Source organism: Coprococcus sp. AF16-22 (assembly GCF_003461545.1).
GTDB lineage: Bacteria > Bacillota > Clostridia > Lachnospirales > Lachnospiraceae > Coprococcus > Coprococcus aceti.
On record NZ_QTXH01000015.1, the window covers coordinates 1 to 48,343 of the forward strand.

40 protein-coding genes and 2 pseudogenes are annotated in these 48,343 nt (G+C 44.0%); 14 read left to right on the forward strand and 28 right to left on the reverse strand.

Going from position 1 to position 48,343, the window contains the following annotated elements; genetic code table 11:
• The 5 genes and pseudogenes from DWW60_RS12435 to DWW60_RS12455 form a co-directional block, all read left to right on the forward strand.
• Positions 1-437, forward strand: a pseudogene (locus DWW60_RS12435) (DUF6076 domain-containing protein); the annotation flags it as partial.
• 69 nt (positions 438-506) lie between these two features.
• The gene (locus tag DWW60_RS12440; protein ID WP_055223752.1) at positions 507-1,190 is read left to right on the forward strand and encodes a response regulator transcription factor; all 684 of its coding nucleotides are present in this window, start codon (positions 507-509) and stop codon (positions 1,188-1,190) included.
• A complete protein-coding gene (locus DWW60_RS12445; protein ID WP_055223750.1) occupies positions 1,187-2,218 on the forward strand; it encodes a sensor histidine kinase in 1,032 nt (343 codons plus the stop codon). Before DWW60_RS12440 ends, DWW60_RS12445 begins: the two co-directional genes overlap by 4 nt.
• A gap of 122 nt (positions 2,219-2,340) precedes the next feature.
• Positions 2,341-3,006, forward strand: coding sequence for an ABC transporter ATP-binding protein (locus tag DWW60_RS12450; protein WP_028088038.1), 666 nt, complete (start codon positions 2,341-2,343; stop codon positions 3,004-3,006).
• Positions 3,007-3,019: 13 nt separating this feature from the next.
• Positions 3,020-5,653: an ABC transporter permease gene (locus DWW60_RS12455; RefSeq protein ID WP_055223746.1), complete on the forward strand. Its 2,634-nt coding sequence runs from the start codon at positions 3,020-3,022 to the stop codon at positions 5,651-5,653.
• Between the two features lie 134 nt (positions 5,654-5,787).
• On the opposite strand, the gene DWW60_RS12460 is transcribed toward DWW60_RS12455, so the two are convergent.
• The 7 genes from DWW60_RS12460 to DWW60_RS12490 form a co-directional block, all read right to left on the reverse strand.
• Positions 5,788-5,916, reverse strand: coding sequence for a helix-turn-helix transcriptional regulator (locus tag DWW60_RS12460; protein WP_022058858.1), 129 nt, complete (start codon positions 5,914-5,916; stop codon positions 5,788-5,790).
• A 306-nt stretch (positions 5,917-6,222) separates the two neighbouring features.
• Positions 6,223-8,652, reverse strand: a complete 2,430-nt coding sequence (pheT, locus tag DWW60_RS12465) for a phenylalanine--tRNA ligase subunit beta (protein WP_022217145.1) — start codon at positions 8,650-8,652, stop codon at positions 6,223-6,225.
• 104 nt (positions 8,653-8,756) lie between these two features.
• Entirely contained in the window at positions 8,757-9,776 is a 1,020-nt protein-coding gene (gene pheS / locus DWW60_RS12470; RefSeq protein WP_117875495.1) for a phenylalanine--tRNA ligase subunit alpha, read from the reverse strand.
• Between the two features lie 754 nt (positions 9,777-10,530).
• The gene (locus DWW60_RS12475) at positions 10,531-10,710 is read right to left on the reverse strand and encodes a hypothetical protein (RefSeq protein WP_055279820.1); all 180 of its coding nucleotides are present in this window, start codon (positions 10,708-10,710) and stop codon (positions 10,531-10,533) included.
• A gap of 14 nt (positions 10,711-10,724) precedes the next feature.
• On the reverse strand, positions 10,725-10,997 hold the full coding sequence (locus DWW60_RS12480; RefSeq protein ID WP_117875496.1) for a hypothetical protein: 273 nt from the start codon (positions 10,995-10,997) through the stop codon (positions 10,725-10,727).
• A 25-nt stretch (positions 10,998-11,022) separates the two neighbouring features.
• Positions 11,023-12,015, reverse strand: coding sequence for a YihY/virulence factor BrkB family protein (locus tag DWW60_RS12485; protein WP_055143919.1), 993 nt, complete (start codon positions 12,013-12,015; stop codon positions 11,023-11,025).
• A gap of 18 nt (positions 12,016-12,033) precedes the next feature.
• Positions 12,034-13,647: a SpoIID/LytB domain-containing protein gene (locus DWW60_RS12490; RefSeq protein WP_199414463.1), complete on the reverse strand. Its 1,614-nt coding sequence runs from the start codon at positions 13,645-13,647 to the stop codon at positions 12,034-12,036.
• A gap of 434 nt (positions 13,648-14,081) precedes the next feature.
• Between DWW60_RS12490 and DWW60_RS12495 the strand changes: the two genes are divergently transcribed.
• Positions 14,082-14,681 carry a hypothetical protein gene (locus tag DWW60_RS12495; RefSeq protein ID WP_243002961.1) on the forward strand — a complete coding sequence of 200 codons (600 nt, stop codon included), beginning with the start codon at positions 14,082-14,084 and terminating at the stop codon, positions 14,679-14,681.
• A gap of 29 nt (positions 14,682-14,710) precedes the next feature.
• Positions 14,711-15,940 (forward strand): 6-phosphofructokinase, encoded by a 1,230-nt coding sequence (locus tag DWW60_RS12500; RefSeq protein WP_117875499.1) that lies wholly within the window; start codon positions 14,711-14,713, stop codon positions 15,938-15,940.
• Positions 15,941-16,006: 66 nt separating this feature from the next.
• On the opposite strand, the gene DWW60_RS12505 is transcribed toward DWW60_RS12500, so the two are convergent.
• From DWW60_RS12505 to DWW60_RS12515, 3 genes are all read right to left on the reverse strand, one after another.
• Complete coding sequence (locus tag DWW60_RS12505) at positions 16,007-17,572, reverse strand: glutamate synthase subunit beta (protein ID WP_117875500.1); 1,566 nt, start codon at positions 17,570-17,572, stop codon at positions 16,007-16,009.
• Positions 17,573-17,574: 2 nt separating this feature from the next.
• Positions 17,575-22,122: a glutamate synthase large subunit gene (gene gltB / locus DWW60_RS12510; protein WP_117875501.1), complete on the reverse strand. Its 4,548-nt coding sequence runs from the start codon at positions 22,120-22,122 to the stop codon at positions 17,575-17,577.
• 333 nt (positions 22,123-22,455) lie between these two features.
• Positions 22,456-24,786, reverse strand: a complete 2,331-nt coding sequence (locus DWW60_RS12515; protein ID WP_022217152.1) for an LCP family protein — start codon at positions 24,784-24,786, stop codon at positions 22,456-22,458.
• 204 nt (positions 24,787-24,990) lie between these two features.
• Here DWW60_RS12515 and DWW60_RS12520 point away from each other — a divergent pair, with 204 nt between their 5' ends.
• Both DWW60_RS12520 and DWW60_RS12525 read left to right on the forward strand, forming a co-directional pair.
• The gene (locus DWW60_RS12520) at positions 24,991-25,719 is read left to right on the forward strand and encodes a glycosyltransferase (RefSeq protein ID WP_022217153.1); all 729 of its coding nucleotides are present in this window, start codon (positions 24,991-24,993) and stop codon (positions 25,717-25,719) included.
• A 63-nt stretch (positions 25,720-25,782) separates the two neighbouring features.
• The gene (locus DWW60_RS12525; protein ID WP_022217154.1) at positions 25,783-27,006 is read left to right on the forward strand and encodes a UDPGP type 1 family protein; all 1,224 of its coding nucleotides are present in this window, start codon (positions 25,783-25,785) and stop codon (positions 27,004-27,006) included.
• Positions 27,007-27,063: 57 nt separating this feature from the next.
• On the opposite strand, the gene DWW60_RS12530 is transcribed toward DWW60_RS12525, so the two are convergent.
• The 14 genes from DWW60_RS12530 to DWW60_RS12595 form a co-directional block, all read right to left on the reverse strand.
• Positions 27,064-27,276 (reverse strand): toxin-antitoxin system HicB family antitoxin, encoded by a 213-nt coding sequence (locus tag DWW60_RS12530; protein ID WP_055273599.1) that lies wholly within the window; start codon positions 27,274-27,276, stop codon positions 27,064-27,066.
• A 30-nt stretch (positions 27,277-27,306) separates the two neighbouring features.
• Positions 27,307-28,053 carry a glycosyltransferase family 2 protein gene (locus DWW60_RS12535; RefSeq protein ID WP_022217156.1) on the reverse strand — a complete coding sequence of 249 codons (747 nt, stop codon included), beginning with the start codon at positions 28,051-28,053 and terminating at the stop codon, positions 27,307-27,309.
• Between the two features lie 31 nt (positions 28,054-28,084).
• A complete protein-coding gene (locus tag DWW60_RS12540) occupies positions 28,085-29,566 on the reverse strand; it encodes a sugar transferase (protein ID WP_055223734.1) in 1,482 nt (493 codons plus the stop codon).
• Between the two features lie 2 nt (positions 29,567-29,568).
• Positions 29,569-30,999, reverse strand: coding sequence for an Asp-tRNA(Asn)/Glu-tRNA(Gln) amidotransferase subunit GatB (gene gatB, locus DWW60_RS12545; protein ID WP_117875502.1), 1,431 nt, complete (start codon positions 30,997-30,999; stop codon positions 29,569-29,571).
• 3 nt (positions 31,000-31,002) lie between these two features.
• Positions 31,003-32,466 carry an Asp-tRNA(Asn)/Glu-tRNA(Gln) amidotransferase subunit GatA gene (gatA, locus tag DWW60_RS12550; protein WP_172678739.1) on the reverse strand — a complete coding sequence of 488 codons (1,464 nt, stop codon included), beginning with the start codon at positions 32,464-32,466 and terminating at the stop codon, positions 31,003-31,005.
• A gap of 22 nt (positions 32,467-32,488) precedes the next feature.
• On the reverse strand, positions 32,489-32,776 hold the full coding sequence (gatC, locus tag DWW60_RS12555; RefSeq protein WP_015533226.1) for an Asp-tRNA(Asn)/Glu-tRNA(Gln) amidotransferase subunit GatC: 288 nt from the start codon (positions 32,774-32,776) through the stop codon (positions 32,489-32,491).
• 254 nt (positions 32,777-33,030) lie between these two features.
• Entirely contained in the window at positions 33,031-34,560 is a 1,530-nt protein-coding gene (locus DWW60_RS12560) for a hypothetical protein (RefSeq protein WP_117875503.1), read from the reverse strand.
• 141 nt (positions 34,561-34,701) lie between these two features.
• The gene (locus tag DWW60_RS13945; protein WP_055273605.1) at positions 34,702-34,908 is read right to left on the reverse strand and encodes a GNAT family N-acetyltransferase; all 207 of its coding nucleotides are present in this window, start codon (positions 34,906-34,908) and stop codon (positions 34,702-34,704) included.
• 28 nt (positions 34,909-34,936) lie between these two features.
• On the reverse strand, positions 34,937-36,004 hold the full coding sequence (locus tag DWW60_RS12570; RefSeq protein WP_243002962.1) for a zinc finger Ran-binding domain-containing protein: 1,068 nt from the start codon (positions 36,002-36,004) through the stop codon (positions 34,937-34,939).
• A gap of 17 nt (positions 36,005-36,021) precedes the next feature.
• Positions 36,022-36,555, reverse strand: coding sequence for a nitroreductase family protein (locus DWW60_RS12575; protein ID WP_117875504.1), 534 nt, complete (start codon positions 36,553-36,555; stop codon positions 36,022-36,024).
• Positions 36,556-36,582: 27 nt separating this feature from the next.
• Complete coding sequence (locus DWW60_RS12580; RefSeq protein ID WP_117875505.1) at positions 36,583-36,966, reverse strand: VOC family protein; 384 nt, start codon at positions 36,964-36,966, stop codon at positions 36,583-36,585.
• A 209-nt stretch (positions 36,967-37,175) separates the two neighbouring features.
• Positions 37,176-38,384, reverse strand: coding sequence for an NADP-dependent isocitrate dehydrogenase (locus DWW60_RS12585; RefSeq protein ID WP_015533231.1), 1,209 nt, complete (start codon positions 38,382-38,384; stop codon positions 37,176-37,178).
• A 163-nt stretch (positions 38,385-38,547) separates the two neighbouring features.
• Positions 38,548-39,528 carry a biotin--[acetyl-CoA-carboxylase] ligase gene (locus DWW60_RS12590; RefSeq protein WP_022217163.1) on the reverse strand — a complete coding sequence of 327 codons (981 nt, stop codon included), beginning with the start codon at positions 39,526-39,528 and terminating at the stop codon, positions 38,548-38,550.
• On the reverse strand, positions 39,518-40,147 hold the full coding sequence (locus tag DWW60_RS12595; RefSeq protein ID WP_055143903.1) for a hypothetical protein: 630 nt from the start codon (positions 40,145-40,147) through the stop codon (positions 39,518-39,520). Before DWW60_RS12595 ends, DWW60_RS12590 begins: the two co-directional genes overlap by 11 nt.
• Before the next feature lie 293 nt (positions 40,148-40,440).
• On the opposite strand from DWW60_RS12595, the gene DWW60_RS12600 reads away from it, so the two are divergent.
• The gene (locus DWW60_RS12600) at positions 40,441-41,841 is read left to right on the forward strand and encodes an MATE family efflux transporter (RefSeq protein WP_055273615.1); all 1,401 of its coding nucleotides are present in this window, start codon (positions 40,441-40,443) and stop codon (positions 41,839-41,841) included.
• 71 nt (positions 41,842-41,912) lie between these two features.
• Here DWW60_RS12600 and DWW60_RS12605 read toward each other — a convergent pair whose 3' ends face one another.
• A complete protein-coding gene (locus DWW60_RS12605) occupies positions 41,913-42,764 on the reverse strand; it encodes an AraC family transcriptional regulator (protein ID WP_117875506.1) in 852 nt (283 codons plus the stop codon).
• A 138-nt stretch (positions 42,765-42,902) separates the two neighbouring features.
• Between DWW60_RS12605 and DWW60_RS12610 the strand changes: the two genes are divergently transcribed.
• Positions 42,903-43,844, forward strand: a complete 942-nt coding sequence (locus tag DWW60_RS12610; protein ID WP_117875507.1) for a glycosyl hydrolase — start codon at positions 42,903-42,905, stop codon at positions 43,842-43,844.
• A 40-nt stretch (positions 43,845-43,884) separates the two neighbouring features.
• Here DWW60_RS12610 and DWW60_RS12615 read toward each other — a convergent pair whose 3' ends face one another.
• On the reverse strand, positions 43,885-45,027 hold the full coding sequence (locus DWW60_RS12615; protein ID WP_015533238.1) for a HAMP domain-containing sensor histidine kinase: 1,143 nt from the start codon (positions 45,025-45,027) through the stop codon (positions 43,885-43,887).
• Entirely contained in the window at positions 45,024-45,662 is a 639-nt protein-coding gene (locus DWW60_RS12620) for a response regulator transcription factor (protein ID WP_238045940.1), read from the reverse strand. Before DWW60_RS12620 ends, DWW60_RS12615 begins: the two co-directional genes overlap by 4 nt.
• A 154-nt stretch (positions 45,663-45,816) precedes the next feature.
• On the opposite strand from DWW60_RS12620, the gene DWW60_RS12625 reads away from it, so the two are divergent.
• Genes DWW60_RS12625 through DWW60_RS12635 form a run of 3 tightly spaced genes read left to right on the forward strand, consistent with a single transcriptional unit; the run spans position 45,817 to position 47,807 of the window.
• Entirely contained in the window at positions 45,817-45,960 is a 144-nt protein-coding gene (locus tag DWW60_RS12625) for a CD1871A family CXXC motif-containing protein (protein ID WP_055223724.1), read from the forward strand.
• Entirely contained in the window at positions 45,953-46,858 is a 906-nt protein-coding gene (locus DWW60_RS12630) for a 4Fe-4S binding protein (RefSeq protein ID WP_055223722.1), read from the forward strand. The genes DWW60_RS12625 and DWW60_RS12630 overlap by 8 nt, the downstream gene beginning before the upstream one ends.
• Before the next feature lie 40 nt (positions 46,859-46,898).
• Positions 46,899-47,807, forward strand: a complete 909-nt coding sequence (locus DWW60_RS12635) for a TlpA disulfide reductase family protein (RefSeq protein WP_117875509.1) — start codon at positions 46,899-46,901, stop codon at positions 47,805-47,807.
• A gap of 152 nt (positions 47,808-47,959) precedes the next feature.
• Here the strand turns inward: DWW60_RS12635 and DWW60_RS13725 are convergent.
• Positions 47,960-48,343: pseudogene (locus DWW60_RS13725) on the reverse strand (hypothetical protein); the annotation flags it as partial.

The following is a 48,343-nucleotide window of genomic DNA, read 5'->3' on the forward strand; positions in this document are numbered from 1 at the left end:
CCTATGCGTCCCTCTACCCGTTGATTACCTATTATCTGAACAGGCTGAATGACTGGGGGCTTTGCTTCCGGCGGTGCAAGGTCTGTGGAAAATATTTTCTGGCAAAGAGCCAGCGGTATGAGCTGTGCAGCGACAAGTGCCGAAAAGCACAGGCGCTTCAAAACAAGCGGGAATTTGACGAAAGGGCAAGAGAAAATAACTATGACCTGCTTTATAAAAATGAATGCCAGAACTGGCGCAACAAAATAAACCGGGTAAAAAATACCGCAGGCTTTCCGGCTGACCGTCTGGAAAAAATACAGGCTGCCTTTTCCGACTTTAAGAAAGAAGCCTTGCAGAGAAAAAAGGCTGTAAAAACAGGAACAGCCAGCCCGAAAGAATTTACGGACTGGCTGTATCAGCAGAGTAATGTAATTGTGGAACTGACTGAATACTAAATTTTTTTCTCGTTGTTAGGTTTCTGTGACATTTTGCTGATACTATAAAAAGAAAAAGGATGTGATACTATGCGAATACTGGTTGTTGAAGATGACCAGCTTTTGAATAAGACATTAAGCTATAATCTGTCGGCTGTCGGATATTCCGTGGATGGGGCTATGTCAAAGGCTGTTGCCATAAGATTTCTTGAAAAACAGGATTATGATTTAATCGTTTTGGATGTCAATCTGCCAGATGGGAACGGGTTTGATATATGCCGTGAGGTAAAAGAACGCCGTCCTGATACCGTCGTGATTTTTCTAACCGCAAATGATATGGAAAGCGATATGCTGAAAGGATTTGAACTGGGCGCAGATGATTATGTAACAAAGCCCTTTCCTATCAGCGTGTTCCAAAAGAAAGTATCTGCTTTACTGAACCGCATTTCAGCACAATCCGGCGGCGATTTCTACGATGACGGGAATTTGTATATCAATTTTTCCGAATTGTCAGCGTGTCTCGCAGGACAGCCGATTACCCTTACGTCGTTGGAATATCGTTTATTAAAAGTGCTAACAAGAAACTCACAAACTGTCCTAACACGTCAGGTATTGCTTGAAAAGCTGTGGGATGCAGATGAAAATTATGTGGATGAACACGCACTTACCACAACGATCAGCCGCATCCGCAGTAAAATTGAAACGAACCGGCATTCCTACATCAAAACCGTTTATGGTATGGGCTATATGTGGATTGGAGGAGCGCAAAAATGATTTCAAAAAAACTCTCCTTAAATAAAGTCTGCATAATACTGGCAACTACCATTTTACTTTTATCCGTGGTCATGTTTTCAGTTCTATATATCCTGACAAAAGAAATGTCTGTGGTATTTTGTAGCATGGCGTTTTGTCTGCTTTTTCTACTTTGTGTTACTGCTTTTGTGATACTGATACGGCGAAAGCTGACTTTGTTTTCTGAAATGCTTTGCTGCACCTTAGACGAAATGATGAATGGAAAAATAGATATATCACAGGTTGCCGAAGAAGAAAACCTGTTTTATAAAATCAATCATCGGCTGGTGCGCCTTTATGAGGTTATGCAGGAAAGCAAAAACAGCGTTGCCAGTGAACGAGCTGACTTACAGGAATTGATTTCCGATATTTCTCATCAGGTAAAGACACCAATATCAAACTTAAAAATGATAAATGCCACCTTATTAGAACAAGAAGTGCCACAGGATAAACAGCGGGAATTTCTACTTGCCAGTGGCACACAGCTTGATAAACTGGATTTCTTAATGCAGGCTATGATAAAAACTTCCCGACTTGAAACTGGCGTTATCTCACTTGAAAAGAAACAGCAGCCCATCTATGATACTCTTGCTATGGCGCTGGGCAGTATTTTTATGAGCGCTGAAAGAAAGCACATACAAGTTGAAGTAAACTGCCCGGAAACATTGGTTGTTTCCCATGACCGCAAATGGACAGCAGAAGCCTTATTTAACATATTGGATAATGCAGTTAAGTACACGCCGGAGTACGGTTCTATCCGTGTTTGCGTTGAAAGCTGGGAAATGCACCTGAAAGTCAGCATTACCGATACCGGCAAAGGTATTCCCGAAAACCAGCAGGGAGCAATTTTTAGGCGCTTTTATCGGGAAGAAGATGTCCACGATATAGAGGGAATCGGCATTGGGCTGTATCTCGCAAGGGAAATTATTAGCTTGCAGAACGGTTATATACAAGTCACTTCCCAAGTAGGAACAGGCTCAACATTCTCCGTTTTTCTTCCACATGAATAACCTGTTTTTTGAAATATCACAGGATTGTGACATTTCAGGGCGATTTATTATGTCGGCTGTGACATTTCTGTGAGGTTTGGTCGTTATAATGGATTTATCAAAAAGAAAGGATGGTGTTCTTTATGAGCATTTTGCAAACGACTGAACTAAAAAAATATTATGGCGCAAAACCGAACATTACCAGAGCCTTGGATGGTGTGACCCTCTCCATTGAAAAGGGCGAATTTGTTGCCATCGTAGGAACCTCCGGCAGCGGTAAATCTACACTGCTGAATATGATTGGTGGATTGGATGTGCCGACCTCTGGCAAGGTTATTGTGGATGGACGTGAACTCTCAACATTGAAAGATGAGCAGCTTACCATCTTCCGTAGGAGAAAGATTGGCTTCATCTTCCAGAACTACAATCTGGTTCCGGTGCTGAATGTCTATGAAAATATCGTGCTGCCTGTGGAGCTGGACGGAAACAAGGTGGACAAGACGTTTATGAACGAAGTTGTTCAGATGCTGGGGCTGGAGGATAAGCTGAACAATATGCCCAATAACCTCTCCGGCGGTCAGCAGCAGCGCGTAGCCATTGCCCGCGCCTTGGTGTCAAAGCCCTCTATTGTTTTGGCTGATGAACCCACCGGCAACCTGGACAGCAAGACCAGCGCCGATGTGCTGGGGCTTTTGAAAACCACAAGTCAGAAATTCCACCAAACCATCGTGATGATTACTCATAATAATGAGATTGCCCAGCTTGCCGACCGTATCATTCGGATTGAGGATGGCAAGATCGTGCAGTAAAGGGGGCGGGACTATGAATGACATTCTATTTGGCAATAATAACACAAAAACCATCAAGCGGCTGTCTAAACAATATTTCAAAAAAAATAAGGTTCGTAATCTGGCGGCGATTCTTGCGATCGTTCTGACAGCATTTTTGTTTACATCCATCACTTCACTGGTATTTAACATGGTATCCTCCATGCAGCTCTCTATGCAGATGCAGAAAGGCAGTAAGGCAGATGGAACCTTTGGGTACATGACCGAGGAACAGTTTGAGCAACTGAAAAACAGTGATTTTGTGGAGCAGGCAGGTCATCGGCGGATGATTGGATATGCAAGCAATGCCCTGGGTCATTCTGTTGAATTAAACTATGCTGATAGCATACAGCAGGAACTTACATTCTGTGTGCCAACGCATGGTTCAGCACCGGAAAAGGCAAATGAAATTGCTACTACCGAACTGGCTTTGAAAGCCCTTGGTGTGGAACCGGAGATTGGAGCAGAAGTTCCTCTGGAATTTGAAATTCGTGGAAAAACCTACCATTATGATATGGTGCTTTCCGGTTGGTGGGAAGCAAGCAACGATATGGTCAGCGTGGCGGTTCTCTCAGAGCAGTTTGTAAAAGATAATCCAGATGTAGTGAAAAATACCCGCGCAGTGGATGGAGAAATCTCAGGGGTTACTTTTTCTGACGTTGTGCTGAAAGACAAGACGAACATTCAGGAGCAGATGGATAACTTTGTCTACTCTATTGGCGGCAATCCAAAGGATATGTCTGCTGATAACTTTATCCTCTCTGTTGAAAACCAGATGGGGAAAGCCATGATTTCTCCGGAGTCCATCTTATTTGCCGTAGTATTTGTGCTGATGTTTGTATTGTGCGGCTATTTGCTGATTTATAATATTTTTGATATTTCCGTTATGCAGGATGTTCGGCAATATGGCTTACTGCGGATGATTGGTGCTTCTACGCGGCAAATTAAAAACATCGTCAATCGGCAGGCGGTATGGCTGACCCTGATTGGGCTGCCTATTGGTTTAATTGCCGGGTTCTTTGCAGGCCGGGCGTTGCTTCCGGTAGTAATGGAACTTTTTAGCTATGAGTATTCTGCGACAAGTTTGCAGACATCGACCTCCCCCGTGTTATTTATTATAGCTGCCTTGTTTACGATTCTGACGGTATTTATCAGTACCCGCAAACCAGCCAAAAAGGCCGCAAAAGTATCTCCCATGGAGGCGATCCGCTATACGGAGCAGGATGATTATAAAAAGAAAACCGTTACACGAACCAGAGGTGCAAAACTCTCCCATATGGCATTTTCCAACTTGGGACGCAATAGACGCCGCTGTGTATTCATCGTTGTTTCTATGCTTTTGTGTATCGTTCTGTTCAACACTATGATTATTGTGACACAGAGCATTGATGAAGAAAAGTGGATTACCCGCACAACGAAAACAGATTTTACCGTCTATAATTCGATTGCAGCCAATGCTTTGGAAGGCTTTAGACATCACGAAGATGCACTTCCACAGCAAGTGGTAGATATGATCCGTGAGCAGGACGGTCTGGAAGAAGAACGGTATCTTTATCGCAATACCGCAGATGACAGTAACGTGCTGGTTGATTATGGTTTTGAGGGACTGGAGTGTACCTCAACCTATGAAGATCAGGACGGTAGCCTCCGCAAAGCCTTTGGAAATTATAATATGAAGACTGCCCCGGATGCAGAAAATCTTTTCTTTGGAAATGTTTTTGGCGCTTCCGAACATTTTTGGGCGGATATGATGATTTATGCTGGAGAAACAGATCCTAATGTACTGAAACCAAAAATGCTAACTGGAGAATATGTCATTATTGGAGAAGGGTTAGACCGACTGAGTGGTGGTCCGAAAAGTACGCCCCTAACAGAACAGTTACAGATTGGCGACAGTATTTCTTTTTACAGGGATGGCGAGTTAGTCAAAACCTGCAGAATTCTTGCAAAAGCCTGTACCGTTGGAACTGAGGACGAAACGCCGTCAACAACTACGGCTATGAGGAATATTGGTGGCGATGCGCCCTTTGTGTATTTGCCGGACACTCTGTTCAAACAGATTTACACGACTCCAACTCTGCTGAGTTATGGATTTAATATGGATGATTCCTTACAGCCGCAAATGGAGGAATTTTTGAGCAGTTATGTTGAAAAGAACCCCTCTGTTACCTATACCTCAACAAAATTACTGAAAGAACAATTAAATTCTGTTGCAAGTATGGTTCTGGTTGTAGGCAGTCTGATTGGCTGTATCATGGCTTTAGTAGGACTGATTAACTTTACAAATATGATTATCACCAATATTATCACCCGCCGCCATGAGTTTGCGACTATGCAGAGTATCGGTATGACAAATCGCCAGCTTCAAAGGCTGATGGTTTATGAAGGCGTCTACTATGCCGCTGGTGCAGACATCATTGGTGGAGTGGTTGCGCTGCTGCTTACTGTGACGGTGCTGGAAAATGTCTTGAACTCGCCATCTATGTGGTTCTTCACTATGAATATCACATTGGTTCCTGTTCTGGTCATTGGTGTGCTTTATCTGCTGCTGGCTGCGGTTATTCCGCTGATCGTTCTCCACTTCTTTAACAAGGGAACTGTGGTGGAACGATTGAGGACCTCGGAATAAGAGTAATTTTCTTAATAACCATGTAAAAAACAAATCAAAAAGGTACTTGATATTGCGCTTCATTGCTTTTATCAAGTACCTTTTTTCATGCAGTATCATATAAGCGTGGATTCGTTATCTTTGGTGTTGTATCTTTAACTATGGGAAACTCCATTTTCCCAGTTGGATATCGTCTGCCTCGAAACCATAATCTTCTCAGCAGCCTGATCCTGGGTTAACCCAGCTCCATTTCTCGCTTCCTTTATCTTATTTCCAATCTCCATGTTTTTTCCTCTTTTACCTCCTTTATCAATCACTCTGAGTTCTCTATCTGAGCAAATGCTAACACCCATATCACATATTTTCCATCAAAAGGCTTTGTCCTTGCCCCGGATACAGTGTAAAAATCCTTTTACATACCTTACCATCCCGCCTCTCAGCGTTCAACATAAAAATACCACCCGGTAACAGACCTTCTGGGGTACACCTCATTTACGATCTGTTACCAGGTGGTATTTAAAATATATAATATCGATCATGCTAAACCAGATCTACACCACATGCGGCTTCCCGGCAGTGGTTATCAACTATTACGCTCTGATCTCGATTCCGAGCTTGCCGAGCTCCTTGAGGATCTTGGCAATGATTCCATCGACCTCTGATGTCTCAAGTGTTCTATCCTTAGCACGGAATGTCATTGTGTAAGCCACTGACTTCTTGCCCTTTGCGATCTGCTCACCCTCGTATACATCGAAGAGCTTGTAGCTCTCAAGCAGCTTGCCGCCACATTTCTTTATGACTTCCTCTATCTGTCCGACAAATATTTCCTTGTCCACAACAAGACTCAGATCTCTTGTACTTCCAGGGAACTTTGCAATTCCTTCATACTTGATGTCGAAGCTTGACAGCATAACCAGTGTAGGCATATCTATAACTGCAACATATACCTCCCCCTTAAGGTTGTAGTTGTCACATACCTCAGGATGTACCTGTCCGATAAATCCAATTGTCAGGTTGCCCTTCTTGAGCTTTGCCTGACGGCCCGGATGAAGGAATGTGTACTCCGACTCAGGCTCGTATGTCACCTGACCCTTAAGTCCAACCTTGTCTGTAAGCTCCTCGAGAACTCCCTTGAGATCAAAGAAATCTCCCTGACCATACATACCGATAGTCAGCTTCATTCTCTCCTCTGGAAGCTCTGTGAGTGGAAGTGACTTTGGAAGGTATACATTTCCGAACTCATAAAGTCTTGCGATCTTGTTCTTTCTATTATAATTTGTTGCCAGTGATGTGAGAACACCGTTCAGTGATACTGTTCTCATGATACTGAAGTCCTCACCGAGAGGATTTGCTATTGTAACTGTCTTTCTGAACTCGCTGTCAGCAGGCAGGAGCAGCTTGTCAAATACCTTAGGGCTCTCGAATGAGTAGCACATACCGCCCGAGAAACCATTTGCCTCAAGGACATCCCTTGCGATGGCATTGATCATCTGGTCGTATGGGAGCTTACCAACTGTTGCCTCACCTCTTGGAAGTGATACAGGAATGTTGTCGTATCCGTAGAATCTTGCAACCTCCTCTGCCAGATCTGCCATGCAGTTCAGATCCTGTCTGAAGCTTGGCACATCCAGAGTGTTTGTCTCTGCATCGTATGTGAGACCAAGTCTGCCGAAGTAGTACAGCATCTTCTCAGGCTCAACCTCTGTTCCGAGAAGCGCATTCATCTTGTCAGGCTCAAATGGAAGCTTCTTGTCCTGTACAGGATTTGGATACACGTCAACAGCTCCGCCGACTACCTCACCTGCGCCCATCTCCTCGATGAGCTGACATGCCCTGTCTATTGCCTCCATTGCAAGATTTGGATCAAGTCCCTTTGTGAACTTGGCTGCCGCATCAGTTGCAAGTCCAATTCTTCTCGATGAAAGTCTGATATTTGTTCCATCGAAGCAAGCTGCCTCAAAGAGCAGTGTATCGATACTGTCTGTTACCATGGAATTCTCGCCGCCCATGATTCCGGCGATACCGATCTCCTTCTCACCGTCACAGATCATCAGAACGTCATGGTCGAGCTTTCTCTCCTGTCCATCAAGTGTTACAAATGTATCTCCGTCATTTGCACGGCGAACAACGATCTTGTTGCCGGCTATGGTGCTGAGATCATATGCGTGCATTGGCTGTCCGTACTCTTCCATAACGTAGTTTGTTATATCGACAAGGTTGTTGATCGAACGGATTCCCTGTGAAGCAAGTCTCTGCTGCATCCACTTTGGTGAAGGTCCGATCTTCAGGTTCTTGACAACCCTTGCTGTGTATCTAGGGCAGAGGTCAGGATCCTTTACCTCTACTGATATATAGTCATTGACGTCCTCGTCATTTCCTGTCTTTGTTACCACTGGTGGGTAAAATGACTTGTCAAATGTAGCTGCTGCCTCTCTTGCCATACCGATCATTGAGAAACAATCAACTCTGTTGGATGTGATCTCGTATTCGACAACAACATCGTCAAGTCCAAGTGCCTTCACAGCGTCATCGCCCGGCTTCACACCTGACTCCACCGGGAATACATACACGCCATCCTCCGGTGCTTCCGGATAGAAGTCTCTTGATGAACCAAGCTCCTCTATACCGCACATCATACCATTTGACTCAACGCCTCTGAGCTTGCCCTTCTTGATCTTGATTCCGTCAGGGTACTCATTGTTGTCGCCGTGTGCTGCCGCAACCTTACCACCGTCAAGTACAAGTGGGATGAGATCATTGACCTTTACATTCTTTGCTCCGGTCACGATCTGAAGAGGCTCCGCCTGTCCAACATCTACCTGACATACTACAAGCTTGTCCGCATCCGGATGCTTCTCCATAGTGAGAATCTTGCCGACAACAATCTTGTCAAGATTCTTATCCTTCTGTTCGTAACCCTCTACATGTGATCCTGAGAGAGTCATGGCGTCTACAAACTCCTGAGCTGTCACGTCCAGATCAGGAACATATGCCTTTATCCATGAAATTGGTGTATTCATCTATTTGTCCTCCTATTTATCATTGAACTCCAGCCATGCAAAATTTGCCTTCGGCAAATGGCTGGAGCTGCATGTCAAGTTTTCACAGAAAACTTGACACATACTTAAAACTGGTCTAAGAATCTCATGTCGTTCTCGTAGAGAAGTCTCATGTCATCTATCTCATACTTGAGAAGTGTTACTCTCTCAAGTCCGATTCCAAATGCAAATCCTGAATATACCTCAGGATCTATTCCACAGTCGCGGAGAACCTTTGGATGAACCATACCACAGCCAAGGATCTCTATCCAGCCACTGCCCTTACATACTCGGCATCCCTTGCCACCGCACTTGAAGCATGTGATATCACACTCTGCTGATGGCTCTGTGAATGGGAAGTGGTGAGGTCTAAACTTGACCTTTGTGTTCTCACCGAAGAACTCCTTTGCCCACTGCGCCAGTGTTCCCTTGAGGTCAGCCATGGTGATTCCCTTGTCTATCACAAGTCCCTCTACCTGATGGAACGATGGTGAATGTGTTGCATCTACCTCATCAGCTCTGAATACTCGTCCAGGTGAGAGGATTCTGATCGGAAGATTGCCCTTCTCCATGATTCTTGCCTGAACAGGTGATGTCTGTGTACGAAGGAGGATATCCTTTGTAACATAGAATGTATCCTGCTCATCCTTTGCAGGGTGATTTGCAGGGATGTTCAGCAGCTCGAAGTTGTACTTGTCGTACTCTACCTCTGGTCCCTCAACTATCTCGTAACCCATACCGATGAATACTCTCTCCAGATCTTCAAGTGCTATCTGGTTTGGATGTCTGTGTCCTGTAAGCTTCTTCACTCCTGGAAGAGTTACATCTATTGTCTCTCTCTTCATCTTCTCTGCACGGAGTGCTCTGTTGATGGCCTTTGTCTTCTCGTCAAGGGCTGTCTCGATGGCCTGACGTGCCTCATTTACCATCTGACCTACCTTTGGTCTGTCCTCCGGTGCTACATCCTTCATGCTTTTGAGAACCTGTGTGAGTTCTCCCCTCTTACCGAGTATCGCCACCTTCACATCGTTAAGTGTCGATACAACCTCTGCGCTCTCGATCTTGGCAAGAGCCTCTGCCTTGATGGCTTCCAACTTGTCTCTCATCGTGTTTCTCCTTTTTCTATTTATAGGGATTTCAATGTGGATCCTATATTAATTACTTCCATATATAAGTCACGGAATTGCTCGACTACGGCTTCCGCAATTCCTACAGTAATTCGCGCTCCGCCCTATCGGGCTATGCGCTCATTCCTCTTTTGGGCGTTTACCGGGATTGCTCCGCGCTGCGCGCTCTCTCAATCCCTACACGGCATTCACACTCCGCCCTCCCGGGCTCCGTGTTTCATGTCGCGCGCGGGTGACAAATGTCTGCTGATGCATGCGAGCAAGCTCGCGCATCGCAGCCGCTTGTCACCCTGTAAACGCAAAAGTCCCTAGCATGTTATACATACTAGGGACGAATTATATCCGCGTTACCACCCTGATTCCAGACACTCTATGTATCTTGTCCATGTCTGACTCTCATTAGACGTTTGTCGCACGTCACACGCCACACCCTACACAGACCAACATCTGTCATCTGATAAAACAGATATCTTCAATCCTTCAGCCGTGGTGGCTCTGATGTGAAATTAAATACGCACTCTTACCTGACCTGGCTTTCAGCCGCTGACCCGGTCTCTCTGATGGTGACATACGTATCTTTTGCATCGTCACTGCCTGTAGAGATAATATACCTACATGTGGGTGTTAGTCAACATCTTTTTTGTCATACTGTCATGATCAACAACAATTCAATTTTCAGAAATATTATATAACTTGATTGTGAAAATAAACCTTACGAGTACCATACTCCTATTTAATCATCTTCCCGTTTCTTTTTTTTTATTTGTAAAGCAATTGATGCCAAAAGTAATATCCAGCCTATCAATAAGATTATATAAAACATCACCTTACCCAAATCTCCTTTTAAGATAAAATCGATTGCAAACAAACATGCACTAAGTACTAACAGAAGTATAGCTTTTTTTTCTCTCATATGTTTTCTCCTTTTTATATCAAAATCGCTTTATATCTTTCACTCTTTATTTTCTTTGTATCTGCAAGTCTTCCTTTACTATTATACGTAAGTAAATAAATATCAAATCCATCTTTACTGCTATTTGTTACATATTTAAATCTATACCCCCAGTTTTCAATAGCAGCAGACCTAATATCAGTACTTCCATAGTTACTTATTATATCTGAAAGAAGCGTAGACAATGTATACCCTGTTGCTAGACTTGCTGTGACTGCCCCCTTAGTTACCAAAATATCAATTGCCACTCCACCAGAATAGGAGGCTTTTATTTCATTTATCTACTTCTACATCAACTTCTTCGTCCATCTTTAAATGTCGATTTTTTCGCATCCGCCTCTTCTCCGCACGCTTTTTCTTCCTCTCAAGTCGTCTCTTCTTACGCCCGGCCTTGTGCGCACGCCTTCTTATTCCCCGGATTCCATTATCCATGAATTTGTTGATCTCCGCGCCTATCAGCATGACGTACATACACATGTAAAGCCACAGCGCAAGCAATATCACACTTGCAAGGCTTCCATACATATATGTGTTGATTCCCACTATATTGATATAGCTCGATACGCCAAATGACAAAAGCATCCAGAGTATGGTCGTAAATGCAGCTCCCGGCACAGCGGTCTTGATCCTCACCCGCTCAACCGGCAATGCCCAGTATGCCACGATCATAACCCCAAACAAAACCGTAGGGGCAAATGCTATCTTGACGATCGACAGGATATTCGCAACGGTATCCACCAGTTGGAATCTCTCCACCGAATCCAGCCGCACCAGCATTTTTGACACAACTACATCGCCGAGGATATATATGACCATAACCGCCACCAGCATCACACAGAATATCAATGTATACAGAGTGTGTATCGCTCTTCTGAGGAAATAATTGACGCTGTCCTCCTTGCCTGCCATGAAAGTGAGTCCGCGGCCTATAGCCATTGTTCCCTTTGACGCCGACCACACTGTGAGCAATATGGTTGCTGTGGTGGCAAGCAGTGAGCTCTTGCTGTCGAAAATCTCTGCAAACATGAATTCAAAATTGGAATTGATCTCCTCCGGGAACAGTTCCTTTATTATCTCCAACACCTGGGTCTCTGTGAATGGCAGATATTTGACAAATGTAAGCAACGTCATCGCCAGTGGAAACAGTGACAGCAGCAGGAAAAAAGCAGACTGTGCCGCAAATGCCGCCACCTGATCCTTATTCATCTCTGCCATAAACAATCTGACTTTATGGTATATGAGCACTATGCGCTTCTTTAACTTCATAATTAGTGATTCTCTCCGTTACTTTTCAACCGAACTGAGAACTGCTCCGTTGTAATAATGGCTTATTATCTGCGCTGCAGTATATCCCAGCTTTGCCAGTTCATTTGCACCATTCTGACTCATTCCGACTCCATGTCCGTATCCGCCGCCCTTAAGTGTGTAGAGTCCTGTGTCATTATCCTTCTTTACATAGTAGAAATTACTTGGAACGCCTGTCCAGCCCGTGAGCTCTGATCCATCCTGCTCTGTTATAGCCTTGCCATCCGTGGCGAACAGAACTCGGATATTGCTCTGGCCGCTGACTACCACGCTTCCCTTGTCGCCTGTTATCGTAACTTCCTTCACAAGTCCACTGTCATCTCTTCCCGTCACCATTATTGACTTGATCTTGCCAACCGATGTCGCAGACACATCCGAGCATCTTGAAAGGCCGGTCTCAACCGCATTTCTCATCTCATCTTCTGTGTATGTAACCGTCCACCTGTACATAGGAAGATTTCTCTCAACCACATCTGTGTCCGTCTTGCCATCCATGAAATCCCTGAATGCCGCTTCATCGCTGAAATATGGGATGTCCAGCGCCGTATTCTGAATACGTGTACAGGTATATGGCATGCTTCCGCCCCACACCTGGTCACTCGTGGTAGTCGTTCCGCACGATGTTGAGAAATATACAGCATTTATGATCTCTCCGTTATATGTAGGTACAATTCCGGATGTGGACTGGACTGCATCTATGGAATTTCCCGTCTCAGGGAAGTTATTGTAGACCTGGCACGATGTTGTGTCATCAAGGTCTGCATTGTATCCCCTGTAGTTACTTCCAAGCTTTCTATATGTAAATCCTCTGGCACAGATTGCCATAGCCTTGAGTGCCTCCGGGCTGTAGCTCGATGAAACCTCACTTGACACTACCCCATACAGATACTGTTCTATATCTACCTGATTGATGATCATGTATCCCGACGAATCCTTTGTTATCTCAAGGGCTCCGTGATACCTCGGGGTGCCGCTTGATTTGCTGAGACTCGATACTGTTATCATTCCATCCGAACTCTCAGGCTCAACTATGATGGATGAGGCCTTGTTGTCGCTGCCAAGTGATACAAATTCATCCGCCTTGTAGGTTTTCTTCTTGCCATCGCTCGTCACGTTAAATCCTGTACTGCAGGTAAATTCCACATAGCTCTGATAATAATCTCCGCCATTTGTCAGGATGACTCTGACACTGTTCTCCATACCGGATATAACTACTGACGATCCGCCATAGCCGCTGCCCCCGCTGGTTCTGTCGGTGCCGGACGAGCTGCTGCCTTTATCCTCTTTCTTCTTTGAAGCCACAGTTCCTGCTCCCTGAATTGTGTAGTCATACTCCGCGATCTCTGTACTGTCCGTGTCGGCTTCAACATATTGCTTCAGATCTCCCACCGGATCATCCGGAGCTTCTATAACTATGGTCTCCACTGAATTGCCATCGTTGTTATCATCAGTCTCTTCGCCTACTCTGTTTTTACCTGTTATCATCATATATCCGACAAAACATACCAGAATTATGGTTATGAAACTCACTATCTTAAAATTCTTATTGTATTTGATCTTCTGATACCATTTCTTCCGCTGATCTATTCGCATTCCCCTGTCTCCATTTCTCCGCAAATATATCCACATACAGAGAAAAAGCAGCATATATATGCTGCTTCTTCATCTTGTGTAATAAACTGAAATGCGCCCTTGCTTTTGAGTCCTAGCAGCGCTAGGTGGGCAACCGCAATTGTATATCTGCCTTCCACTAGAACTTATATAACGAGGCTTGACTTCAATAACAATGATATAGGAATCCCGTTTATTCAAATGTAGGTTCAAAATCACAAGAGACTTAATACATCTCAGCTATGAGCACATTATACCTTACCTTTACATCTCTTGCAAGAATTTTTCACGTGAACTTTAACCACTACAATTGACATTATATGCCTTCTTGAAATACCAATCTTACCTGTGTTAGAATGTAGATACTTATGGGAATTTATAATTATTTCCAAACATGAAAGGCAGGTGTTCACCAAATGGATAAAACCAGCTTACAAATGTTATTCGGCGTATTGCTCGGAGTATTTCTGCTTGCACTCATAGTCATCACTGTGGTGTATGTCAGAAGAAAGCTTGCCGATAAGCGCGAGGAGGCACTGAAAGATCTCGATCTCATGCAGGAAGAGGCTATCAGGGAGGAACAGAGCCAGAGCAAGGGGTACTGGATAAACCGTGATGACATCGAGGACGAGAATCAGGCTCATCTGCTCCGTTACTACCACTATTTCGATAATATCGATGAATGTATCCACGATCTCATAGTTGAGATGTATGACTGTGGATTTGTCAGGACAGAAGAGATATTTGTCGCAGCATACGGTGAGGAAGCACTCACACCTGATTCATTCATTTACATGACAGATGCTGACTGCGATCTGGAAAAGGCAAAGGCTGCACTTCCGCCTGTCAGTGAGAAGAGCCAGAAGATCATCTATGACCTCTGGTGCTCATATGTCGAAAAGCTTCTGGACACTGTTGAGATACACACAACCGATGCCAACAAAGATATAATCAAGGACGCACTTATGGTTTATGGCCGCAAAAAGATAACCATACTCCTGCGCAGTCCAGAATAAAATAAAACCTTTCAAAGGAGATTTACAAAATGAAAGATAACTGTATAGTAGCTCAGTCAGGAGGTCCTACCGTAGCGATAAATGCTTCGCTGGCAGGTGTCATAGACGGAGTTAAGAAAAGCAACAAATACACCAGAGTTTACGGTGCAATTCACGGGATCCAGGGAGTGCTGGACAATAATTTCATAGATCTGTCCCTCATGGCCCTCTCAAAATTTCCTCTGGTAAATACTCTGGAGCTCTCCCCTGCAATGTACCTTGGCTCATGCAGATACAAGCTTCCTGATTTTGAGGTTGACTCAAAACCTTATGAGATAATATTTGACAGATTTGAGGAATATCAGGTTGCCGCATTCTTCTATATCGGCGGCAACGACTCTATGGATACAGTGGATAAACTCAGCAAATATGCAAATAAGATCGGATCGGATGTGAAGATCGTCGGCATCCCTAAGACCATTGACAATGACCTGTGCCATACCGACCACACTCCGGGATTTGGCTCTGCAGCCAAGTATGTTGCATCCACCATGTTGGAGATTGCCCACGACACTTACATCTACCAGATACCAAGTGTTGTCATCGTGGAGATCATGGGCCGTGATGCAGGCTGGCTCACCGCTGCATCCTGTCTGGCAAGAAATGACTACAGTCCTGCTCCTCATCTCATATATCTTCCTGAGGTAGACTTCGATGAGGATCAGTTTATAGATGACATCAAAAATGTATTAAAGACTTCAAGATGTGTCATCGTGGCCGTATCTGAGGGTATACATGATAAGGATGGCAACTACATCAGCGCATCTTCTGCTGTGGCAGACAAGTTCGGACATGCCCAGCTCAGCGGAACCGGCAAGGCTCTCGAGAGTCTTGTTAAGGACAGAATGGATATAAAGGTTCGTTCCATCGAGCTCAATGTTCTCCAGAGATGTGCAGCGCATATTTCCTCAAGGACAGATATCAACGAGTCATTTGCACTTGGCCAGGCTGCTGTAAAATACGCCGCCGAGGGAATGACTGCTGTTATGTCCACGATCAAGCGAGTTTCTAACGATCCATACCAGTGGATCATTGAACCTGAGAATGTATCTCTCATCGCCAACCAGGCTAAGACAATTCCGCTTGAGTGGATCACACCTGAGAAGAATGACGTCACACCTGAGATGGAAGCATATCTCAGACCTCTTATAATCGGCGAGGTTTCCCTTCAGTACAAGGATGGACTTCCTATGTACCTGCCGGTAAACCACCTGCTTTAAAGAATAAAATATCCCTAACACCTCAATATCTGTGGTGTTAGGGATATTTTTTTTATTTTGTATATCCTACTGCAAATTAGTGTATCCGAGCAGCAGCTCTTCTACTGCCATGGCGGCCTCGCGGCCTTCGCGTATGGCCCATACGACCAGTGACTGGCCTCTGTGCATATCTCCGGCTACGAATACCTTTGGAACATTTGTTGTATATGAGTTTGGACATGGAGTCTTGACATTTGTTCTCTCGTTGAGTTCCACGCCAAAGCTCTCTGCCACATATGTCTGACATCCGAGGAATCCGGCTGCGATGAGTACCACATCACAGTCAACGATATACTCGCTTCCCTCTATCTCTGTCATAGTCATTCTTCCTGTCTCAGAATTCTTCTTCCAATCGAGCTTCACACACTTGGCTGCCTTGACATTTCCGTCCTTGTCCTTAACGAATTCCTTGACTGTAGTCTCATATATTCTAGGATCATGTCCGTATACTGCTATTGCCTCCTGCTGACCGTAGTCTGTCTTGCAGATCTTCGGCCATTCTGGCCATGGATTGTCTGGTGTTCTTGTATCAGGTGCCTTTGGCATCATCTCAAGCTGTGTAACGCTGACAGCGCCCTCACGGACTGCTGTTCCCACACAGTCATTTCCTGTATCACCACCACCGATGACGAGAACATTCTTGCCTTTACAGTTCACGAACTGCTTGTCAGCAAAGCCCGAATTTACAAGGCTCATTGTCGTAGTCTTGAGGAAATCAACAGCGAAGTAGATTCCCTTTGCATCCCTTCCAGGTGCTTTTATATCTCTTGGATTGGCTGCACCACAGGCAAGCACAACTGCGTCGTATTCCTTGAGCAAATCCTCAGCCTTCACATACTTGAGGTTCTTGTTCTTAAGATAACCTGTCATCTGATCATCCTTCGGACACACAGCCTTCGCAGATGCCTTTCCGGTTGCAACCTCTGTGTTCAGTACGAACTTTATTCCTCTCTTCTTCATGACATCTATTCTTCTGTCTATGATCTGCTTCTCAAGCTTCATGTTTGGGATACCATACATGAGAAGTCCGCCCGGTCTGTCACTTCTCTCATACACAGTCACGTCGTGGCCTCTGCCGATCAGCTGGTCTGCCACGGCCAGTCCCGAAGGACCTGAACCTATGACTGCCACCTTCTTGCCTGAGTGAACCTTTGGCTGTTTATCATTTACAAGGTCATTTGCAAATGCATACTCTATGATGGCTCTCTCGTTCTCGCGGACCGACACTGGATCACCGTTTAAGTTACAGGTACATGCCTTCTCACAGAGAGCCGGGCACACACGGCTTGTAAACTCAGGGAAACAGTTGGTCTTGCTGAGTCTTGCAAATGCCTGCTCAAGATTGTCGTTATAGAGCATATCATTCCACTCTGGGATCAGGTTGTTCAGCGGACAGCCCGATGTCATTCCGCATATGTTCATACCTGCCTGGCAGAATGGAACGCCACAGTCCATACATCTTGCAGCCTGCTTTCTCTGCTCATCACGGCTAAGCGGAGTGTGGAATTCATTGAAATTCTTGATTCTGTCCTTAGGAGCAAGCTCTGCGCTTGTCTTTCTCTCATATTCTAAAAATCCAGTTGGTTTTCCCATTCCTACTTACCTCCGTTCTTAACCTTGTAGAATGCTTCGATAGCTGCCTTCTCGCGGCTCAGGCCCTTCTCCTCAAATGCAACTATCATATTCATCATCTTCTTGTAATCCTTTGGTATGATCTTCTTGAACTTTGGAAGATATCCCTCAAAGTTCTCAAGAATCCTCTTGCCTATCTCTGAATTTGTATAATTTACATGATCCATGATGAGATGCTTCAGCTCGCTCACCTCGTACTTGTCTGTCACAGCCTCTATGGATATCATCTCTTTGTTAAGTCTCTTGTACAGATCGTTGCCCATATCAAGTACATATGCAATACCACCGCTCATTCCGGCTGCAAAGTTCTTGCCTGTTGTTCCAAGAACTACTACTTTACCACCTGTCATGTACTCACATCCGTGATCGCCAACACCCTCAACGACCGCCGTGGCACCAGAGTTACGAACTGCAAATCTCTCGCCGGCAACACCGTTGATGAATGCCTTACCACTTGTGGCACCGTACAGTGCAACGTTTCCTATGATGATGTTATCCTCATGCTTGTACTTAACTGAACGAGGCGGATAAACTATCAGCTTACCACCTGACAGACCCTTGCCGAAGTAATCGTTGCTGTCGCCCACCAGCTCAAGTGTAAGTCCCTTTGGAATAAATGCTCCAAAGCTCTGTCCGCCGGCGCCGTTGCATTTGACGATGTATGTGTCCTCATCAAGTGACTCGCCGTACTTCTTTGTGATCTCTGAACCGAATATCGTTCCAACAGATCTGTCTGTGTTGACCACATCAAGCTCAACGCTCTTCTTCTGTCCCTTCTCAAGTGCAGGTCCAAGCTTCTTCATGAGAATTCTCATATCTACTGTCTTCTCAAGCTGGAAGTCATAGACATTCTTCTCGTGATACTTTACCTTGTTCTGTGGCATATCTATATAAGGATTGTTAATTATCTTATCAAGGATGACATTTCTCTCATCTGCTCTGTCGCTGCTCATGAGGAGATCTGAACGTCCAACCAGCTCATCGACTGTTCTAACGCCGAGCTTGCTCATGTACTCTCGAAGCTCCTCTGCTATGAACAGCATGAAGTTCTTCACGTACTCAGGCTTACCTCTGAATCTCTTTCTGAGTTCTGGGTTCTGAGTTGCTATTCCGACAGGACATGTGTCAAGGTTACATACCCTCATCATGACACAACCCATTGTTACAAGCGGTGCTGTTGCAAATCCAAATTCCTCAGCTCCGAGCATTGCAGCTATCGCAACGTCACGGCCTGTCATCAGCTTACCGTCTGCCTCAAGTATAACCTTATTTCTGAGGTCGTTCATGATAAGTGTCTGATGTGTCTCTGCAAGTCCAAGCTCCCAAGGAAGGCCTGCATAATGGATGGAGTTGTTAGGTGCTGCTCCTGTTCCTCCATCATAACCTGAGATCAGGATGACCTGTGCTCCGGCCTTTGCAACACCGGCCGCTACTGTACCTACACCAGCCTCAGACACAAGCTTTACTGATATTCTCGCATCACGGTTTGCATTCTTGCAGTCGTAGATGAGCTGTGCAAGATCCTCTATCGAATAGATATCGTGATGTGGTGGTGGAGAGATAAGGCTTACACCCGGTGTTGAAAGTCTTGTCTTTGCGATCCATGGATATACCTTTCCGCCAGGAAGATGTCCGCCCTCTCCAGGCTTTGCTCCCTGTGCCATCTTGATCTGTATCTCCTTGGCACTCACAAGATATCTCGATGTAACGCCAAATCTTCCTGATGCTACCTGCTTGATGGCTGAGCATCTATTCTTGCCATCCTTGCCGATCGTAAGTCTCTCTATCGACTCACCGCCCTCTCCTGAATTGGACTTACCGCCCAGCTCGTTCATGGCGATGGCCATACACTCATGTGCCTCCTGTGATATACTTCCGTAGCTCATGGCACCTGTCTTGAATCTCTTGACTATCTCACTTGCTGGTTCAACCTCATCAAGTGGAACCGGCTTATCAGCAAACTTGAAGTCCATGAGACCTCTAAGGTGGAATGGCTTCTGCTCATCGTGGAGCGCTGCTGTGTACTGCTTGAACAGCTTGTAATCGCCGCGCCTTGTTGCCTCCTGAAGAAGATGTATCGTGACAGGATTGTACAGATGCTCCTCCTTGCCGCTTCTGAACTTGTGTGCACCGATGCTTGTAAGGGCAAGGTTCGTGTTAAGTCCAAGCGGATCAAATGCTGATGAGTGAAGATCATCAACTGTCTTCTCAAGCTCCTTTATACCAGAACCGCCAACACGGCTTACTGTATTTGTAAAGTATCTGTCCACAACGTCCTTTGAAAGACCGATACACTCAAATATCTGTGATCCCATGTATGACTGGATCGTTGATACACCCATCTTGGATGCGATTTTTACTATTCCGTGGCATATTGCACTGTTGTAATCATCGACAGCCGCATTGAAATCCTTGTTCAGCAGATGCGAATCTACCATCTGCTTGATTGTCTCTATTGCAAGATAAGGGTTGACTGCACATGCACCATATCCGAGAAGTGTTGCGAAGTGGTGAACGTTTCTTGGATCAGCACTCTCAAGGATGATCGCAACCGCAGTTCTCTTCTTAGTTCTTACCAGGTGCTTCTGCATGGCTGATACTGCAAGGAGTGATGGTATTGCAACATGGTTCTCATCCACACCTCTGTCTGAGAGGATGAGGATATTTACACCGTCCCTGTAGAGCTTGTCGGCCTCGATAAACAGTCTGTCGAGAGCCTTCTCCATGGATGTGTTCTTATAATAAAGAATAGGAAGTGTCGCAACCTTAAGGCCAGGAACATTCATATTCTTGATCTTCAAAAGATCCGTATTTGTCAGTATTGGATGGTTGATCTTCAGCACATGACAGTTCTCCGGCTTCTCCTCGAGGATATTACCATCCTTTCCGAGATATACCGATGTGGATGTGACAACTTCCTCTCTGATCGCATCGATAGGTGGGTTTGTAACCTGTGCAAATAACTGCTTGAAGAAGTTGAACAGTGGCTTGTGGCTGTTCGAGAGAACTGCAAGTGGTGTATCAGTACCCATGGCACTGATTGCCTCTGCACCTTTCTCTGCCATAGGATATATGGTATTCTTGAAATCCTCGTAGGTATATCCAAATGCCTTCTGAAGTCTTGCTCTCTCCTCGTCTGTATACTCCTGAACTCTGATATTTGGAATCTTCAGATCAGCGAGATGTACAAGATTGCTGTCTACCCACTCTCCGTAAGGCTTTGCCAGCGCGTATTTCTCCTTGATCTCCTCATCAGATATAAGACGTCCATTCACTGTGTCGACAAGAAGCATCTTGCCAGGTCTGAGTCGGTCTTTCTTTACGATCTTGGATGGATCAACGTCCAGGACTCCGACCTCAGACGAAAGTACAAGGTAATCATCATCTGTTATATAGTATCTCGATGGTCTAAGTCCATTTCTGTCAAGGACTGCTCCCATGAGCTCACCGTCTGTAAATAATATAGAAGCAGGGCCATCCCAAGGCTCCATCATGGTTGCGTAATACTGGTAGAAATCCTTCTTCTCCTGACTCATGGCTCTGTCGTTCTCCCATGGTTCAGGGATCGTGATCATGACAGCCATAGGAAGCGGTATTCCGTTGAGCACGAGGAACTCAAGACAATTGTCAAGTCTTGCTGAATCCGATCCATCCGGATCAAGAACAGGCATAACCTTGTACATCTCATCCTGCATGATGGTCGACTCCATAGTCTCCTCACGGGCGATCATCTTGTCTTCATTTCCTCTTATTGTATTGATCTCACCATTGTGGCACAGATATCTGTATGGATGAGCTCTGAGCCATGATGGTGTTGTATTCGTTGAAAATCTTGAATGAACAAGTCCTATAGCTGACTCATAGTCTGGATCCTGAAGGTCGTTGTAGAACTTTCTGAGTTCACCGACAAGGAACATTCCTTTATATACTATAGTCTTGCTGGAAAGTGATGGAACATACGTGTCATCATTGCTCTCCTCAAATATTCGTCTGACGAAGTAGAGCTTTCTGTCGAAGTCCATACCGGCCTTCACTGTCTCAGGTCTTCTGATGAATGCCTGCATGATGCATGGCATGACATCTATTGCCTTCTTGCCAAGGATTCCAGGTGTTGTAGGAACCTCTCTCCAGCAAATGAACTCCAGTCCTTCCTTCTCCACTATGACCTCAAACATTTTCATAGCCTGCTTGCGCGCCAGCTCCTTCTGTGGAAAGAAGAACATTCCTATTCCATAATCGCCTTCCTTTCCAAGGTCATATCCAAGCTCTGCTAAAGCCTTGGTGAAGAACTTATGTGATATCTGAAGGAGTATACCTACACCGTCTCCGGTCTTGCCCTCTGCGTCCTTTCCTGCTCTGTGCTCAAGATTCTCAACAATCTTGAGTGCATTGTTCACTGTGTCATGTGTCTTTATACCCTTGATATTGACAACGGCACCGATACCACAGTTATCGTGCTCAAAGCTTGGGTCGTATAATCCGGTATTCTCCGCTCTCTTATTCTCAATCATGTCCTGTTCCGTCCTTTCCATGTTTTTGTCATTCACAACGATATTTTGCTTTTGGCTTTTGTTTCTCAAGTAAATATTGCTATTTTTGTATTTTTCTCAAGTCGTTTATCGTTTTTGATATATTACTACCATTTACACTGTTTGTAAACAACTTTTTTCAATAAATTATCTGACAGTTTTCGATTAAAAAACAATGCTCTGTAATGTATATACAATTCTTTATGTTGTAGCCTTTCTTTAAGCATCGGATGTCTCATATCTCAATGTCTCCGATGCATAAAAAAGGAAGCCCCATATCTGAAGCTTCCTTGCTTAATTATTATGTTTAGTTTTTTATTCCTCGACGATCATTCCCTTTGGAGGAGTTGTTATCGTCCTAAGATCTCCATCCTCGTCGCTTCCATCTGATATTCCATCACCCGGAGCCTCCGTCGTCACCTTGACCTTCTGTGACTTAACACCTGATATGCTCTCTATATTGCTGCTTATCTGCTTTACTGTGCCTGATATGACGTATTTGTCAGCACCATACAGATATTCATGTAATGCCTCCACATTGGATGCCATATCAGCAGCCACAAGGCAGTTACCCTTGTCCGAGAGTTCCTTTGCCTCATATGCAAATGGGAATCCTGCGGTATCTACAACCTTATATCCAGCCACACTCTTGACAAGAGCATGTATATCGTCCTTGTTAAGACTTGTTGATATACATTTAAATGAAACATCAACAAATGAATCAAGTGAACCTGTGTCTGCGCTAAGCAGCTTGTCTATAACCTTCATGAGGACTATTCTCTGTCTCTCGGTTCTTGTTATATCTCCCTGGCCAGTGGATCGTATTCTTGAATATGCAACTGCCTGCTGTCCGTCAAGAGTATACTCTCCTGCCTCAGTTATTCCTGATGAATATTTGCCTGACAGGCTTATCTGCTCTGCAAGGTTCTTATTGAAGTTGTTCACCTCTTCATCAATGACCTTGACATCAACGCCTCCAACAGCATCGATTATACTTGCCATTGCACTGAAATCAACTGCCACATAATCTGTGATATTCAGGTCGAGATTGGTATTCAGTGTGTTGATAGCTGTAACCGCACCGCCGAGCTGGTATGCGTAATTCACCTTCTGTGTGGTATCCATGGAACCGCTTGCTATCTCCATCAGAGTATCTCTGTATACAGATACAAGCTTGATCTCCTTGGTGCTCTCATTGATGCTCACTATCATTATACTGTCACTGTTAGTTCCTGAATTCATATTCGAATCTCTGGAATCCACTCCGTAGAGTGCAATGGCACGATATCCCTTGGTCGCATCCTTGACACCGTCATTGACAAGTATCTGATCTGCACTTATCTCATTGATATCCATCTCATTGTACTTCATTCTGGCATAATTCTTGACATATATTATACATATGAGTATAAACAGTGCAAGCAGGACAAAGAACGCTATCGCCCACACTCTTGTACTGATGTTAAGCTTCTTTCTCTCCGGATTGACAACCTTTGGATCAGCCTCATCGAGAAGGTTCGCCCTGAAGAACTTTTCGCTGTCTGACTCCTCGTCCTCCTCAGGCTCTTCCTCATCATCCTCAAGCTCCACTTCATCGAAGCCCAATGCTTTGCCTATGTCTCCAAGTCCCAGATCAGCCGTATCTGATTCCGAATAACTGAGCTTATCCTCATCAATATCCTTCTCCATACGCTCAAGCTCATCCATGTCCAGCATGTCATCTGTTCTTCGGGATGATACTGTCGAAGCCTCTTCCACAGGCTCTGCCTCTGCAGCTTCCTCGACCTCATCGTCAAGGACAGGCTCCGTATTCTTCTCCAGAATATCTGCCGGCTCAGTCTTCTGTTCATGCTCTTCTACTGGCTGTGTGGCAGTTTCTACAACTTCCGCATCACTCTCCTGCGGCTCAGTGATCTTGTTATCTTCCTCAACAGGCTCTTCCTTTTTCTCAGCTTCTTTCATCTGCTGGCGGCGCTCAAGCTCCTGCTGAACCTTAAGCTTTCTTGCCTCTTCGCGGGCATTCTGCTCTCTCTCGAGCTCCAGCCTCTCAACCTCAGCCTTTGCCTTTGCAACATTTCTCTGGGTGCGTTCCCACGCCTCACGTCTAAGCTCCTCATGTCTTGTCTGCACATCTGTCTCAATATTGTCAACTTCTCTGAGCAGATTGTCCACAGATGAGCTTCCTGTGCTCTGTATACTCCTGCGTGGTCTCTGGGCAGCTTTTGAAGGTCTCTGCACGGTACTCTGATTGCTCTGTGTCCTCGGTACAGTGCCCTGTGTCCTCTTCACCGGACCTCTGTCCACAGCTCTGTCTGCTACAGGCTGTCCGGTCTGTCTCTGCTTTGCCCGGGCCTCACTCTTCACTCTTCTTGCCCTGCTGTCCTCGTGATAATACTCGTCATAATTCTCTTCCGGCTTCACAGGTCTGGAAATATTCTTCTGAGTCTTCTTCTCCGGCTTCTTTTCCGGTCTCTTATCAGCCTTTCTCTCCGGCTCAGGATCACGCCTTTTTTCTTTCTTCTTTTTATCCCCGAACAACAATGATCCTATCAATCCACCATCATCAAGATAATCATCATCGTCATCCAGCCAATCCATGTCCTCATCGTACCTGGATCTCATTCCATTTTTCTTCTTATTATCCATTGGAACTCCTTTTTCAAATATCTAAAAATGTCGTTACCTCGATTTATAATACATTATATTTTTTCCTTTTACAACATGTATTATATCTTAATTAGTATAAACACCTTCATATTAACACTATTTTATTTGACACATGATGTATAAAAAAGTATACTCGTATTAATAATGTCTAAATATCAATGCTTATTTTTTAAGGAGCAGGAAATGGATACTAACAATATTACTTTGTCGGTGGTTATGCCCGCCTACAATGAAGAACAGCACATCAAAGATAATCTTCTTGAGACTAGCCGAATACTCAGCCGTTTTCTTCATCATTATGAGATAATCGCTGTGAATGACGGCAGCAAGGACTCCACAGGCAAACTTATTGCCGAGGCAGCCGAAATGGATTCTCATATTGTAGATACAGGATATGATGTCAATCAGGGAAAGGGACATGCTATCACAACCGGAATTGCCAAAGCTTCCGGCAAATATATAGCATTCCTTGATTCAGACCTTGAACTGAGTCCATCTCTTCTCAAGCCATTTATGAAGCAGATGAGGGACACCGGTTCTGACATAGTCATAGGATCAAAGCTTCACCCTGAATCCAAGCTTGATTATCCTCCTATTAGAAGAGTCATGAGCTACAGCTATTATATTATGCTCAAAATGCTATTTCATCTTGGTATCCATGACACCCAGACCGGTATAAAGCTTTTCAAAGCAGAAGTCATAAAGCCGATTGCCGAGAACCTTTCCATATCGGGCTATGCTTTTGATATTGAAATCCTTGTGGCTGCACACAGACAGGGATATTCGATATCCGAAGCTCCTATCGTCCTGAATTACAGCAGGGACGATGCAGCAGATGGAAGAAGGATCAAGATCAAGGACATTTGGAAGGTATTCACAGACACTATTGAGATCAAGAAGAAATATCATTAATTTAGGGATTATACACGGATAGAGAAAATAAATACAAACTACACATTTATTAAGGAGATTTTTATGAATTACGAAAACGCTTACAAGCTTCTCGAAGAAAAAGGACAGCTACACTTATTAAAGTATTATGATACTCTCAGCGAGGCTGAACAGGCAACACTCCTGAACCAGATCAGTGAAATTGATTTCTCACTTATCGATATGATCGGACACAATTCATCAGGAAGTGATTCTGATATCGCTCCCGTTGCAGCTCTCCAGATGGACAGCATTGCAGAAAAATATGATATATACAAGAACGCAGGCCTTGAAGCCATCAAAGCTGGCGATCTGGCACTGGTCCTCCTGGCAGGTGGTCAGGGCACCCGTCTTGGATTCTCCGGTCCTAAGGGAACCTTCAACGTCGGTGTCACCAAGGATATGTTTATATTCCAGCTTCTCATCGAGCACACCCTCGATATTGTGAAGATGGCAGATACCTGGATCCATTTCTTCATCATGACCAATGAGAAGAACCACGATGACACAACATCATTCTTCAAAGAGCATGACTACTTCGGTTACAATCCTGAATATGTTCATTTCTTTAAACAGGAAATGGTTCCTTCAGTGGACTTCAACGGCAAGATATATCTCGAGGAGAAGGGAAAGGTTGCCATGTCTCCTAACGGCAACGGTGGATGGTTCTCATCCCTCTGCAAGGCCGGCCACCTCGACAAGCTCACGAAATACGGAATCAAGTATATAAATGTATTCTCAGTTGACAATGTACTTCAGAGAATTGCAGACCCAGTATTCCTCGGAGCAGTTCTCACAGAGGGCTTCCTCTCCGGCGGAAAGGTTGTCAAAAAAGCATACCCTGACGAGAAGGTTGGCGTCCTGTGTACTAACCACGGAAAGCCATATATCGTCGAGTATTATGAACTCACAGATGCCATGCGTGATGAGCGCGATGCCAACGGCGATTACGCTTACAACTATGGAGTTACATTAAACTATATCTTCCCGGTTGACAGACTGATGAAGATCATGAATGAAAGTATGCCTCTCCACATCGTCAAGAAGGCTATCCCTTATGTCGGTGAGGATGGAGAGATCGTCAAGCCATCAGAGCCAAACGGCTACAAATTTGAGACACTGGCTCTCGATATGATCGCTTATATGGGAACATGTCTTCCATTTGAGGTCGACAGAGAGAAGGAATTTGCTCCTATAAAGAATGCTACAGGAAATGATTCTATAGACTCAGCCAGAGAGCTCCTCAAAAAGAACGGCTACACACTTTAATCCATGAATATATAACAAAATAACAGGTCGATGGTATATGCCATCGACCTGTTATTTTTATTCTGCCTCATTCTTCTGCTGTTTTTCTTTTTCTCTTCGGAATATCTCATCTATCGCTTCCCTGACAAGCTCTGACATAGATACCTGTCGCACCGCCGCACATTCACTGAGCTTCCGATGAGTATCTGTATCTATCCTAAGTCTCAGGATCGTATCTTTTCTCTTTTCCGTCGGCCTTCCCGGGCCTCTCTTCTTATTGTCATCCGTCATTTCTTTTCTCCGCCATATAATTTATTCCTATCAGAACAGATATTTTACAACACCATTTACCGCATAACACATGAAGTAAAAGCAGCTTCTTATAACTCCATATCCAACTTTTCTGTATACGGCAAATGTCTTTTTTGCAGACGACAGTTTTGAACCAGACTTACTGTTTCTCATCTGCCTGTATAATAGCAACGGCTCATTTATCGCAACCGAGCTTCCGTATTCCTTCAGTATCTGCAACCAGCAAATATAATCCTCATGGATATCGTCGTTGCCCATCGGATATCTGAGTGCAACCTGTCTGTCCATCACAACCGATGAACAATTGATCACATTTCCTCTGAGTAGCATCTTATAGGTGACCTTTTCAGGAACTCCGATCACTTTTCCCGTTCTGGATCCGTCTTCGTTCACAAGCTCCCTGGCCGTAGAACACAGAACCGCACCTGTCTGCTCCATAAGCTTCAACTGTTTAGCCAGTTTATCAGGCTGCCACTGATCATCCGAATCTATAAATGCAACGTATCTGCAAGTTGCAGCCGCAACCCCGCGGTTACGCGAAGCTGCAACTCCCATATTTTTTTCATTTCTGATGATATTCACACGGTCATCTTCCGCGTATCCATCAAGTGCTCCTGTCAGATCATCCGTCGAACAGTCATCAACTATTATGACCTCCACAGGAATCCCCTGCTTCATAACTGAATCCACCGCAGAATAAATGGTTCTGCTGCTGTTATACGCCGGAATTATCACCGATACTTTTTCTCCAGTCATCACACACACCTACATCGATATATATCGCTTATTATTTATCTGTTTTCTGCACAGTCTTTCCGAGGTCATAGAATGCATCCTCAGACTCATCAAGCCCTTCCGGCTTCACATTTACAGGTGAAGGTATCTGTACCTTCTCGCCATCCCTGAGTGCCGTGGTCATATTTGATGCGATTCCCTCTGATGTCTCCTTCTGGAACATGATCTTTACCGTCAGGAGCATCAGCTTGAGATCAAGCCATATTGAATACTGCTCATAATAGGTAAGATCCAGCTTAACCTTATCTCTAGGGGTTGTGTTGTATTTGCCGTAAACCTGTGCATATCCCGTAAGTCCGGCCTTCATCTTGAGTCTGTAGTCAAACTCAGGGAATGTCTTTTTATAAAGCTCGGCGATCTCCGGTCTCTCAGGTCTCGGTCCGACAAGTGACATATCACCCTTGAGTACGTTGAAAAGCTGTGGCAGTTCATCAAGATGCAGCTTTCTGAGCCATTTTCCCACAGGGGTTATTCTGTCATCATCCTTCTTTGCAAGCTGTGCTCCACCTGCCTCGGAGTCCATCTTCATACTTCTGAACTTGATGATCTTGAACACCTTGCCATTCAGTGTCAGTCTGTCCTGCTTGTAGAATACCGGTCCTCTGTCATACAGCCATATCGCAAGTGCTGATATGAGCATAAATGGTGAAGCTATGACAAGCAGTATAAATCCACATATAACATCCATGATCCTCTTAATGATCATATCGTCACCGGTAAGTCCCTGATTTCGTGATAAGAGGATAGGCGTATCGAACAAATGAATAGGCTCAGCTCCTAATATGATTATGTCGGAAAGCTTTGGCACAACATACGATCTGATGGAGTGTTCAAAACAATACTTCACAAGCTCATTTCTTATATAAGCCTTGGTCTCGCAAATGATTACTCCATCGTACTGGAGTATCTTCTCCTTGATCGCCTGCTCGCCCTCGCTGACATGTATTCTGTCTTCTATTACATACTTGTCCTTACGGGCATTGATCTTGTCTATGAACTCTATCGGAGTCTTATATCCATATACCAGCAGCAGATGCCTTGGCGGATACATCTTCGCATACAAAAATCTACACGCAAATATCCAAATCAATATCACTATCGTTTCAAGCCCGGTTACCTTTAACAATGGTACCGGATTTACATAGTCACGACAGATTATACAGAGCTGCAGGTAACCAACTACATTGGCACACACGAGAGCCAGCAGCTGTGAGTAAACTATATCAAGCAGTCTGAAGAATCCGACTCTGTAACCACCATAAAGCTTGGTGAAAAGTATGATGATTATTCCATACATTCCGATAACTGCCCAGTTTCCTCTTCTCCAGAACGGAAGCGTAAGCGTTACCTCATAGTCCCGGTACCACATGAGTCCAAACAGCACCAGCTCCACAGCGATGAGTACACAGGCCTCACCCACTGTTATGAGACGTTTGTATCTGTCCCTCTTTCTAACTCTTCTGTTTTCTTCCATATTTATAGCATCTCCCTAAGCATCTTGTTGACAGATCCAGGATCTGCTTTACCCTTCATAACTTTCATAACCTGTCCGACAAGTGCTCCGAGAGCCTTCTCCTTGCCGCCTCTGTAATCATCAACAGCCTTTGGATTGTTATCTATGGCTACCTGACATGCCTCCTTAAGTGCATTGTCATCCTGAACAGTTGCAAGTCCGTTATCCTTGACATACTTCTCAGGATCTATATTATCTGCAAATATCTTTTCGAACACTTCCTTTGCAACACCGCCATTGATAACCCTGTCATCAACAAGCTTGATGAGCTTCGCAAGATTCTCCGCTGAAAACTTCAGGTCTTCCGCATCAACACTGTTCTCCTTCATCAGTCTCATGGTCTCTCCCATGATCCAGTTGGAAACCTTCTTTGCAGGTGCTCCCAGTGCAATCGCGTCCTCAAACAGATCTGCCAGCTTCTTGGAGGCCGTGATGATGTCTATATCATAGTCAGGAATCGCATATTCCTCTTTGTATCTTATCTTCTTCTCGTCTCTGAACTCAGGCTGTGCATCCCTTACCTGCTGGAGCCACTCATCGCTGATGTGGATAGGTACAAGGTCAGGATCAGGGAAATATCTGTAATCCTGTGCATCCTCCTTGGATCTCATAGGATATGAATACTCCTTAGTATCATCCCATCTTCTTGTCTCCTGGACAACATTTTCACCAGACTCGATGAGATCGATCTGTCTCTCTCTCTCATTCTCTATGGCTCTGGCAATGGCCTTGAATGAGTTCAGGTTCTTGGTCTCTGTACGTGTGCCAAACTCCTCTGAGCCAACCTCTCTGATCGAAAGATTGACATCAGCACGCATGGATCCCTCATTCAGCTTACAGTCTGAAGCTCCGAGATACTGTATCGTCTCCCTGAGCTTTTCAAGATATGCTATTACATCCTCCGCAGATCTCATGTCAGGCTCAGATACTATCTCTATAAGAGGCACACCTGAACGGTTGAAATCCACAAGTGAGCTGTCTGTATATGGATCATGGACAAGCTTACCTGCATCCTCCTCCATATGTATCTCATGGATCCTCACATATTTCTTAACTCCGTCAACCTCTATCTCAACCTTACCATCCCTGCATATTGGATAGTAGAGCTGTGATATCTGGTAGTTCTGTGGGTTGTCCGGATAGAAATAGTTCTTTCGGTCAAACTTGCAATTCTGTGTGATAGTGCAGTTTGTTGCAAGACCAACCGCAATCGCTTTATTCACAACCTCTTTGTTAAGTACCGGAAGTGAGCCCGGCATTCCTGTACATACAGGACATGTATGTGTATTAGGAGCTCCTCCAAATGCTGTGCTGCAGCCGCAGAATATCTTTGTCTTGGTCGCAAGCTCTACATGGACCTCAAGTCCGATGACTGTCTCATATGTCTTTGCCATCTCTTACAGCCCCCTTTCTGAAACCTGTGCAGGTCTCTTGTACTCTCTAGTCTGCTCAAATGCATATGCAGCTCTGATTATGGTCTTCTCGTTAAATGCATCTCCAACCATCTGCACACCTATAGGCATTCCATCCTTATCAGTTCCACATGGAAGTGATATTCCCGGAAGTCCTGCAAGATTTACAGGGACTGTGTACACATCTCCCAGATACATCTTGATAGGATCTGAGAGTGACTCTCCCATCTTCAGTGCTGTTGTAGGTGCAACAGGTCCGAGAATGATATCATACTTCTCAAACGCCTTGTCATACGCCTGTTTGATGAGAGCCTTTGCCTTGAGGGCCTTTACATAATATGCATCGTAATAACCTGAACTCAGCACAAATGAACCGAGCATGATTCTTCTCTTGACCTCAGGGCCAAATCCTTCTGAACGGCTCTTCTTGTACATGTTGTGAAGATCTGTGTACTCTGGTGTTCTGTAACCATATTTTACACCGTCGAATCTCTCAAGGTTAGAACTTGCCTCCGCCGATGCAATGATATAGTAAGCAGGAATAGCATACTCAACCATTCCAAGATCAAACTCCTCAACAATAGCTCCCTTTGCCTTCAAAGTCTCAGCTACTCCATACACGGCTTCCTTTATCTCAGGCTCAAGTCCCTCTGTGAAATAGTCTCTTGGAAGACCGATCTTAAGGCCTTTCACATCATCCACAAGTGCGCTTGTAAAATCATTGTCATCTCTGTTAACTGATGTTGAATCCTTCTTGTCATACTGTGATATGATCTCAAGGATCGTCGCACAGTCCTCTACATTCTTCGCAAGTGGTCCGATCTGGTCAAGTGATGAACCGTATGCTATAAGTCCGTATCTTGACACTCTTCCATAGGTTGGCTTGATTCCGGTAACACCGCAGAATGAAGCCGGCTGTCTGATGGATCCACCGGTATCTGAACCGAGGGCACATGGCACCTCCTCACCGGCAACTGCTGCCGCTGATCCACCTGATGAACCACCTGGAACTCTATTTGTATCCCATGGATTTCTTGTCTCACCAAAATATGATGTCTCGGTTGTACTTCCCATGGCAAACTCATCCATGTTGGTATGTCCTACTATAACCGCTCCTGCTTCCTTGAGCTTCACAACGGCCTCAGCAGTATATGTTGGAACAAAATTTGACAGAATCTTGGATGAACAGCTTGTCTGCACACCCTCCTGGCACATATTGTCCTTTATTGCTATCGGCACTCCTGCAAGAGGACCATTGAGCTCTCCCGCATCTATCTTCTTCTGCACTTCCTCCGCCTGGGCAAGTGCTCCTTCACGATCAACCGTGACAAAACTATTATAATCTTTCTCGCACGCCTCGATGCTGTCAAGACAGGCCTGTGTCGCTTCAACTACGCTCACCTGTCCATCTTTAATAGCTTTTCCCAGCTCTACAGCCGTCATACCCATTAAATTCACTTCAGCCTACCTCCTAGTCAAATGTCTTTGGCACCTTGTAGCAGCCATCCTTCTGCTCTGGCGCATTCTTCAGCATGTTCTCTCTGTCGTCTCCATTTACAACAACGTCCTCACGGAACACATTGTTGTATGGGAATGTATGGCTCATAGCCTCCACACCGTCTGTATTAAGTTCATTCAGTTTGCTGACATAATCAAGCATGTCTGACATATCCTTCTTTGCCTGCTCCTTCTCCTCCGGGGAGAGCTCAAGCTTTGCAAGGATTCCAACATAATCAATTGTTTCATCAGTTATCGTCATGTTCTTGTTCTCCTATCTTTAATGAGCAAAAATAAAGAATGTGCCTTCTTATTATTCTGTGTCAAATAATGTAAACACATTCTCCCGCCATGGTATTTTGTACCACAAAATTCCTCTAAAATATATCACATCCTGGGATATTATGCAAGACTATGGGCATTTTTACCTGTATTACGCAAAACACCGCCATGTAAAACGCTGCATACATGGCGGTGCTGTAGCCCAGCTCTATGTCCTATTTCAATAGAATATGTCTACTTTCTTATTTTTTTATATATTAATATCCCTGCACTTCCCATAAGAGCCAGAATAACCACAACTGCCATTTCTTTTACAGGCAGCCGATCACCTGTATCTGGATGTCTGCCCGGAGGCGTGTTACGTGTTGTTGTCATGGTGTTTGTTGTTCCTGTTGTACTCCATGTAGTACGTTCCGTGGTCGACTCTGTAGTTGTACCCGTCGTAGTTTCTGTTGAGGTATCCTCTGTTGTTGTTCCTGTTGTTGATTCTGTTGTCGTGTCTTCCGTTGTGGTATCTTCTGTTGTGGTATCTTCTGTTGTGGTATCTTCTGTTGTCGTGTCCTCTGTCGTGGTGTCTTCCGTTGTGGTATCTTCTGTTGTGGTGTTCTCTGTTGTGGTGTTCTCTGTTGTGGTATCCTCTGTCGTGGTGTTCTCTGTTGTGGTGTCCTCTGTCGTTGTATCCTCCGTTGTTGTATCTTCTGTCGTTGGCTCTTCATCCAGGAAATCATTTCCCGGTACTCTGTGGAACTCTCCTCCGTTTGAGAATACTTCACTCACCACACAACCATCCCAGTTGTGTCCGAGATTTACCGCTGCCTCCGGTGCTATCACTGTTCCAAATCCCCTGCCCGCAAATGTTATGCTTCCGCCAAATTGTCCATCTGCTGCCGAGCTGTCATAGAAGTTAAAATACATTCTGTTGTAGGCATTATAAAAATTACCATTATCGTTTGCCTTTGCATCGCTCTTGCTTCCAAGTATCAGATCGCCCAGAACAGCATCCTGGATACCTGCCAGATCAATATTCATGAGCAGCACCGTATCATCACCATAATCCGGGAACTCAAAATATATCGGATTTGTGCCCGCGGCGAGCTGACTGTAATCCATGGATACCACATGCAGTCCGCTACCATTTACTGACACACTTCTATCGTTCATATCACCTGTTATATCAACATCCACAGTACCCTCTGTGTCTGCATAAGTCCTAAGTTTCTGACTATAGTCAATAAACTTTCTCTGTATATCAGCCATATCTGCATATTTAGAATATTCACCATCCTCTGCAATCTCCGCATCGGTTCTGACATTTGCCGGACTGTCAAGCTTTGTCTCGGAGCCATCATTCATACGGATATATATTTCACCGCCATCTGCTCTCCTGACTTCCGATCCTGTATATAGCATATCAGTTCCTGCATCCGACACACAGCCACACATCCGTTCCGCATTTTCAAAGTAGAATTCCTCATATACTCCATACGAATTTCTGAGTCCCGAGTTGGAATTTGCACTGAGTGTCTTTGTGATAAAGTTACTGTGAAGATGTGTCTGTGCACACAGTGTGTCAAAACATATCACACCAAAGTCCCCCATTAGCTCCGTTGCAGAGCTGCTTTGCAGCATATAACTACCATCGTCTGCCTTTGCAAGTACTCCTATAGTCCCCGCCGTCACGCAAAGCACAAAAACCATCGCCACTGCAACTGCTATGAGCTGCATAGTCTGAAAGCACATACCATTATCATGGTTACCTCTCATTCAATGTCCGCCTTAACTATTTCGTCTCAAATACATAGTATTCAACAGACTTCCCGCATATTCGTTATAATAAAAAAATCCCCGAACAGATTCGACATAATTTTCACTATGTCTTATCCATCTGGGGATGAGCCAGGCAAGTCAGAATGGTCTCTCAGGATCAACAATATGCCTTATATTCCTATCCACATATATTGATGTCTCCACGAACCAGTCATACGCCGGTCTGTCATGAAATGGTCCCACATAAGCATATCCCGCAATCTGTCCTGGCAGCTCAGCCACCAGATACGGATATCTCTCAATATCTGAATTTTTATCCTTACCAGGCTTTGACTGCTTTGTCACTTTTGCCCGCCTCCATGTTCTTAAGTCTTTACTCTATGATACTCACTATCTCCTCAGAGTCAGCCTTGACTTTATATGTCTCACCTATGTCAAGTTTGTCATATATAGACTTTTCAACTTTATATGTCTTTTCCTTATTCTTCACTTCGCATGTGACTTCATATTCAACTGTTTTTTCCCCTAGTCTCTCCTTGTCTGTGAGCTGAGGCTCTGGATATTCCGGTGTCTTTCCACCGCCCTCCGCAGTCTCCGTCCTGTTGTACTTCCACCTCCATATTGTATAATAATATTTCGTCTTGTATATCGGCTTATCCCTGTACACAGGAACAGACCTCGTTCTCGTCACATATCCGTAATCATCCACATTATTTGCAACTTCAGAGAAGGTTCCATCTCCATTGTCCTCATAACTGTACTCCACATGGGAACCTATCACCTCATATGAATCATAGGTCTCCTCACGCTCACCAACATATTCCTGTTCTGTATGATGGACCTCCTGTTTCGTGGTCTTTAGCGTAGCGCCCTCTGGGAGTTCCCAGTCATCTTCATCACACAGAATATATTTCTCCACATCAACACTGGTCTTCCATGTCATATCCTTGACTGTGACTGTTCTCTTCTTTGGCATGGTTATGATTGCTGTAAGTCCGATTATCGCCGCTATCACAAGCATGCCGATCAGTACTATCTTCAGAGCACCAAATGAATGTCCTCTTTTCCGATTGCCCTGCCCGCCTTTTTGTCCGCCGGCAGCCATTCCTGTACCTGATGCATTTCTGGCATTTCTTGCGTCCTGCTCTTTCCTGACGTCAAAATACCCCTTATCCTTCGCACCTCGTTCAGCACCGCAGCTGCTACACCGTGTATTGAGAGCAGAATTATAGTTTCCACAGTGATCACATAACCAGTCTGCACCTTTTCCCTTTGTCTGGCTCTCCTCCTCAGACAGATACCTCACTCCATCCATATAGAACTTAACTTCCTGTCCTCTCGGCTTTCCGCAGGAAGGGCACTCGCGCCTCATTCCCTCTATATGTTTCGTACTACAATAAGGGCAGTCCCAATACCCCATCACAAGTTTTCCAATATACAATATCCTCCCCGTATATACTACAGATAACTTACCTGCACAGAAGCATCGTAATCATGTGGTGTCTTGTTGTCAGTCTTGTGTCCAACGGCAAGAGCTATCTGGAATGAATATCCCTTCGGTATTGCAAGTGCCTTGTCAAAATATGCTTTCTTCTCCCCGTGAAGTGCATCATACACGCAACCGATTATCAGATTTCCGAGCCCCATGCTCTCTGCCGCTATAGCCATATTCTGAACTGCAATTCCTGAATCCACCTTGCTCCACTTGAAGTCATCCTCAGCGCTTAAGAATATGAGCACCGGAGCCTCATAATAGAAATTGTGAGGCTGCTTATCCTGTCCGCGAAGTGCACGCTTCTCTGCATCAAGCTCTTCCAGAATTGGAGCATCACCCTTAACAACTGTAAAATGTATCTCTTTCTTATTCATACCTGTAGGTCCCTGAAGCCCAGCCTCGATGACCTTCTCAAGCTGCTCCTTCATAACCTCTTCATCACTGTATGCTCTCGCTGAGCTTCTCTTTTTTATTACCTCTAATACCTGATTATCCATTGTCTTTTACCTCCTATTCTGTCATTCCTATACCGTTATCTCTATCTGATTATCCTCTATGCAGACCACACAGCTCTCATAGTATCCATCGCCTGTCGTCCGCGGTCCACTTGTCACCTCATAGCCATCCTCCGCAAGCTGTCTGGTAAGCTCATCAACTTTTTCTTTGCTTCCCACACTGAATGCTATATGTATCAATCCGGTTCTGTTAAGTGTCTTTTCAGGATCATCCATTCCCTGCCTGTTCATTATCTCAAGCCTTGCGCCATCATCAAATGTGAGAAAATATGAACGGAAGTCCGTCGTTTTATTATGATATCCCTCATTTGCTGATGCTCCCAGATATTTCTCAAAAAAATTCTTCGCAGCTTTAAGATCATTCACATACATCGCAACATGCTCAATTCTCATAAATGCAACTCCTCATTATCTTATACGCTACACTCAGATAGACAAACTACTATATGCATGCTGCTATAGGCATGCTATATAAGCTATTTTAACCCAATGCCACATTTTACACAATGGCATAAAAATATCACCTTTATCCATTTGTATGAATAAAGGTGATATCCCGTTAAAAGCAACGTCTGTAATCAGCCCGTTACACAATTTCATTCTTAGAGCATACCCTCAAGTGTCTCTCTGATAGCCTTGATAAAGTTCTCACTGTTGAGGACTGTTGGGTTCTCGAGAGTTGTGATGAGAGCCAGATCCTTTGTCATCTTGCCATCTTCTATAGTCTTGATGGTTGCAGCCTCGAGCTTGTCTGCAAAATCCTGAAGTGCCTGGATTCCATCAAGCTCTCCACGCTTTCTGAGTGCTCCTGACCATGCGAAGATAGTTGCAACTGAGTTGGTTGATGTCTCCTCACCGGCAAGGTGCTTGTAGTAATGTCTCATAACTGTTCCGTGTGCTGCCTCGTACTCATACTTTCCATCAGGGGATACGAGAACTGATGTCATCATGGCAAGTGAACCAAATGCTGATGAGATCATATCACTCATTACATCTCCATCATAATTCTTACATGCCCAGATGTAACCGCCTTCACTCTTCATAACACGGGCAACCGCATCATCTATAAGTGTGTAGAAGTACTCAATACCTGCTGCATCGAACTGCTCCTTATACTCTGCATCGAATATCTCCTGGAAGATATCCTTGAATGTATGGTCATACTTCTTTGATATGGTATCCTTTGTGGCAAACCACAATGTCTGCTTGGTATCAAGCGCATACTTGAAACAGCTTCTTGCAAAGCTCTCAATAGACTTGTCCACGTTGTGCTGTCCCTGAAGAACACCAGGACCATCAAACTTATGTATAGTCTCCTTTATAACCTGTCCGTCATCGCCTGTGAATACAAGCTCTGCAGTTCCAGGACCTGGAACATCGATCTCTACGCTCTTGTATACATCACCATATGCATGTCTTGCGATGGTGATAGGCTTCTTCCAGTTCTTAACACATGGCTCGATTCCCTTTACTACGATAGGTGCTCTGAACACTGTACCATCAAGGATCGCTCTGATGGTTCCGTTAGGGCTCTTCCACATCTCCTTGAGATTGTACTCCTTAACTCTTGCCGCATTAGGTGTGATAGTAGCACACTTTACAGCTACGCCATACTTCTGTGTTGCGTATGCTGAGTCAAATGTTACCTTGTCATCTGTCTCATTTCTATGTACAAGTCCAAGGTCATAGTACTCTGACTTGAGATCGATAAATGGATAAATAAGCTCATCCTTTATATACTGCCAGAGAATTCTGGTCATCTCATCTCCATCCATCTCTACAAGTGGTGTGGTCATCTGAATCTTTTCCATGTTTTATGTCCTCCATCTTTGTGTTTTCTAAGTTTTGTTATATACTCACTGCCGATTATAAACTATAAGGGGCTATATTTCTAGTTTTTTTGAATTATACATACCAATTATTAATTTTCTTAAGCCCTATAACCATATTCTTGATCAGCTATTTTTTTCAGCCTTACACATATCCATATATTCCTCTCACGGATACTTCCCCGGATATTATATCGTGAACCTCGCCATCGGCATCCCTCACCAGAAGTCCGCCATCCTTTGAAAGTCCAAGCGCCGTGTACTCTGTCTTTTTATCCCCCTCTATTACATACACCTGCTTATCCCTGTTCACAAGATAACTGTTGTACTCATCAACAAGGAATCCCAGGTCCTTATTCTTTATAAATTCGTCATATAGCTTTTCAAATTCATTTGACACCTGTGCAATGAACCATGATCTGTCACAGCCCTTGCCATTTTCCAGCAGTATTGATGTGGCCTTGTCTGCTATGTCCTCAGGGAAGCTTCGGTTATACACGTTTATGCCTATTCCCACAACAACATAGCTTATGTCAGTTCCCTCGGAACTCATCTCTGTGAGGATTCCGACCATTTTTTTTCCATCAGACAACACATCATTCGGCCATTTAATCTGAGGCTTTACTCCATCCACCTTGCTGAACGCTCTGGCAAGTGCCACCGCCGACACCAGAGTTATCCTTGACACACAGGAAATATCTATGTCCGGCTTGAGCAGATACGACATGGATATTGTCGTGCCCTTATCAGAATTCCAACTGTGGCCTCTTCGTCCCTTTCCTGCAGTCTGTTCATTTGCCACGAACAGAGCTCCGTGAACACAGTCAGTTTCCCCGACTATCTTGGCACGGGTGTTCGTTGAATCCGTCTCATCATAATAGTAAAGCTTTCTGGCAAATGTTCTGGTCTCAAGATACTTTGAGATCTTCTCCTCAGACATTACATCAGGCTCACTCACCAATCTGTATCCCTTGTTGTTCACGCCCTCGATCACATAACCTTCATTCTTGAGTGCCTGTATGTTCTTCCACACCGCTGTTCTGGATACCCCCAACAGCTCACAGAGCTCCTGTCCTGACACATATCCATCACTGTTCTGCAGCTTTTCAAGTATTTTATTCTTCATCAGTTCTTACCTTCTCTCTCAGGATATCGTATACCGCCTCACATTTGCCTTTTGCTCCGGCAAATGGAACTATGTAACTCTCCCTGCCTCTGTCAAACTTAATTATATAATACTTCAATTCAGGATCAGGCTCTATCATGATATACCCTGTAATAGTCTCATACGGTATCACCTTACTGCCTCTCTTCTGAATGATCGTTACAACATCCTGACCAAACAGATATGTCATATCATATGCAGACTTTCTAAATGAAGCCTTGACCACATAAAATCCATATGCCATGGCCGCAATCGCAATAGCAGCCTTTATCATTCTGTAGTGACCTCCCATAGCCCACCACACAAGTGCTATACCTGCCAGTACAAATATTATGCCAACCACCCTGTACGCTATCCTGGTGCTCTTTCTCTTGACTACCTTCTGTCTGATGATTCCATCTGCCTGAGTCTCCTGTTCTTCACGCCTTGCGCGCTCCAGCTCGTCCACGAGCTTTCCAGCCTGTCTGACAAGCACCTTCTGCCTGTAGGCTCTCGAAGTACCATTCTCTATGCTGCTTATATTTCTAATCTCTTCTCTGTGTTTTTTATTGTTCTTTTTTTTATCACTATCTCTACTCATTCCATATCCCCTGCCAGGTCATGATCACTACTGATATCATCCCGGTTCGTATCCATGCGCTTTATGCACAATTATTTTCTCTTTTTTCATCACTTTTACGACTGTACTTATATTAGTTCAGAGACTAATATATATCAAGTTTTCACCATTACAAAAGTGTTTACATTTTACCACGTTTAATCACCTTTTTTCCATATATAAAATCATTAAAAGGTGATTAACTAGCAAACACACGATATCGTGAAAACAAGCAATTTATAAACAAACAACTAGATTTTTGAGAGGTGAATCACATGAAGAATTTTATCGCGCGCATCAGTGGCACAAAAGACCTCACTGAAGGAAAGCCTTCAAAGCTTATATTGAACTTTGGTCTGCCCCTTCTCTTTGGTCTGATATTTCAGCAGTTTTATAATATGGTGGATTCTGTCATAGTCGGGCAGAAGCTTGGAACTGACGCGCTGGCGGCGGTGGGTTCCACCGGAAGCATCAACTTCATGATACTCGGTTTCTGTATAGGAATCTGCAACGGATTTGCAATCCCTGTTGCACAGGCTTACGGTGCGAAGGATTTCAAGGCTCTTAAGGCATATATAATCAACAGTATATGGTCATCCGTTGCACTGGCTGCTGTTATAACAGTAGCAGTAAGTATCTTTACCATGCAGATACTCAAGGCTCTCCGAACACCTTCGAATATCATCGATGATGCATATATATACATATTTATAATATTCCTGGGCATTCCGGCAACCTTCCTCTACAACCTGACCGCCGGGATACTGAGATCACTCGGAGACAGTATCACACCTGTCATATTCCTTGTGGGTTCATCAATTGTCAACATAATACTTGATCTTATACTTGTTGTTCCTATGGGCGTCGCCGGAGCTGCAGTTGCCACAGTAGCTTCACAGGCAGTGTCAGGAATCATATGTACGATATACATGACAAAGAAACTGAAGTATCTTGAATTCAGTAAAGAGGATTGGACATTCAGCATGCGCCACTGCCTTAAGCTCTGCGGTATGGGTCTGCCTATGGGCCTGCAGTACAGCATAACCGCCATAGGCAGTGTCATTCTTCAGACCGCAGTCAATGATATGGGTTCAACATATGTTGCAGCCGTATCAGCAGGAAGCAAGATTTCCATGTTCATGTGCTGTCCTTTCGATGCAATGGGCTCCACCATGGCAACATACGGAGGTCAGAATGTTGGTGCCAGACGTCTTGACCGTGTTGATCAGGGACTTAAAGCCTGTATCAAGATGGGAATCATATATGCCCTCGTGGCTCTGGCTTTCTCCATCGTATTCGGAAAGCAGCTTGCACTTCTCTTTGTAAAGAAGGAACAGATTGAGCTTATCGGCTACATATATGAATTCGTAGTTATCAACGCCGCATTCTACATATTCCTGGCTCTTGTGAATATCGTAAGATTCATGATACAGGGGCTTGGATACTCGACTTTCGCCATACTTGCAGGCATATGTGAGATGATTGCCCGTTCTGTTGCCGGTTTCGTGCTGGTGCCTCATTTCGGTTTCATCTGCGTATCACTAGGAAGTCCGCTTGCATGGGTATGTGCTGATCTCTTCCTGATACCTGCGTACCTGTGGGTTATGAAACAGCTGAGACGAAAATTCGGGGGAAATAAAATCAGCCGTGCAAAGTCCGCAACGGCAACAATATAATCGGTTTATGAACAGACTCACTTGTGTCTCGATCACATGTGAGTCTGTTTCATTTGCACCCTATTGGGATACTAAAGTCTGTTCTGCATCCTTTCCTGTTTCGGAGTGATTCCCCTCCACTTTTTATACACACGGATAAAATAACTGCTGTCCGAAAAACCATTTTCCTGCGCGATATATTCCATGGAATAATCCGAATACAGCAGCATGTTCTGCGCCTTGTTGAGCCTTATATACAATATGTATTCCTTACACGATCTTCCATAACGAGCCTTAAATGATCTGGCAAAGTGTGAATAACTCATACTGCACATTTCTGCCAGATATTTAACCTCAATCTGTTCTGACGAATGCGCATCTATATATTCCAGTATGTGATTGAAATACACATAACCATCCGACCTCTTATGCTTAAAATCTCCATTTGTTTTCATTTGTCTTGACATGATGATGAGCAGCTTATATATCCCAGACTGAACCGCAAGCATGTACATCTCCCGTTTTTCCATATACTCCTCAAATATATCCTGAACAATATCTGCCATACTTTCTTTTAGTTTTTCAGACCTTATAACCATACAGAAATCTGTAGTCTCCGTCCTGTATACAAAACAATCATACATTTTCCTTACATAAATCTGGGGAATGCCCAGTGTATACATATTAAACTTTATGACCGCATACTTCACCGGCTCCGTACAGGTCTTATCCGCCTTTATACTGTGAAGCTGCAGCGGATATAGATAGCACATATCCCCTTTTCTGAGAACCGTCTCTCCATCATTGCAGATCACCCGGATAGATCCGCTGACTATATAAAGTACCTCACTGTAATAGTGCCAGTGCAATTCAGAATGCACACAATCTGTGTAAAATATATCATATGGCTGTTTCATCTCATCAATGTACTCAAACATTTCCATAGCAGTCTCTCCCCCTACGATCCAAGTTGTATCATGATAGGTTTATACAATTTTTTGCTCTTTATATAATACAATTATTACATTTATTTGTATATGATAAAAGCATATCAAACACATACTAATGAAGGAGAAAATAAGATGCAGAAAGCAGCAAACAAGCACATATCGCATTCAGCACAGAATCTACTGGATTATTTATCGGAGATTGCCGGTAATAAGATAATAACAGGTCAGCACACACAGACCAATCCTATGGAGGAGATTGACTATATATACGAACAGACAGGCAAATGTCCGGCACTCAGAGGTTTCGAGCTGCTTGGATACTCGCCAAACATAAACTATAATGATGCATCCGCAGAATGTCTCACAGAGGTATATGAAAATCAGGATACCCTTGACACCGCTCTCGAATGGGCAAAGAAAACAAATGGCATTGTCACTTTCACATTTCACTGGTTCTCTCCGATTGGAGGTCGTGACAAGAGTTTCTACACAGAGCACACTGACTTCGACGCTGAAAAGGTGCTCATTCCAGGAACAAGAGAACGTGATGCTTTCTACCACGATATGGACATCATCGCAAAGGAACTCCGAAGATTCCAGCTTGAAGATATCCCGGTTCTGTGGAGACCTTTCCACGAGTCCGAGGGCACTTGGTTCTGGTGGGGTGCCAAAGGTCCTGCTGTTGCGGCAAAGCTCTACAGACTCATGTTCGACTACTATACAAATGTACTGAACATCAACAACCTTATATGGGTATGGAACTGTCCTACAAAAGGCGTATACCCTGGAGATGACTTCGTTGATATTGTCTCCATGGACATATATCTGCCGGAATACACAGCAACCGATTACAGTGAAGAATATACAAAGCTTGTAGAAGCTACCTCTCCGAACAAGGTTGCCGCCCTTACCGAAGTTGGATATATACCGGATATACATCTTCTGGAGAAGTCACACACTCCATGGGCATACTACATGACATGGTCTGAAGAATTCTGCATAGGAGAAAAATTCAATTCCAACGAAAATCTTAAGGCTATGTATGACAGCCAATATGCTGTTACCGGAAAGTAAGTGGGTAAGTCTGTTATATGTAACTGCTGTAATGCTCACTTTATAAAACGACTTCAAAAATCGTTCCTCCAGACGGATTAGACTTAACTGCAATATTGCCATCATGCACTATCACGATCTCGCGGACAAGAGCAAGTCCCAGTCCTACGCCGCCAAGCTCACGGCTTCTGGATTTATCCACGCGAAAGAAAGGTTCAAACACGCGATCCTTCAGTTCTTCCGGGATACCATTTCCGGTATCCTCTACTGACAGGTAAACGTGTTTTTCCTTCTGACGCGCTGTCACTGTAACCCGTCCTCCTGTGCGGTTATATTTTATAGCATTCTCAACAAGATTGTATAACATCCTGTAAATAAGGATGTCACTTCCTATCATCGTTACATCCGTACATTCTCCAATAAGTTCTATATCCTTTTCCTGTGCAAGAGGTTCCAGATCCGCCAATACCTCATCAACAAGCGCGTCGACCATTATTTTATCATCCCGGCTCACAGTTTGAAGCTCACTCATATCAAGAAGTGTCTTTACCATTTTGCTGAGTCTCTCATTCTGTTCAGTGACCATCTTTATCGTCTGCAGAGTGACTTCGTCATCTCCCGGATGCCGGGAAGAATTATATGAATCAAGCTGTATCTGCATTAAAGACAGTGGAGTTCTGAGCTCATGTGCTGCATTTGCAGTAAACTGTCTCTGTATCTCAAATGCATCCGAGAGGCGTTCAAGCATCTTGTTATATGAAACGCTGAGCTGGTTCAGTTCTTTAACATTGTTTTCTTCTATTCGTGAATCCGCCAGATTCTGTGCCTGTACCTCTTCAATTTTATCAGAAAACTCACTGATCGGCTTTAGTGCATGCCCACTTATAAAATATGTAGCTACTCCGCCAAGCAGGGCCAGCAAGGCAGAAATTATCAGGCTGTTTTTCTTGTAATCTGCCTTATTATTGTACACCTTAACAGAAAAATCATTTGCAAATTCATCCCACTTATCCTCCGGAATACTGATATATATTTCATCAGTACCACTCCCATTATCATCTCCCTGGGCATCAACGGTTTCTTGCAGAGAATCAATATAATACACGCCATTTTTATAGACAAGTAAAGTAAGGCATCCACATATAAGCGCAATATATAATGTGATTATACAGGTAAGCCTCCACTGCAGCGACATTCTTTTCATCTGTCGGACTCCTCTCGTATTTTATAGCCTTCTCCCACCTTGTTCAAAATCGGATCATATCCAAGCACTGCCTTAAGCTTTCTTCTCAGCGAAGACATATGTACTCTGATTGCTCCACTGAAGCTGTCAACCGAAGCATCCCAGACATGCTCCATCAATTCCTCCTGGCTTACCGGTCTGCCCAGATTAAGAAGCAGATATTCCAGGATTCCATTTTCTTTTCTTGTAAGGGGAACCTTCTCTCCTTTTGCGTATGCCTCACGTTTTATCGTATCAAACTTTATCCCGCCGCTTTCCAGACATACATCCTTCTGTACAAATTTTCTTCTTGTAAGGCTTCTGATACGTGCCTCAAGCTCCTGCAAATGAAATGGCTTTTCCATATAATCATTTGCACCCGCATCCAGCCCTTCAACCTTATCCGCGATCTGTCCCCTTGCAGATAATATGATAACCTTTGTCTCTTCATTTTTCTGTCTGAGTTCCTTTAAAATCTCCATTCCATCCACACCTGGCAGATTCAGATCCAGAACGATCAGATCATATTCCTCTGACAGAATGCATTCAAGAGCCTCTTCTCCGTCATAACAGGTATCCACCTCATACCCGACATCATACAGACTTTTCGCAATCATATCACATATCTGTTTCTCATCTTCAACTATCAATAATCTCAAAACTGTCACCTGTTTCTTAACAAAAATCCTTCTTAACAAAAATTTTACAACAGCTATTGTATAATACCAAAGTCAGCTGGTCAACAAACACAATCATGAAAGGAGCTACAATATCTTGAAGTACGGGAAAATATCTCAGATCATTTTACTCATCACGGGTATAGCAATGATCAGCTATGGTGCAGTCAGAGGTGAAGCGGCTGCCGTGCTCAGCAAAGCAATAAAATTATGTCTGGAGTGTGTAGGAATTGGATAAGAATAAATCACTGTCAAAAAAAACAGCCAGAATACGCGGATGGATACAGGCAGCTGCCACGCTGCTTACCAATATTCACATCCCCAATTTATTTAAAGGCAAGATCTATCAGGGCAAAGCCAAAACAGTATGCGTACCGGGATTAAACTGTTACTCCTGTCCCGCTGCAACAGGAGCGTGTCCCATTGGTGCATTTCAGGCGGTCGTCGGATCATCCAAATTTAAATTTTCTTACTACATAACTGGTTTTTTCATTTTGCTCGGTGTGATCCTCGGAAGATTTATATGTGGATTTTTGTGTCCATTTGGATGGTTTCAGGATCTGCTTCACAAAATTCCCGGAAAAAAGTTTTCCACAGCCAGGCTGAAACCACTAAGATACCTGAAATATATAATCCTTATTGTTTTCGTTATACTTCTGCCGATGCTTGTAACGAACTCCATAGGAATGGGAGACCCGTTCTTCTGTAAGTATATTTGTCCACAAGGTGTTCTGGAGGGAGCTATACCACTTTCACTTGGAAATGCGGCTATACGCTCTGCACTTGGAAAACTGTTTTCTTTTAAATGCCTTATTTTAATTACAGTTGTCGTTCTGAGTATTCTGTTCTACAGACCCTTCTGTAAATGGATTTGTCCTCTCGGCGCAATCTACTCGTTATTTAACAAGGTCAGCCTTATGAGTATCAAGGTTGAAAGCAGCAAATGTGTCGGATGCGGTAAGTGTTCAAAGGCATGCAAAATGGATGTAGATGTATGCAAAACACCAAATCATCCGGAATGCATACGATGCGGAGCATGTATGAAGGCATGTCCAAAAGATGCGATCCACTATCAGTTTATGGGAAAGCCATGTTCCCAAAAAGGACATAAGCAATCTTCCAAAACCAACATGTAACAATCAACCACACTAATATTATTTAAAGGAGCAATTATTTATGAAGACAAAAAGAACATTAATATCTATTATCACTCTCTGTGCAGCATTATCTCTCACGGCATGTAACGGATCAGAATCTGCCACAACTGAGAGTTCACAAAAAACCCAGACAGAAGCCACCACTGAAGCTGCGGACAATTCCAACACGAAACTGGATGATCTATATCAGCAGGAGAACCAGATCTTTTCAGATCACCAGGAAGTATGGAACAAGGTATTTGGCATGATGAATAAAAGCAGCGCTGATCCAAACGGAGATTATGCCGATTATCTGGCCGGCACCGTTGAATCAAACAAGGAATCCTTTACAGATGATGAACTTAAAACACTTAACGATGATATCGAAACTATCAGACAGATTGAAAAGCAGATAACAGAAATCGAAAATAAAAACGCAGGATCAGAAAGCACCGACCAGAACGACAGTTCCGAAGAAATCACACCTTTCAAGAGTTTCTCCGGCAAGGATTTGGATGGTAATTCTGTTGACGAAAGCCTGTTTTCCAATAATGCAGTAACCGTCGTTAATTTCTGGTTTACCGGCTGCAAGCCTTGTGTCGCAGAATTATCCAAGCTTAATGAATTAAACGATGCCATCAAATCGATGGGAGGCGAGGTAGTAGGTATCAACACAGAGACATTTGACGGAAACGAAGATGCTATCAAGGAAGCCGCAGCCATTCTTGACAGCCAGGGTGCAAAATACCGCAATATCTCCATTGACTCTGATTCAAGTATAGGCAAGTATGCCTCCGACATCATGGCATTTCCTACAACCATACTAGTCGATAGAAATGGTAATATTGTCGGAGAACCTATGCTTGGAGGAATCGACAATCAGGACAACTATGACTCTCTTATGAAACAGATCAAGTCAGTGATCGACGCTGATAACAAGGATAAATAATTATAGTTGACTTTAAATTGAATATACTAATGAAAGGACAAGAAGCCTTTCTGCTTTTCAAAAAAGGTCATCCGGTTTTCAAGAAACCAGATGACCTTTTCCCGTGCAATAAAATTTCATATGCTTACTCCCTTCTTTTTGCCCCCCGTCTTTTACACTTCGATTCCCATCGCACGTATTGCATTTATATTTTTTTCTGCGCGCTCTGCCTTTAACCGCGAAACTTCTTTTTGGGTTGCTTCATCTTCAAAAAATTTCCCATATCTTTCAATATTGTCACAAAACCGCCTTTCATACCAAAGCAGTTCCTGTTTACCTTCTTCTTCTGTCATTTTTCCTTCTGAAACACGTTGCATCACTATTCTTTTTTCCTCATGGAAATCATTTTGCACTTTCACTCTATAGGATTCTTTATTCGGATACTTTGCCGGCAAAATAAATACATCCCCATTACATTCAGTTTTTCTGCTGATATACAAATTACTAAAAGCATATAACTCTAAATAATCCACGCATGTCTTTAAATCCACCACCTT

Coding starts and splice junctions, on each gene's coding strand:
- DWW60_RS12440 (WP_055223752.1), top strand. CDS start 507: ATGCGAATACTGGTTGTTGAAGATGACCAGCTTTTGAATAAGACATTA.
- DWW60_RS12445 (WP_055223750.1), top strand. CDS start 1,187: ATGATTTCAAAAAAACTCTCCTTAAATAAAGTCTGCATAATACTGGCA.
- DWW60_RS12450 (WP_028088038.1), top strand. CDS start 2,341: ATGAGCATTTTGCAAACGACTGAACTAAAAAAATATTATGGCGCAAAA.
- DWW60_RS12455 (WP_055223746.1), top strand. CDS start 3,020: ATGAATGACATTCTATTTGGCAATAATAACACAAAAACCATCAAGCGG.
- DWW60_RS12460 (WP_022058858.1), bottom strand. CDS start 5,916: ATGGAGATTGGAAATAAGATAAAGGAAGCGAGAAATGGAGCTGGGTTA.
- pheT (WP_022217145.1), bottom strand. CDS start 8,652: ATGAATACACCAATTTCATGGATAAAGGCATATGTTCCTGATCTGGAC.
- pheS (WP_117875495.1), bottom strand. CDS start 9,776: ATGAGAGACAAGTTGGAAGCCATCAAGGCAGAGGCTCTTGCCAAGATC.
- DWW60_RS12475 (WP_055279820.1), bottom strand. CDS start 10,710: ATGAGAGAAAAAAAAGCTATACTTCTGTTAGTACTTAGTGCATGTTTG.
- DWW60_RS12485 (WP_055143919.1), bottom strand. CDS start 12,015: ATGAAGTTAAAGAAGCGCATAGTGCTCATATACCATAAAGTCAGATTG.
- DWW60_RS12490 (WP_199414463.1), bottom strand. CDS start 13,647: ATGCGAATAGATCAGCGGAAGAAATGGTATCAGAAGATCAAATACAAT.
- DWW60_RS12495 (WP_243002961.1), top strand. CDS start 14,082: ATGGATAAAACCAGCTTACAAATGTTATTCGGCGTATTGCTCGGAGTA.
- DWW60_RS12500 (WP_117875499.1), top strand. CDS start 14,711: ATGAAAGATAACTGTATAGTAGCTCAGTCAGGAGGTCCTACCGTAGCG.
- DWW60_RS12505 (WP_117875500.1), bottom strand. CDS start 17,572: ATGGGAAAACCAACTGGATTTTTAGAATATGAGAGAAAGACAAGCGCA.
- gltB (WP_117875501.1), bottom strand. CDS start 22,122: ATGATTGAGAATAAGAGAGCGGAGAATACCGGATTATACGACCCAAGC.
- DWW60_RS12515 (WP_022217152.1), bottom strand. CDS start 24,786: ATGGATAATAAGAAGAAAAATGGAATGAGATCCAGGTACGATGAGGAC.
- DWW60_RS12520 (WP_022217153.1), top strand. CDS start 24,991: ATGGATACTAACAATATTACTTTGTCGGTGGTTATGCCCGCCTACAAT.
- DWW60_RS12525 (WP_022217154.1), top strand. CDS start 25,783: ATGAATTACGAAAACGCTTACAAGCTTCTCGAAGAAAAAGGACAGCTA.
- DWW60_RS12530 (WP_055273599.1), bottom strand. CDS start 27,276: ATGACGGATGACAATAAGAAGAGAGGCCCGGGAAGGCCGACGGAAAAG.
- DWW60_RS12535 (WP_022217156.1), bottom strand. CDS start 28,053: ATGACTGGAGAAAAAGTATCGGTGATAATTCCGGCGTATAACAGCAGC.
- DWW60_RS12540 (WP_055223734.1), bottom strand. CDS start 29,566: ATGGAAGAAAACAGAAGAGTTAGAAAGAGGGACAGATACAAACGTCTC.
- gatB (WP_117875502.1), bottom strand. CDS start 30,999: ATGGCAAAGACATATGAGACAGTCATCGGACTTGAGGTCCATGTAGAG.
- gatA (WP_172678739.1), bottom strand. CDS start 32,466: ATGGGTATGACGGCTGTAGAGCTGGGAAAAGCTATTAAAGATGGACAG.
- gatC (WP_015533226.1), bottom strand. CDS start 32,776: ATGACGATAACTGATGAAACAATTGATTATGTTGGAATCCTTGCAAAG.
- DWW60_RS12560 (WP_117875503.1), bottom strand. CDS start 34,560: ATGAGAGGTAACCATGATAATGGTATGTGCTTTCAGACTATGCAGCTC.
- DWW60_RS12575 (WP_117875504.1), bottom strand. CDS start 36,555: ATGGATAATCAGGTATTAGAGGTAATAAAAAAGAGAAGCTCAGCGAGA.
- DWW60_RS12580 (WP_117875505.1), bottom strand. CDS start 36,966: ATGAGAATTGAGCATGTTGCGATGTATGTGAATGATCTTAAAGCTGCG.
- DWW60_RS12585 (WP_015533231.1), bottom strand. CDS start 38,384: ATGGAAAAGATTCAGATGACCACACCACTTGTAGAGATGGATGGAGAT.
- DWW60_RS12590 (WP_022217163.1), bottom strand. CDS start 39,528: ATGAAGAATAAAATACTTGAAAAGCTGCAGAACAGTGATGGATATGTG.
- DWW60_RS12595 (WP_055143903.1), bottom strand. CDS start 40,147: ATGAGTAGAGATAGTGATAAAAAAAAGAACAATAAAAAACACAGAGAA.
- DWW60_RS12600 (WP_055273615.1), top strand. CDS start 40,441: ATGAAGAATTTTATCGCGCGCATCAGTGGCACAAAAGACCTCACTGAA.
- DWW60_RS12605 (WP_117875506.1), bottom strand. CDS start 42,764: ATGGAAATGTTTGAGTACATTGATGAGATGAAACAGCCATATGATATA.
- DWW60_RS12610 (WP_117875507.1), top strand. CDS start 42,903: ATGCAGAAAGCAGCAAACAAGCACATATCGCATTCAGCACAGAATCTA.
- DWW60_RS12615 (WP_015533238.1), bottom strand. CDS start 45,027: ATGAAAAGAATGTCGCTGCAGTGGAGGCTTACCTGTATAATCACATTA.
- DWW60_RS12620 (WP_238045940.1), bottom strand. CDS start 45,662: ATGATTGCGAAAAGTCTGTATGATGTCGGGTATGAGGTGGATACCTGT.
- DWW60_RS12635 (WP_117875509.1), top strand. CDS start 46,899: ATGAAGACAAAAAGAACATTAATATCTATTATCACTCTCTGTGCAGCA.